At 64.4% G+C, this 56353-nt stretch carries 55 protein-coding genes (2 of these 55 only partly in view); 29 read left to right on the forward strand and 26 right to left on the reverse strand.

Translation table 11 applies throughout. From position 1 onward, the window contains the following. The 10 genes from U5A52_RS25450 to U5A52_RS25495 all read left to right on the forward strand — a co-directional run. On the forward strand, positions 1–74 hold the end of the coding sequence (locus U5A52_RS25450) for a dihydrodipicolinate synthase family protein (protein ID WP_321914063.1). Its footprint begins 856 nt before the window's first position; only the last 74 of its 930 coding nucleotides appear in the window; the start codon falls outside the window, past its left edge; it ends in the stop codon at positions 72–74. A gap of 56 nt (positions 75–130) precedes the next feature. Continuing rightward, positions 131–1060 carry a Gfo/Idh/MocA family oxidoreductase gene (locus tag U5A52_RS25455; protein ID WP_321914062.1) on the forward strand — a complete coding sequence of 310 codons (930 nt, stop codon included), beginning with the start codon at positions 131–133 and terminating at the stop codon, positions 1058–1060. Positions 1061–1116: 56 nt separating this feature from the next. Continuing rightward, positions 1117–2121 carry an arabinose ABC transporter substrate-binding protein gene (locus tag U5A52_RS25460; RefSeq protein ID WP_321914061.1) on the forward strand — a complete coding sequence of 335 codons (1005 nt, stop codon included), beginning with the start codon at positions 1117–1119 and terminating at the stop codon, positions 2119–2121. A 44-nt stretch (positions 2122–2165) separates the two neighbouring features. After that, entirely contained in the window at positions 2166–3734 is a 1569-nt protein-coding gene (araG, locus tag U5A52_RS25465; protein WP_321936670.1) for an L-arabinose ABC transporter ATP-binding protein AraG, read from the forward strand. Positions 3735–3824: 90 nt separating this feature from the next. Further along, positions 3825–4835, forward strand: coding sequence for an L-arabinose ABC transporter permease AraH (gene araH / locus U5A52_RS25470; protein WP_321936671.1), 1011 nt, complete (start codon positions 3825–3827; stop codon positions 4833–4835). A gap of 51 nt (positions 4836–4886) precedes the next feature. Continuing rightward, entirely contained in the window at positions 4887–5081 is a 195-nt protein-coding gene (locus U5A52_RS25475) for a hypothetical protein (RefSeq protein WP_321936672.1), read from the forward strand. A gap of 57 nt (positions 5082–5138) precedes the next feature. Further along, positions 5139–5267 (forward strand): hypothetical protein, encoded by a 129-nt coding sequence (locus U5A52_RS25480; protein WP_321914057.1) that lies wholly within the window; start codon positions 5139–5141, stop codon positions 5265–5267. 457 nt (positions 5268–5724) lie between these two features. Continuing rightward, positions 5725–6294: a glycoside hydrolase domain-containing protein gene (locus tag U5A52_RS25485; protein WP_321936673.1), complete on the forward strand. Its 570-nt coding sequence runs from the start codon at positions 5725–5727 to the stop codon at positions 6292–6294. A 71-nt stretch (positions 6295–6365) separates the two neighbouring features. Then, complete coding sequence (locus U5A52_RS25490) at positions 6366–7946, forward strand: hypothetical protein (RefSeq protein ID WP_321936674.1); 1581 nt, start codon at positions 6366–6368, stop codon at positions 7944–7946. Between the two features lie 28 nt (positions 7947–7974). After that, entirely contained in the window at positions 7975–8874 is a 900-nt protein-coding gene (locus tag U5A52_RS25495) for a hypothetical protein (protein ID WP_321936675.1), read from the forward strand. An 8-nt stretch (positions 8875–8882) separates the two neighbouring features. On the opposite strand, the gene U5A52_RS25500 is transcribed toward U5A52_RS25495, so the two are convergent. From U5A52_RS25500 to U5A52_RS25535, 8 genes are all read right to left on the reverse strand, one after another. Further along, a complete protein-coding gene (locus tag U5A52_RS25500) occupies positions 8883–9608 on the reverse strand; it encodes a FadR/GntR family transcriptional regulator (RefSeq protein ID WP_321936676.1) in 726 nt (241 codons plus the stop codon). A 54-nt stretch (positions 9609–9662) separates the two neighbouring features. Beyond that, on the reverse strand, positions 9663–10481 hold the full coding sequence (locus tag U5A52_RS25505) for an ATP-binding cassette domain-containing protein (RefSeq protein ID WP_415765805.1): 819 nt from the start codon (positions 10479–10481) through the stop codon (positions 9663–9665). After that, positions 10481–11491: an ABC transporter permease gene (locus U5A52_RS25510; RefSeq protein ID WP_321914051.1), complete on the reverse strand. Its 1011-nt coding sequence runs from the start codon at positions 11489–11491 to the stop codon at positions 10481–10483. Before U5A52_RS25510 ends, U5A52_RS25505 begins: the two co-directional genes overlap by 1 nt. Before the next feature lie 27 nt (positions 11492–11518). Next, positions 11519–12622 carry a sugar ABC transporter substrate-binding protein gene (locus tag U5A52_RS25515; protein WP_158763405.1) on the reverse strand — a complete coding sequence of 368 codons (1104 nt, stop codon included), beginning with the start codon at positions 12620–12622 and terminating at the stop codon, positions 11519–11521. A 256-nt stretch (positions 12623–12878) separates the two neighbouring features. After that, positions 12879–14024: a galactofuranose ABC transporter, permease protein YjfF gene (gene yjfF, locus U5A52_RS25520; RefSeq protein WP_321914050.1), complete on the reverse strand. Its 1146-nt coding sequence runs from the start codon at positions 14022–14024 to the stop codon at positions 12879–12881. A 33-nt stretch (positions 14025–14057) separates the two neighbouring features. Then, positions 14058–15095, reverse strand: coding sequence for an ABC transporter permease (locus U5A52_RS25525; protein ID WP_321914049.1), 1038 nt, complete (start codon positions 15093–15095; stop codon positions 14058–14060). Beyond that, a complete protein-coding gene (locus U5A52_RS25530) occupies positions 15092–16609 on the reverse strand; it encodes a sugar ABC transporter ATP-binding protein (RefSeq protein WP_321936677.1) in 1518 nt (505 codons plus the stop codon). The genes U5A52_RS25525 and U5A52_RS25530 overlap by 4 nt, the downstream gene beginning before the upstream one ends. A gap of 92 nt (positions 16610–16701) precedes the next feature. Beyond that, positions 16702–17670, reverse strand: coding sequence for an ABC transporter substrate-binding protein (locus U5A52_RS25535; protein WP_415765808.1), 969 nt, complete (start codon positions 17668–17670; stop codon positions 16702–16704). 268 nt (positions 17671–17938) lie between these two features. On the opposite strand from U5A52_RS25535, the gene U5A52_RS25540 reads away from it, so the two are divergent. Together U5A52_RS25540 and U5A52_RS25545 are read left to right on the forward strand one after the other, a co-directional pair. Then, entirely contained in the window at positions 17939–19681 is a 1743-nt protein-coding gene (locus U5A52_RS25540; protein WP_321914047.1) for an IlvD/Edd family dehydratase, read from the forward strand. Between the two features lie 280 nt (positions 19682–19961). Beyond that, positions 19962–20693, forward strand: a complete 732-nt coding sequence (locus U5A52_RS25545; RefSeq protein ID WP_321936678.1) for a peptidoglycan DD-metalloendopeptidase family protein — start codon at positions 19962–19964, stop codon at positions 20691–20693. 62 nt (positions 20694–20755) lie between these two features. Here the strand turns inward: U5A52_RS25545 and U5A52_RS25550 are convergent, their stop codons facing one another. Then, positions 20756–21769 (reverse strand): NAD-dependent epimerase/dehydratase family protein, encoded by a 1014-nt coding sequence (locus U5A52_RS25550; protein WP_321936679.1) that lies wholly within the window; start codon positions 21767–21769, stop codon positions 20756–20758. Between the two features lie 130 nt (positions 21770–21899). Here U5A52_RS25550 and U5A52_RS25555 point away from each other — a divergent pair, with 130 nt between their 5' ends. Then, positions 21900–22802 carry a LysR family transcriptional regulator gene (locus U5A52_RS25555; protein ID WP_321936680.1) on the forward strand — a complete coding sequence of 301 codons (903 nt, stop codon included), beginning with the start codon at positions 21900–21902 and terminating at the stop codon, positions 22800–22802. Positions 22803–22810: 8 nt separating this feature from the next. Here the strand turns inward: U5A52_RS25555 and U5A52_RS25560 are convergent, their stop codons facing one another. Beyond that, complete coding sequence (locus U5A52_RS25560) at positions 22811–23734, reverse strand: LysR family transcriptional regulator (RefSeq protein ID WP_321936713.1); 924 nt, start codon at positions 23732–23734, stop codon at positions 22811–22813. 134 nt (positions 23735–23868) lie between these two features. On the opposite strand from U5A52_RS25560, the gene U5A52_RS25565 reads away from it, so the two are divergent. Both U5A52_RS25565 and U5A52_RS25570 read left to right on the forward strand, forming a co-directional pair. Then, complete coding sequence (locus U5A52_RS25565) at positions 23869–24639, forward strand: transporter substrate-binding domain-containing protein (protein ID WP_321914043.1); 771 nt, start codon at positions 23869–23871, stop codon at positions 24637–24639. 59 nt (positions 24640–24698) lie between these two features. Next, positions 24699–25817, forward strand: coding sequence for a succinylglutamate desuccinylase/aspartoacylase family protein (locus tag U5A52_RS25570; protein WP_321936681.1), 1119 nt, complete (start codon positions 24699–24701; stop codon positions 25815–25817). Between the two features lie 16 nt (positions 25818–25833). On the opposite strand, the gene U5A52_RS25575 is transcribed toward U5A52_RS25570, so the two are convergent. From U5A52_RS25575 to U5A52_RS25600, 6 genes are all read right to left on the reverse strand, one after another. Further along, positions 25834–27069: a sensor histidine kinase gene (locus tag U5A52_RS25575; RefSeq protein WP_321936682.1), complete on the reverse strand. Its 1236-nt coding sequence runs from the start codon at positions 27067–27069 to the stop codon at positions 25834–25836. Positions 27070–27394: 325 nt separating this feature from the next. Beyond that, positions 27395–28729 (reverse strand): epoxide hydrolase, encoded by a 1335-nt coding sequence (locus U5A52_RS25580; RefSeq protein WP_321936683.1) that lies wholly within the window; start codon positions 28727–28729, stop codon positions 27395–27397. A 146-nt stretch (positions 28730–28875) separates the two neighbouring features. After that, positions 28876–29343 carry a MarR family transcriptional regulator gene (locus tag U5A52_RS25585; protein ID WP_321914039.1) on the reverse strand — a complete coding sequence of 156 codons (468 nt, stop codon included), beginning with the start codon at positions 29341–29343 and terminating at the stop codon, positions 28876–28878. A 139-nt stretch (positions 29344–29482) separates the two neighbouring features. After that, complete coding sequence (locus U5A52_RS25590) at positions 29483–29752, reverse strand: hypothetical protein (protein WP_321914038.1); 270 nt, start codon at positions 29750–29752, stop codon at positions 29483–29485. Positions 29753–29814: 62 nt separating this feature from the next. Then, on the reverse strand, positions 29815–30261 hold the full coding sequence (locus U5A52_RS25595; protein ID WP_321914037.1) for an Ohr family peroxiredoxin: 447 nt from the start codon (positions 30259–30261) through the stop codon (positions 29815–29817). Between the two features lie 265 nt (positions 30262–30526). Next, positions 30527–31000, reverse strand: a complete 474-nt coding sequence (locus U5A52_RS25600) for an OsmC family protein (protein WP_321936684.1) — start codon at positions 30998–31000, stop codon at positions 30527–30529. Positions 31001–31118: 118 nt separating this feature from the next. On the opposite strand from U5A52_RS25600, the gene U5A52_RS25605 reads away from it, so the two are divergent. Together U5A52_RS25605 and U5A52_RS25610 are read left to right on the forward strand one after the other, a co-directional pair. Then, a complete protein-coding gene (locus U5A52_RS25605; RefSeq protein ID WP_321914035.1) occupies positions 31119–31772 on the forward strand; it encodes a GntR family transcriptional regulator in 654 nt (217 codons plus the stop codon). A gap of 111 nt (positions 31773–31883) precedes the next feature. Then, positions 31884–32522 carry a GNAT family N-acetyltransferase gene (locus U5A52_RS25610; RefSeq protein WP_321936685.1) on the forward strand — a complete coding sequence of 213 codons (639 nt, stop codon included), beginning with the start codon at positions 31884–31886 and terminating at the stop codon, positions 32520–32522. A gap of 13 nt (positions 32523–32535) precedes the next feature. Here U5A52_RS25610 and U5A52_RS25615 read toward each other — a convergent pair whose 3' ends face one another. The 3 genes from U5A52_RS25615 to U5A52_RS25625 all read right to left on the reverse strand — a co-directional run bounded on the left by U5A52_RS25615 (position 32536) and on the right by U5A52_RS25625 (position 36855). Beyond that, positions 32536–34110, reverse strand: coding sequence for an EAL domain-containing protein (locus U5A52_RS25615; protein WP_321936686.1), 1575 nt, complete (start codon positions 34108–34110; stop codon positions 32536–32538). Between the two features lie 181 nt (positions 34111–34291). Beyond that, positions 34292–36013, reverse strand: coding sequence for a diguanylate cyclase (locus tag U5A52_RS25620; RefSeq protein WP_321936687.1), 1722 nt, complete (start codon positions 36011–36013; stop codon positions 34292–34294). A gap of 200 nt (positions 36014–36213) precedes the next feature. Further along, on the reverse strand, positions 36214–36855 hold the full coding sequence (locus U5A52_RS25625; protein ID WP_321914031.1) for an HD domain-containing protein: 642 nt from the start codon (positions 36853–36855) through the stop codon (positions 36214–36216). 346 nt (positions 36856–37201) lie between these two features. Between U5A52_RS25625 and U5A52_RS25630 the strand changes: the two genes are divergently transcribed. Further along, positions 37202–38689, forward strand: coding sequence for an ATP-binding protein (locus U5A52_RS25630; RefSeq protein ID WP_321914030.1), 1488 nt, complete (start codon positions 37202–37204; stop codon positions 38687–38689). Between the two features lie 35 nt (positions 38690–38724). On the opposite strand, the gene U5A52_RS25635 is transcribed toward U5A52_RS25630, so the two are convergent. Beyond that, on the reverse strand, positions 38725–39222 hold the full coding sequence (locus U5A52_RS25635; protein WP_069265858.1) for an acyl-CoA thioesterase: 498 nt from the start codon (positions 39220–39222) through the stop codon (positions 38725–38727). 298 nt (positions 39223–39520) lie between these two features. Between U5A52_RS25635 and U5A52_RS25640 the strand changes: the two genes are divergently transcribed. Further along, a complete protein-coding gene (locus U5A52_RS25640) occupies positions 39521–40504 on the forward strand; it encodes a response regulator (protein WP_321914029.1) in 984 nt (327 codons plus the stop codon). Between the two features lie 18 nt (positions 40505–40522). Here U5A52_RS25640 and U5A52_RS25645 read toward each other — a convergent pair whose 3' ends face one another. Continuing rightward, the gene (locus U5A52_RS25645; protein WP_321936688.1) at positions 40523–42295 is read right to left on the reverse strand and encodes a methyl-accepting chemotaxis protein; all 1773 of its coding nucleotides are present in this window, start codon (positions 42293–42295) and stop codon (positions 40523–40525) included. A 150-nt stretch (positions 42296–42445) separates the two neighbouring features. Then, positions 42446–43477, reverse strand: coding sequence for a LacI family DNA-binding transcriptional regulator (locus U5A52_RS25650; RefSeq protein ID WP_321914027.1), 1032 nt, complete (start codon positions 43475–43477; stop codon positions 42446–42448). A gap of 189 nt (positions 43478–43666) precedes the next feature. Here U5A52_RS25650 and U5A52_RS25655 point away from each other — a divergent pair, with 189 nt between their 5' ends. From U5A52_RS25655 to U5A52_RS25685, 7 genes are all read left to right on the forward strand, one after another. Then, on the forward strand, positions 43667–44839 hold the full coding sequence (locus tag U5A52_RS25655) for a sn-glycerol-3-phosphate ABC transporter ATP-binding protein UgpC (protein WP_321936689.1): 1173 nt from the start codon (positions 43667–43669) through the stop codon (positions 44837–44839). A gap of 23 nt (positions 44840–44862) precedes the next feature. Further along, entirely contained in the window at positions 44863–46869 is a 2007-nt protein-coding gene (locus U5A52_RS25660) for a beta-galactosidase (RefSeq protein WP_321936690.1), read from the forward strand. A gap of 101 nt (positions 46870–46970) precedes the next feature. Further along, positions 46971–48233 carry an ABC transporter substrate-binding protein gene (locus U5A52_RS25665; protein WP_321914024.1) on the forward strand — a complete coding sequence of 421 codons (1263 nt, stop codon included), beginning with the start codon at positions 46971–46973 and terminating at the stop codon, positions 48231–48233. A gap of 149 nt (positions 48234–48382) precedes the next feature. After that, positions 48383–49282 (forward strand): sugar ABC transporter permease, encoded by a 900-nt coding sequence (locus U5A52_RS25670; RefSeq protein ID WP_321914155.1) that lies wholly within the window; start codon positions 48383–48385, stop codon positions 49280–49282. A gap of 21 nt (positions 49283–49303) precedes the next feature. After that, complete coding sequence (locus U5A52_RS25675) at positions 49304–50155, forward strand: carbohydrate ABC transporter permease (RefSeq protein ID WP_321914023.1); 852 nt, start codon at positions 49304–49306, stop codon at positions 50153–50155. Between the two features lie 95 nt (positions 50156–50250). Beyond that, positions 50251–50748 carry a pyridoxamine 5'-phosphate oxidase family protein gene (locus tag U5A52_RS25680; RefSeq protein ID WP_321936691.1) on the forward strand — a complete coding sequence of 166 codons (498 nt, stop codon included), beginning with the start codon at positions 50251–50253 and terminating at the stop codon, positions 50746–50748. A gap of 123 nt (positions 50749–50871) precedes the next feature. Continuing rightward, positions 50872–51675, forward strand: coding sequence for an FRG domain-containing protein (locus U5A52_RS25685; protein WP_321914021.1), 804 nt, complete (start codon positions 50872–50874; stop codon positions 51673–51675). A gap of 20 nt (positions 51676–51695) precedes the next feature. Here the strand turns inward: U5A52_RS25685 and U5A52_RS25690 are convergent, their stop codons facing one another. Genes U5A52_RS25690 through U5A52_RS25700 form a run of 3 tightly spaced genes read right to left on the reverse strand, consistent with a single transcriptional unit; the run spans position 51696 to position 52983 of the window. After that, complete coding sequence (locus tag U5A52_RS25690) at positions 51696–51992, reverse strand: YciI family protein (RefSeq protein ID WP_321936692.1); 297 nt, start codon at positions 51990–51992, stop codon at positions 51696–51698. Next, on the reverse strand, positions 51974–52381 hold the full coding sequence (locus tag U5A52_RS25695) for a DUF4406 domain-containing protein (RefSeq protein WP_321936693.1): 408 nt from the start codon (positions 52379–52381) through the stop codon (positions 51974–51976). Before U5A52_RS25695 ends, U5A52_RS25690 begins: the two co-directional genes overlap by 19 nt. Then, positions 52378–52983: an NUDIX domain-containing protein gene (locus tag U5A52_RS25700; RefSeq protein WP_321936694.1), complete on the reverse strand. Its 606-nt coding sequence runs from the start codon at positions 52981–52983 to the stop codon at positions 52378–52380. The genes U5A52_RS25695 and U5A52_RS25700 overlap by 4 nt, the downstream gene beginning before the upstream one ends. 31 nt (positions 52984–53014) lie before the next feature. Here U5A52_RS25700 and U5A52_RS25705 point away from each other — a divergent pair, with 31 nt between their 5' ends. After that, positions 53015–53833 carry a DeoR/GlpR family DNA-binding transcription regulator gene (locus tag U5A52_RS25705; protein WP_321936695.1) on the forward strand — a complete coding sequence of 273 codons (819 nt, stop codon included), beginning with the start codon at positions 53015–53017 and terminating at the stop codon, positions 53831–53833. Between the two features lie 21 nt (positions 53834–53854). On the opposite strand, the gene U5A52_RS25710 is transcribed toward U5A52_RS25705, so the two are convergent. Then, a complete protein-coding gene (locus tag U5A52_RS25710) occupies positions 53855–55000 on the reverse strand; it encodes a peptidyl-alpha-hydroxyglycine alpha-amidating lyase family protein (protein ID WP_321936696.1) in 1146 nt (381 codons plus the stop codon). Positions 55001–55186: 186 nt separating this feature from the next. Between U5A52_RS25710 and U5A52_RS25715 the strand changes: the two genes are divergently transcribed. After that, positions 55187–56215 carry a helix-turn-helix domain-containing protein gene (locus tag U5A52_RS25715; RefSeq protein WP_321936697.1) on the forward strand — a complete coding sequence of 343 codons (1029 nt, stop codon included), beginning with the start codon at positions 55187–55189 and terminating at the stop codon, positions 56213–56215. Positions 56216–56245: 30 nt separating this feature from the next. Then, positions 56246–56353, forward strand: the start of a protein-coding gene (locus U5A52_RS25720; RefSeq protein WP_321914014.1) for a hypothetical protein. The gene runs 321 nt beyond the window's last position; 108 of the gene's 429 nt are visible here — the first part of the coding sequence; it begins with the start codon at positions 56246–56248; its stop codon lies beyond the right edge, outside the window.

Here is a 56353-nt window from a genome sequence, read left to right on the forward strand (position 1 = left end):
ATCCCGCCACGCGCGCCGAGTTGATCGAGATTGCGCGCCGCCTCGATCCGCTCGTGCTGCGCTGGGGTAAATAAATCGTTCGTCATCCAGAATAAAAAATTTCCCTGAAACGAAGGGGCGGAGATACGTCATGAAAGCGTCCTATACGTTGGGCATCGTCGGCGTGGGCAAGATTGCGCGCGACCAGCATCTGCCGGCTATCGCAGGCAATCCCGGGTTTGAACTCGTTGCGGCCGCGAGCCGCAATGCAGAAGTGGAGAACGTGCGCAACTACAAGGACATTGGCGCGCTGCTGGCCGCCGAGTCCGACCTCGACGCCGTGTCGCTGTGCGCGCCGCCGCAAGTGCGTTACGCGCAGGCGCGCGCCGCGCTCGAAGCAGGCAAGCATGTGATGCTCGAAAAGCCGCCGGGCGCGAGCGTGAGCGAAGTCGAGGCGCTGCGCGAACTCGCGCAAAAGCGCGGGCGCACGTTGTTCACCACGTGGCATTCGCGTTGCGCGAGCGCCGTGGAACCCGCACGCGCGTGGCTCGCCGCGCGCACGATCCGCGCCGTGCACGTGCGCTGGAAAGAAGACGTGCGCCGCTGGCATCCGGGTCAACAGTGGATCTGGGAACCGGGCGGCCTGGGCGTGTTCGATCCGGGCATCAACGCGCTTTCCATCGTCACGCGCATCCTGCCGCGCGAAGTGCTGCTGCGGGGCGCAACGCTGCATGTGCCGAGCGACTGCGCGACGCCGATCGCCGCTGAACTCGACTGCATCGACACCGACGGCGTGCCCGTGCGCGCCGAGTTCGACTGGCGCCACGGCCCGGTCGAGCAATGGGAAATCGATGTGGAGACAACGGATGGCCTGCTCTCGATCGCGGAAGGCGGCAAGCGCCTCGCGATTGCGGGCGAGCCGGTCACGCTCGAAGCCGAGCGGGAATATTCGGCGCTCTACGAGCGTTTTCACTGGTTGATCGCCCACGGCACCGACGACGTGGACGTACGCCCGCTGCGCCTCGTGGCGGACGCGTTCCTGCTTGGCAGGCACGTCGAAGTCGAGGCCTTTGGCCACTGAGCGCTTCTTTTATCACGATACACACGCAGCAAAACCACACCTGAGGAGACAGGAGCATGACCAGCAAGATCCGCCGCTTGACCCTTCGTGCCGCATTCGCGGCGATGTGCATCGCCCCGCTCGGCATGAACGTGGCGGCGCACGCCGACTCGCCCGTGAAGATCGGCTTCCTCGTGAAGATGCCGGAACAGGCATGGTTCATCAACGAGCAGAAGGCTGCCACGGCGCTCGGCCAGAAGGAGAACTTCTCGGTGGTGAACATCGGCACGCCGGACGGCGAGAAGGTGCTCGCCGCCATCGACAACCTCGGCGCGCAAGGCGCACAAGGCTTCGTGATCTGCGCGCCCGACGTGCGTCTCGGACCGGCCATTCAGGCGCGCGCCAAGCGCTACAACATGAAGTTCGTGACGGTGGACGACCAGCTCGTGGACTCGTCGGGCAAGCCGCTCGCCAACGTGCCGCACCTTGGCATGTCGGCGCTCAAGATCGGCAATCAGGTGGGCCAGGCGATCACCGACGAAATGAAGCGCCGCGGCTGGAAGCCGGAAGAAGTGGGCGCGCTGCGTATTACCGACTATGAACTGCCGACGGCCAAGCTGCGCACGGACGGCGCGACGCAATCGCTGCTGGCGGGCGGCTTCAAGAAGGAAAACATCTTCGACGCCCCGCAAAAGACCACCGACGACGAAGGCGGCTTCAACGCGGCTTCGCCGGTGCTCGCCCAGCATCCGAACATCAAGAAGTGGGTGGTGTTCGCGCTCAACGAAGAAAGCGTGCTGGGTGCCGTGCGCGCGACCGAGCAGCTGCACATTCCGTCGGCTGACGTGATTGGCGTGGGCATCAACGGCGCGGGCGAAGCGTTCGCCGAGTTCCAGAAGAAGCAGCCCACGGGCTTCTACGGCACGATCGCCGTGAGCTCGACGAACCATGGCAAGGACAGCGCCGAGAACCTCGTCGACTGGATTCGCGACGGCAAGCAGCCCGCCGCCGACACGCAGACCACCGGCAAGCTGATGACGCGCGAGAACTGGACGGCTGTGCGCAGCGAGCTGGGTATCTAAGGACTGCGTAGAAAGATCGACGCGATGCAAAGGGCAGGGATGCAATGACTGAAACGATGACGGATGCGAACGCGCAGGCAGCGGCGAACGCAGCGCGGGACGCAAGTGCGGGCGCTCAACAGGGGAATCGCGCGTATCTGGAGCTCGACGGCATTACCGTGAGCTTTCCGGGCGTGCGTGCGCTCGACCGCGTGGCGCTGGAAGTGCGTGCCGGCGAAGTGCATGGCTTGATGGGCGAGAACGGCGCGGGCAAATCCACGCTGCTCAAGGTGCTCTCGGGCGTGAACCAGCCGCAGGAAGGCACGCTGAAGCTAGGTGGCGTGGAGCAGCGCTTCACGACCACGAAGGCGGCGCTCGAAGCGGGTATCGCAATCATCTATCAGGAACTGCATCTCGTGCCCGAGCTGACGGTGGCGGAAAACCTGATGCTCGGGCAATTGCCCAACCGCTTCGGCGTGCTCGACGAAGGCACGCTCGTCAAGCGCGCGATGGATGAACTCCAGCGCCTTGGCGAGCGCATCGATCCGCGCACGCCGGTGAAGAATCTCTCGATCGGCCAGCGGCAGATGATCGAAATCGGCAAGGCGCTCATGCGCGACGCGCGTGTGATTGCCTTCGACGAACCGACCAGCTCGCTCTCGGCGCGCGAGACCGAGAACCTCTTTCGCATCATCAACGCGCTGCGCGCGGACGGCCGCGCGATCATCTACGTCACGCACCGCATGGACGAAGTCTATGAGCTGTGCGACCGCGTGACGGTGTTCCGTGACGGCAAGCGCATCGAAACGTTCGATTCGGTGCAGGATCTCGATCGCAATCGCCTGATTGCCGCGATGGTGGGCCGCTCGATCGAGGACGTGTACGGCTATCGTCCGCGCAAAGCAGGCGAAGTGCTCATCGAAGCGAAAGGCCTGCTCGGGCCGGGACTGACCGAGCCGGTGTCGTTCACGGCGCGGCGCGGCGAGATCGTCGGCTTCTTCGGGCTCGTGGGCGCGGGGCGCTCGGAACTCATGAAGCTGATTTATGGCGCGACGCGTGCGAGCGCGGGTCACGTCGAACTCGGCGGCAAGCGCGTGAATTTCGCCAGCCCCCGCGACGCCGTGCGCGCGGGCCTCGCGCTATGCCCGGAGGACCGCAAACAGGAAGGCATCGTCGCGATCGCCTCGGTGGCCGACAACCTGAATATCAGCGCGCGCCGCCACTTCAGCCCCGCGCGCTTCCTGCTCGACGCCCGGCGCGAGCGCGATCTCGCGCAGGACTACATCAAGAAACTCGCGATCAAGACGCGCAACGGCGATACGGCCATCGGCACGCTTTCGGGCGGCAACCAGCAGAAGGTAATTCTGTCGCGCTGGCTCGCCGAACGCATCGAGGTGTTCCTGATGGACGAGCCCACGCGCGGTATCGACGTGGGCGCGCGCGCCGAGATCTACAACCTGTTGTACGAGCTTGCGGAAGCGGGCAAGACCGTGATCATGGTGTCGAGCGATCTGGCCGAGGTGATCGGCGTGTCGGACCGCATCATCGTGATGCGCGAGGGCCGGATAGCGGGCAGCCTGCCCAAAGCCGAAGCCTCACCCGACGAACTGATCAAGATGGCGCTGCCGCGCTAGCGCGCACGCTTTTTGTTTTTTGCCTTGCCGGTTGCGCGCGCAGCGAAATGAAGCGAAGCAGCGCAACCGATCCGAAACGATGAACCAGAAATGAGTGAAGCCATGCAGCCACAGGGCACGCCTACCGTCAACGAAGCCGCCGCGCCCATTACCCCCCAGCGCGCGCGTGCATGGGACATGATCAACAAATCGGGCATCGTGGTGGTGTTCGTGGTGCTGTTTGCGGTGCTATCCGCAACGGTCCCCGACTTCCTCACGACCCGCAACATTCAAGGCCTGCTGCTCTCCGTCACGCTGATCGGCTCGATTGCGGTCACGATGATGTTCGTGCTCGCGCTCGGCGAGGTCGATCTTTCGGTCGCCTCGATCGTGGCGTTCTCGGGCGTGGTGGCCTCGACGGTCATCACGCAGTCGCATAGCGTATTGCTCGGCATAACGGCGGGCGTGCTCGCGGGCGGCGCGGTGGGGCTCGTGAACGGCGTGCTGATCGCGCGCTTCAAGATCAACTCGCTGATCGCCACGCTGGCGATGATGGAAGCGGTGCGCGGCCTCGCGTTTCTCACCTCGAATGGCGACGCCGTGATGATCTCGGAAGAGCGCTTCTTCGAACTGGGCGGTGGCTCGTTCCTCGGCATTTCGTTTCCGATCTGGAGCAATATCATCGGCTTCGTGGTGTTCGGCTTTCTGCTCAAGAAGACCGTGTTCGGCAAGAACGTGCTCGCGGTGGGCGGCAATAGCGAAGCGGCGCGCCTTGCCGGCCTGCCGGTCACGCGCATCAAGATCACGGTGTTCGTGCTGCAAGGGCTCATTACGGGCTTTGCGGGCGTGATGCTGGCTTCGCGCATGAGCCTTGGCGACCCCAAGACGTCCGTTGGCCTCGAACTCGGTGTGATCTCGGCATGCGTGCTGGGCGGCGTGTCGCTCACGGGCGGCGTGGCGACGATTTCGGGCGTGCTGGTGGGCGTGCTCATCATGGGCGCGGTGCAGGATGCCATGAGCCTCATGAACGTGCCGACGTTCTATCAGTATCTGATTCGCGGCGGCATTCTGCTGCTCGCGGTGCTGTTCGACCAGTTCCGCCGCAGCAAGCGCGCGGTGTGAGACGGGCAGCGGTTTTGATTCGCATTGGTTGCGGGTGAGGCTTCAAAAAAAATGGATCTGTCGGCAGGGCGTTTCCTGGAGCGAACGGCGTGGCTAGCATGCTGGAGCGCTGTCAATCACGGCTTCAGGAACCCCGACCGATGCAGTTACATCCACCCGCTGGCATGGCACGACGTGACGCTTTGCGCGGTCGATACGATCAACGTGCCGCTCGCCGCTCGCGCGCTCGACAAATCGCTGTCCTGATACGCTTTCGGCGACGCCATCCTGTTCACGGACGTTATCGTGCCGACGCAAGCGCGCATGGCGACCATCGATCGCCTGCGCTACCGAAGACACTGGAGTGCCCGGGCGTTTCTTGAAGGCCTCGTGCGCATCGGCGTACAAGGCGAGAATGCACGGCACTACGCGAACCTGTGCGAAAGCGCGTGAACGGTCTTCCGGCGCAAGCGAGCTTGTTTGTCATCCGAAGTTTGCAAGCATCGCTTCAGTGTGCCGAAGCGGCACGAACGATGCGCGCGTAGCGCTTCAGATCCACGCATCGCGGTGCAACGCCGCCATTGATGCCATTCGCATAAAGCGCAAACTGCGCGCGCCGCCTTTGTTCGCTGGCGTACATTCTCGGCGCGCGTTCGCGGTGTAGTTTTTTCTTGCAAGATCCCCCAACAGTCCCGCCTTACGCAACTGGGATTCCGCGCTCCGCGCCGCTCGGCTAGTCGCTTCGTGCACAGATTCTGTCGTCAGGCAGACCATTCAGGCAATGAAGTCGCGCCGTCATTTTATAGAGGATGCCGAAATGGTGGCGAATGGCGATTTTTCTCAATCCCTGCCGGTCGGAACGCATGCCTTCGATTGTGTGACGCCTGTGTCTTCCAGTGCGGCTTCAGGTATGAAGGCAGCCGGTTTCGGCGCCTGCATCCGCTATCTTTCGCGCTCGGAGACGCAGGGGGCTGTCGACCTGAGTTCCAGCGAGGCCAATGCGGTGCTCGGCGCCGGTCTTGCGCTCGGCGTGGTGCAGCACGTGAGCGCCGAGGGCTGGTCGCCTTCCGCAACGCTAGGCGCGACCTACGGAGCGAATGCGGCCGGCAATGCCCAAGCGGTTGGCGTGCCGCCGGATGTGACGGTATGGCTCGATCTCGAAGGCGTGAACAAGGCCGTGGGTTCCGGCGACGTCATCGCCTATTGCAACGCGTGGTTCGCAGCGGTCAAGAGCGCCGGTTATCAACCCGGCATTTACGTGGGAGCCAACTGCGGCTTGACGGGCGATCAGTTGTTCTGGAATTTGCAGACGCAGCATTACTGGAAGTCTGGCAGCACGGTACCCACGCTCCCCGAGCGCGGCTATCAGATGACACAGCGCATTACCGCAGCGCCAGACATGCTGTGCGGGCTGAACATCGACAGAAATCTGGCGCTTGCAGACAGCCTGGGTGGTCAGGCGACATGGTGGTGCCGCTGAGCGACAACGTTCGCGTTGCATGAATTGTTGAAGTGGATATTTAGTATGACTGCGTAATGGGAGAGAATCTCATGATCGCGAAAACGAAAGAGGAGGCGAACCGGGAGTGGGCGCAGCGCCTGTTCGCGGAAACGCACTGGTTAGCGAGGGGGCGGCTGTGGCTGCTGGTGCTCGTTGTGATCTTCGTGAACCTTGCGGGCGATGCCATTGCGTTGTTCGCCGTGAACTTGCCGAGCGCGCGCATGTCGTCTACGTCTGCAAGTACGGGTGCTGTTGCCGGCGATGCAGCGAAATCGAAAGCCGAAAATGCAGGGCAGAAAGCCGAGAACGCGCCTGCGCTGCAACCCGCGAAGGTCGCGTCCCAGACACCGCCCGCAGGTGCGCCGAAACTGGAAGGACGTTCGCACCGGTTCAGGATCAAGGTATGGCCGCTGCCGACCTTTCTGCTTGCGGCCCTGACCACGGCGCTCGCGTCGGCGCCGTTCGTCGCTTTTCTCACGCTCGGCTGGTATGTGCGCTATCGTGAGTTTGAGAATAGCCTCAAGTGCGCAGCGCTTTCTGCGTATCTCCAGCGCTTCTGGTCAAAGTGGCTGATCGATGCGATCAATGGTGCATTTCCGGGCACGATAGCTTCGACCTCGGCAACCACAAACGCCGCGCCGTCACAAGGCGACAGCAAGGATTGGCGCGTCCAGGCCGATAACAACCTCCAGCTATGCGACCAGTTGTTTTCGCACATCTACCACCAGCAATACGGTCTCGGGCCTTTCGTGCCGCCGTATTGCATTCTCGTCGTAATGGTCTATGCAGCGTCCGCGATTGTGGGTTGGGTTTATATGTGCGCGCCGTGCGGCAGCGCGAGCGCAGCCACCTGCCTGTTTGGATTGACCGTGCCGGGCATTCTGGCCGCGTTCGGCGGCGCTTTTTTCTTTGTCGCGAGTGATTCCGTTCTTGCGGTGAGGCGCCGCGCGCTCAACGTTTCGGATATCTACTGGTATTCGCTGCGGCTTCTGCTCGCCATTCCGTTCGCATTGATAGCGGGCGCGATTGACAGCGCAGGCACGGGGGCGACGCTGCTGACATTCGTCATCGCCACCTTGCCGCTAGGCGAGATTGTGAAGCAGGTGCGGCGCGTAGCGGCAAAGAATGTGACGACCTTTGAGGCGGAAAAGGATCAACCCGATCAATTGTTGAATCTGAGCGGCGTGACGAAGTCCGTTTCGCAAGCGCTGCAGGTCGAAGGCATCGAATCGATCGAGCAGGTGGCGTCGGCGGATCCCGTCACACTCTCCATTCGCACGGGGTTTCCGTTTCGCTTCACATTGCGCCTGGGTTCGCAAGCGATCGTGCGCCGTCATTTAGGGGACGACGCCGCGAAACTGCTGCCAATCGGTTTGGGCGATGTCGTACCGATCTATCTGCTCGTGCAGGCAATGGACGGCAAGGGATCGCCCGCCATCCCCTTGCCGCCTGGCGCCGTGCCTCAGCCCGACGAGAAGGACCTCGTCATCACGAACGCCGCCGCGCGCCTCTTTCCCAATGACGTCCCTGCGCAGCGCGAGGCCATTGTGAAGATGAAATTCCGCCAGATCGCGGCCGAGGAGTACACGCTCATGCTGGCGAAAATCACGCCGCTCGACCCCGCCCTCTAACGCACGGTGAAATTCGAAGGAGACGACCATGTCTTTTGACTACCCGTTGGCCGTCCTGCAGCCAGGCGACCTGAACAATTCGCGCGGCGACGTCCTCACCGAATCGACGTGGCGCTTCCTCGCGCAAGGCGACTCCTGGTTCTCCATTGGACAATTGCCGCCCTGGGCCACTTCGAACATCCTCTTCAGCCTGCGCTTGCCGAACAGCGCGGCGGCGCTTTCGCTCGCTTCGCCAGGAAAGACGCTCGCGCAAATGGTGGATTGGACCCGAGAGGTCAAGTTCGTCACCTACCTGGCGGGCGGAACGCTCTCGTACAAATGGGATGCCATTCTGCTCTCGGCGGGCGGCAACGATCTGTTCGACGCAATTCTGACGTTGCCGACCGAAACCGATCCCGTGAGAGCGGCAGTACGCGTGCTTCAGGCGCCCAATCTCGTGCCCGCGGGCACGGATGTGAAGCGTTACGTGAGAAGCGCCGGGCTGAGCGCGTTTTTCAACCTGCTGGTGGGCTACTTTGCGCAGATCGTGGCCAAGCGCGACGACCCGAAAAGTCAGTCCGCAGGCGTGCCGATTTTCGTGCACACCTACGATTGCCCACAGCCGCGCGACGCGCAAGCCGGGCCCGGTGTCGGCCCCTGGCTCGCACGCGCGTACACCGCTTATCAGATTCCGGCCGTGGACTGGCTGCCGCTCACCACGTATCTGATTCAGCAATGGGCGCAGTTCCTGGCGTCACTGAACGGTTTGCTCGCGGCGAGAGGTGTGGCGAACGCGAACTTCCGCCCGGCCTATCTGATCGGTACGCTGAACCCCGCGCCGGCAAGTTCGCGCGGGCCGACGGGCGACTGGGAAAACGAAATCCACCCGTCGCCGCAAGGCTACGCGAAGCTCGGCATGGCGTTCGAAAAGCAGATCAACCTCGCGTAGCCCTCGAATCAGGTTTCCAGTCCCGCTCCGCCCAGAATCGATTTGGCATCGGCGCGCGCGTTGTCGAGCTGCACGACGCTCGCTTGCCGTGCCGCGAGCGCGTCGCCATGCTCGATGGCCGTGAGAATTGCCTTGTGGCGCGGCAACGAAAGCGCATGCGTGTTGGGATGGCGGCTCGTGAGTTTGATCGACTCGGAAAGCGCGAGCGAGAGCATGTTGCCGATATACGCCAGCATGTTGTTATGCGTGGCGGCCATGATCGCGCGGTGGAATTCCAGGTCGGGCTCGAGCAGGTCGGCGGCGGTTTGCGCCTTTTCCATGCGCGCGTACGCAGCGGAGATGCGCACGCGGTCTTCGTCGGTGGCGGAAATCGCGGCAAGCGCCGCGGCGGCGGGCTCGATGATCTGCCGCACGGTCATGAGCGAGCGGAAGAACTCGCCTTCGGGAATGCTGTTGACGGTCCAGTACAGCACGTCGGGGTCGAGCATGTGCCATTCTTCGCGCGGCCGCACCACACTGCCCACGCGCGGCTTCGATACCACGAGCCCTTTGGCGACCAGCACGCGCGTGGCCTCGCGCAGCACAGGGCGGCTCACGCCATAGGTTTCACACAGCGTGGGTTCTGCGGGCAGGCGCTGCCCGGGGGCGAGCGTGCCACCCACGATCTGCATGCCGAGCTCCTGCACGATGCGCGCGTGCATGCTCTTGCGTTTCTCTAGATTGCGGTAATCCATGATTGTCCGGCCGGGGGCTACCCGATCGGAGCGTCCCCCTGTTTGTAGAGCCCTTTACGCGCTGGTGGCGCGCATGGCCCGATATTCCCGCCGCACGATGTCCATCAGTTCAGCCACCGATGTATTGGCGCTGTGCTGTTCGTATGTCACGCGGCCTCGCTGCATCAACATGATGCGATCCGCTATATCGAGCGTCTGCGCATAGTTGTGCATGATCATGATAATCGATAGGCCGCCTTTTTCCTTCAAACGCATGATGAGATCGATGATCAGACCCGCTTCCCGTGCGCCCATCGCGGCGAGCGGCTCATCGAGCAGGAGGATTTTGGCGTTCGAATGGACGGCGCGCGCCACCGCGATGGCCTGGCGCTGGCCGCCCGAAAGCCGCTCCACAGGCAGATCCACAGAAGGCACGTGCACGCCGATGTCGTCGAGCAGTTGCGCCGCACGCGCACGCATCTGCTTGTGGTCGAGCAGTCTGAAGGGGCCGCGCCGCACGATCTCGCGGTTCAGGAACATGTTGTGATAAATGCTCAGCGAATTGGCGAGCGCGAGGTCCTGATAAACGCATTCGATGCCGAGCGAGCGCGCATGATCCACCGAGCGCAGCAGCGTTTCGGCGCCGTCGATCTGCAGCGTGCCGCTTGTCTGCTGGTGAAAGCCCGTGAGGATTTTCACGAGCGTGGACTTGCCCGCGCCGTTGTCGCCGAGAATGCCGAGGATTTCGCCGCGGCCGAGCGTGAGCGAGACGCCGTCGAGCGCCGTGACCGCGCCGAAGCGCTTCACGATGTTGTCGCCGCGCACGGCGAGCGGGGCGTCGGCTGTGGCGCTTGCCCCGCTCATACCGGCCGGGGAGGCTTGCGATTCGTCCATCATCGGCTCCCTTTGCGGCGCAGGCGCCCAACGTGGATGTTGAAGATCATGGCCGCGAGAATGGCGGCGCCAAGAATGATGTTGAACGTGAATGCGTTGATGCCGATGAGGGTAAAGCCGTCGTTGAGAATGCCGAGCACCGCCGCGCCGATCAGGCCGCCCACGATCGTGCCCGAGCCGCCCGTGAGCGGCGTGCCGCCGATCACGGCCGAGGCCACGGCGAGGAACATGATCTGGTTGCCGCCGGCCTGCGGGTCGATCGAGGTGATGCGAAAGCCTTCCAGAATGCCGGTGAAGCCCGCGAGCACGGCGGCAATGATGAAGTTGCCAAGGCGCAGACGGTTCACATGAATACCGGCTTCGCTCGCGCCGAGCGGATTCGCGCCCGCCGCCTGCGTATGCAGGCCCCAGCGCGTGTGCCGCAACAGCACGTGCATGGCGAACGCGATCGCCACCGTCCAGAGGATCTCGCTATAGCCCCACGCACCCATGAAGGCCGCGAACTCGGGCGAGCCCGGCGTCTGCACCGGCGTGCCGCGCGAGACCGTGAGCGTGATGCCGTTGATGAGAAAGAGCGTGCCGAGCGTGGTGACGAACGAGGGCAGCCGCAGCCACACGGTCACGGCGCCATTGACGAAGCCGATGATCGCCGCGGCCACGAGCCCCGCGATGACAGCGAGCCACATGGGCGCGCCGGCGTCGTTGGCGAACACCATCATGAACGGCGCGAAGGCGAACACCATGCCTGCCGAGAGATCGATGTCGCCGCCGATCATCAGCATGATTTCGCCGAACGCGATGATCGCCACCGGCGCGATGAACTGCGAGAGGTTGACGAGACTCGCGTTGGTGAGCAGAAAATCGCGGTTGGAAAATTCGAAGTACGCCGCGAGGATCATCGCTACGAGCAAAATGCGCAGCTCGGGCGCCCACGCGGAGAGCCATTGCCCGCGCGGGCGGGCAGCCCGCGCGGAGACTTCTGCCTTGCCGGTTTCGTTCACAGAGTTCATTACGCGTCGTTCATTGCCCGTGGGTCGTTACGACTTGATCCCGCCGCTCATCGGCACGATTTGCGGCTTGGTGGTCTTGCCTTCGTAACGCGTCGAGGTATTCAGGTACGGCTCGACGGTGTCCTTCGTCACGAACTTCAGGCCCGTGTTCGTATCGGCCGGGCCGACCAGGCCGCCCGATGCGAGCGTCACGAACGCCTGCATGACCGTATAGAAGCCCTGCACGTACGGTTGCTGGTCGATCGTGAAGTCGAGGAAGCCTTCGTGAATGAGCTGGACCGTCGTGGGCAGCAGGTCGAAGCCGCCGCCATGCACACCCTTCGCGGGCAGGTTCGATTCCTTCATCACCTGTGCCACGCCCTGGGTGCTGCCCGCGTCCACGGCGAACATGCCCTTCACGTCCTGGTGGCCGAGATAGAACGACTTGATCTTCGAAAGCTCTTCGTTGACGGTCGCGCCCGTGGCCACGGTCTGGATGTCGATCTTCTTGCCGGACTTCTTGATGGCGTCGCTCGCACCGTCCAGGCGCGGCTGGATGTTGAGCTGGCCGGGCGTGGCGATGAAGAGCGCAACCATGCCGCTGTCGATGAGGCTCACGATGCGCTCGCCCATCTGGTAGCCCGAGAGATACAGGTCCTGGCCGATATAGGCGAGGCGCGGATTCTTCTTGCCGCGCGGCGCATCGGCGTTATAGGCGAAGACCGGGATGCCCGCGTCGAGCGCCGCCTGAATGGGCTTGTCGAAGGCGGTGGGGTCGACGATCGGCACCGCGATCGCGTCGGCTTTGGCCGCAATGGCCGAATTCACGGCGCGCACCATTTCGCCTGCGTCGGACGTGGCGGAGCCTGTCCACTGATAATCCATGTTGAGCAGCGAGCAGGCGTCCTGAATGCCGTATTGCGTCGGCACGAAGAACGGATTCGTGGTGACGTGATTGACGAACACGATCTTCCACTTCTTGTGCGAAGGGAACCCCGATTCGGCCGCCTGCGCCGTGGAAATCAATCCGCCGCCGCCCACGGCGCCGAGCAGCGAAAGCGCCGCGCCCAGTCCCGCACCCTGCATCAGGCCGCGCCGGCCCGTGTCGATCAAGCTCTTGCCGTCTTTTGCGTCATCCCGATCCTGCGCCATGTCTTCCTCCGGTCTTGTCTTCGTGGTCGATGTAGTCGACTTTTCGTCGAAAAGCGTGCAGATACTGGCCAGTACCGGGGTTCGCGTGCGCATGGCGCTCATTGAATCGAGTCATCACGCGCGAGACATCCGTAGCGAACGCGGGTTCGCCGGGCGCCGACGGTACCGCAAAAATCTTAGTGCAGCGTGATGAGGCCTCCTAATCCATGTATACCCGTAACTAATCCATAAGGCCGCAGCGACGATGACAAGCGCCTTACGCGCCGCCCTTCGCTTCCTGCATGTGTGGCGGCGGGCTGGCGAGCTTGGCCTGGTCCATCGGCGTGGCGGTTTGCGTGCGCGGACCGGCAGTGCGCGGCGCGCCGCGTCCCGTGCCGGTGGACTTGCGGCGCGCGGCATGGCGCTCGGTCGCGCGCTGCATGAGGCAGAACGCGCAGAGCAGCGCGCCGATCACAATGCGCGTCCACCACGAACTGAGCGTGCCGTCGAAGGTAATGAGCGTCTGGATCGTGCCGAGGATGCCCACGCCGAACACCGAGCCGATCACATAGCCCACGCCGCCCGTGAGCAGCGTGCCGCCAATCACCGTTGCCGCAATGGCGTCGAGTTCCATGCCTTGCGCCTGCAGCCCGTAACCCGAGAGCACATAGAGCGTGAACACCACGCCGCCGAGCGCCGAGCAAAAGCCCGAGAGCGCGTACACGCCGATCTTGGTGCGCGCGACCGGCAGGCCCATGAGCAGCGCGGAGCGCTCGTTGCCGCCGATCGCGTAGACGTTGCGCCCAAAGCGCGTGAAGTGCGCGATGACGATGCCCGCAACGAGCATGGCGATGGCCGTGAGCGACCCCGTGGTGAGCGAGCCGCTGCCTACGGGTATGTTGAATTCTGAGAGCGCGTGAAAGCCGGGGTCGTTGATCTGGATGGATTCGGTGGTGATGAGAAAGCACGTGCCGCGCGCGAGGAACATGCCCGCAAGCGTGATGATGAAAGGCTGCAGCCGGAAGAAGTGGATCAGCGCGCCCATTGCCGCGCCGTAGAGCGCGCCGCAGAGCAGCACAAGCGGCACGACCACGAGCACGGGCCAGTGCAGCTTTTCGGTGCCCACGGCGCAGAGAATCGTGGTGAGCGCGACCACCGCGCCCACCGAAAGATCGATGCCGCCGGAGATGATCACGAACGTCATGCCGATGGCGACGATCAGCAGGAACGCGTTATCGACCAGCAGGCCGAACGCCACCTGCAGCGAGAAGAACCCGGTGTACATGACCGAGCCGAAGCCGAACAGCACGGCAAAGAGCACGACGGTCACAACGATGGGCAGCACGCGCGGATCGACGAAGCGGGTCGCGCCGCGCCGGCACGCTGCGAGCGTGTTCGAGAATGACAGGGCAGGGCGGTTCATGCTCGGCTTCCCCCGTATGGGTGCGCTTCGTGCTCAGGCGCGCGCGCGGCGTGCGAGAGCAATACGCTTGAGTTGTTGGAACGCGAAGGTGCGCGCGGCGGGCGACTGGATCAGGCACACGAGCAGCACGACCACGGCCTTCACGACGAGCGTGGCCTCGGGCGGCACGCCGATCGAATAGGTGGTGTAGGTGAGCGTCTGGATGATGAGCGCGCCGAGCACCGTGCCCGCAAGACTGAAGCGCCCGCCCAGCAGCGACGTGCCGCCCAGCGTCACCGCGAGAATGGCGTCGAGTTCGAGCAGCAGGCCCGCGTTGTTGCCGTCCGCGCTGCGCACGTTCGAACTGATGAGAATGCCCGCAATCGCTGCGGTCACGCCGCAAAACGCGTACGCGCCGAACACCACGGCTTGCGACGACAGCCCCGCCAGACGCGCAGCCACCGGATTCACGCCGATCGAGCGGATGAAGAGCCCAAGCGCCGTGCGGTTGACGATGAGCGCGGTGAGCACGGTCACGGCGAGCGCGATCCACACGGCGCACGGAATGAGCGCGAAATAGCCGCCGCCCGCGAACAGATAGCCCGGCGCGCCGATCGGGATGATCTGGCCGCCCGTGAGCAACTGCGCCACGCCGCGCCCCGCCACCATGAGAATGAGCGTGGCGATGATCGGCTGCATGCCGACGAACGCGACGAGCAGCCCGTTCCAGATGCCGGCGAGCAGACCCACGGCGAGCGCCGCACCGAACGCCATGCCCACACGCGAAGGATCGGCGGAGAGCACGGTGGCGGCCGCCGCACCCGCAATCGCCACGACGGCGCCCACGGAAATGTCGATACCGCGCGTGGCGATCACGAGCGTCATGCCGAGCGACACCACGACGAGCGGCGCGGCGCGCATGAGAATGTCGATGGGCGCGCCGAACAGGTGGCCGCCCAGCATCGTGATCGAGAGGAAGTTGCCGCGATGCGCGACATCGACGACGAAAAGGGCGATGAGCGTGACCGCGGGCCACACCAGCGGATGCCGGAGGACGAGCGAGAGCCAGGCGGGAAGGGCGGGGCGCGTCATCGACGGTCTCCGGCAATGAGGTCGTAGACTTCGTGCTCCGAGCGCGCCGCGCCCGAAAGCTCGGCCACCTTGCGGCGGTCGCGCAGCACGGCAATGCGATCGCTCACGCGCACCACTTCGCTGATCTCCGACGAAATGAACAGGATGCCGAGGCCTTTCGCGCAAAGCGCGCGCACGCGGTCCATGATTTCGAACTTGGCGGCGACGTCGATGCCGCGCGTGGGTTCGTCGAGTATCAACAAACGCGGCCGGGTCGCGAGCCAGCGCGCGAGCAGCACCTTTTGCTGATTGCCGCCGGAAAGCAGGCCGATGGGCTGCTCGGCGTCGCGCGCCTTGATGCCGAGTTGCTCGATATATTCGTTGGCCAGTTCGCGCTGGCGCGAGCGCCGGATCATGCGCCACCAGCCCAGTTGCGCCTGCAGCGCGAGCACGATGTTCTCGCGAATCGACAGATCGGCGACGATGCCTTCCTTCTTGCGGTCCTCGGGGCAATAGGCCATGCCGTGACGCACGGCGTCGCGCGGCGAGGAAAGCTTCACGGGCTTGCCGTTGATGTGCACCGTGCCAGCATCGGCTTTATCCGCGCCGAAAAGCAGGCGCGCGGTTTCGGTGCGGCCCGAGCCGAGCAGGCCCGCCAGGCCCAGAATCTGGCCCGGCTGCACTTCGAGATCGAGCGGATTGAGCACGCCGCGGCGCGCCACGCCTTGCGCCGCGAGATACGGTTCGGCATTCGTTGCAGCGCTTTCGTTGTGCGCGGCTTCGGCGTGCGTGAGCCGCTCGCCTGCGTTCTGCAGGCCCACCATCTTCGCGACTAGCGTTTGCACCGGCAGATCGGCCGCGAGATAGTCGCCTTCGCGCTCGCCGTTGCGCATCACCGTGATGCGATCGGAAATGGCGTAGGTTTGCTCCAGAAAGTGCGTGACGAACAGAATTGCAATGCCCGACGCTTTCAGCTTGCGCAACACGTCGAAGAGGCGAGCGACTTCGCCTTCGTCGAGGCTCGAAGTCGGTTCGTCGAGAATCAGAATGCGCGCGTCGACGGACACGGCGCGCGCAATCGCCACCATCTGCTGCATGGCGATAGGGTAGGTGTCGAGCGACTGCGTGACGTCGAGCGAGAGATTCAGTTCCGCGAGCGCTTGTTCAGCGCGGCGATGAATCGTTTTCCAGTCGATCAGGCCGCGCTTGCGCGGCTGGCGGCCCGCGAAAATGTTCTCGGCAACCGAGAGGTTGGGGCAGAGATTGACTTCCTGGTAGAGCGTCTGGATGCCGGCGGCCTCCGCCATCTGCGGTGTCGGGAAGTGCACCGTCTGGCCCGCGAGGCGTATCTCGCCAGCCTCGGGCTGGTGCACGCCGGTCAGCACGTTGATGAGCGTGGACTTGCCGGCGCCGTTCTGCCCCATCAGCGTATGGATTTCGCCGGGGTACAGACGAAAATCGACCCGGTCGAGCGCGCGCACGCCGGGGAAGGTTCGGGTAAGACCGACGGTTTCGAGTATCGGGGAAACGCTCATGGGCAACCGTGAAAGAGGCCAGAGCGCGCGGCGCCTCGTGAATCCCTTAAATACTAAGGGCTACGAAGCACGCCGCGCCGCTTGCACCGAGTTTAGTACTTGCGCGTCGGCAGCACCTGCGCCGCCACGTCCATCGGGAACACCGTTTCGTTCGTCACGATGCGCTTGGGCAACTGCTTGCCCGCCACCACGTCTTTCACGGCGCTCATGAGTTGCGGCCCGAGCAACGGGCTGCACTCGACGTCAACATTCATCTTGCCGGCGATCATCGCCTCGAAGCCGCCCTTGGTGGCGTCGAACGACACGACGCTGATGTCCTTGCCCGGCTTCATGCCGGCTTCTTCCATGGCCTGGATCGCGCCGAGCGCCATGTCGTCGTTATGTGCGTAGACCACGTTGATCTTGTTTCCATAGGTCTTCGCGAACGCTTCCATGACCTGCTTGCCGCCAGCCAGCGTGAAGTCGCCGCTTTGCGACGCGATGATCTTGAACTTCGGATCGTTCTTGATCACTTCCATGAGGCCCGAGTGACGGTCGTTGGCCGGTGCGGAACCCACCGTGCCCTGCAGCTCGACGATATTGATCGGGCCGGGGTTGTCCTTGTAGTGCTCTTCAAGCCACTTGCCCGCGCGGCGGCCTTCTTCCATGAAGTCCGAGCCGATCATCGTCACGTAGAGCGACTGGTCTTTCACGTCGATGTTGCGGTCCGTGAGAATCACGGGAATCTTGGCGCGCTTGGCTTCCTGCAGCACCGGCTCCCAGCCCGATTCGACCACGGGCGAGAACGCGATCACGTCCACCTTCTGGGCGATATACGAGCGAATCGCCTTGATCTGGTTTTCCTGCTTTTGCTGGGCGTCCGAGAACTTGAGGTTGATGCCGGCGTCTTTGGCGGCCTGTTTGACCGACACCGTGTTTGCCGTGCGCCAGGCGCTTTCCGCGCCGACCTGCGCAAAACCTAGCGTGATCTGCTTGTCTTCGGCGTGTGCAACACCCGCCGCCAACGAGAAAGCGGCCGCCGCAGCGACCAGCCCGCCTACCATGCGTGTTGCCAGTTTCATGCGTGTCTCCGATGTAGCTCTGTGCGTTGTATTTCTTTAATTCATGGCGCTACACCCGCGTCCATCACGGCCGGACAGTATCACGAGAAGTATCGCGCCATCCCTGGCCTCCGGTTATATCCTTTCGATATACCGTTGGCCGCCCCTGCTGACCACAATAGACAAACTATATGCAACGTCAGGAACGGTTTCGATTAGCGTTTTCCCGATAAGCCTGACTCATATAGTCATGCTATTTATTGGACTTTCTCACTAAGTGGGCAAAGCCATGAACACCCGTAAGCCCAAGCTTCGCTCGGCCGCGTGGTTCGGCACCACGGACAAAAACGGCTTCATGTACCGGAGCTGGATGAAGAATCAGGGAATTCCGGATCACGAATTTGCCGGCAAGCCGATTATCGGCATTTGCAACACGTGGTCGGAACTCACACCCTGTAATGCGCACTTTCGCAAGCTCGCCGAGCATGTCAAGCGAGGCATCTACGAAGCCGGCGGATTTCCTGTCGAGTTTCCTGTGTTTTCGAACGGCGAGTCGAACCTGCGGCCCACGGCCATGTTCACGCGCAACCTCGCATCGATGGATGTTGAGGAATCCATACGAGGCAATCCCGTCGATGCGGTCGTGCTGCTCGTAGGTTGCGACAAGACCACGCCGGCGTTGCTGATGGGCGCGGCGAGCTGCGACGTGCCGGCGATTGCCGTGACGGGCGGCCCGATGCTCAACGGCAAGCACGAAGGGCGCGATATCGGCTCGGGCACCGTGGTGTGGCAACTGAGCGAGCAGGTGAAGGCGGGCAAGATTTCGATCCACGAGTTCATGTCGGCGGAGTCGGGCATGTCGCGTTCGGCGGGCACGTGCAACACCATGGGCACGGCTTCGACCATGGCGTGCATGGCCGAAGCGCTCGGCGTTACGCTGCCGCACAACGCCGCGATTCCGGCTGTGGACGCGCGCCGCTACGTGCTCGCGCATATGTCGGGCATGCGCATCGTGGAGATGGCGCTTGAGGACCTGCGTCTGTCGAAGCTGCTCACGCGCGAAGCGTTCGAGAACGCGATTCGCACGAACGCGGCCATCGGCGGCTCGACGAATGCGGCGATCCACCTGAAGGCGATTGCGGGCCGCATCGGCGTGCCGCTCGAACTCGACGACTGGACGCGCATTGGCCGCGGCACGCCGACCATCGTCGATCTGCAGCCCTCGGGCCGCTTCCTGATGGAGGAGTTCTATTACGCGGGCGGCTTGCCTGCCGTGTTGCGGCGCCTCGGCGAAGCGAACCTGTTGCCGCATCCCGACGCGCTTACCGCCAACGGCAAAACGCTCTGGGAAAACGTGCGCGAAGCGCCCATTCATAACGCCGAAGTCATTCGCCCGCTCGACAATCCGCTCGTGCAGGACGGCGCGTTGTGCGTGCTGCGCGGCAACCTCGCGCCGAACGGCGCGGTGCTGAAACCTTCGGCGGCCACGAAAAAACTGTTGAAGCATCGCGGGCCCGCGGTGGTATTCGAGAACTTCGACGACTACAAGGCGCGCATCGCCGACCCCGAACTCGACGTCACGGCCGATTCCGTGCTCGTCATGAAGAACTGCGGGCCCAAGGGTTATCCGGGCATGGCCGAGGTGGGCAACATGGGCTTGCCGCCGAAGCTGCTCGCGCAAGGCGTGACCGACATGGTGCGCGTGTCGGACGCGCGCATGAGCGGCACGGCGTATGGCACGGTGGTGCTGCACGTCGCCCCTGAAGCGCGTGCAGGCGGACCGCTCGCGATCGTGCGCGACGGCGACTGGATCGAGCTGGACTGCGAGAAGGGCGTGCTGCGCATGGATATCGGCGACGAGGCGATCGCTGCGCGGCTCGCCGAATGGGCCGCGAATCAGCAGCCCATTCCCGCCGATCGCAGCGGTTATCGCAAGCTCTACGTCGAGCACGTGCTGCAGGCCGACGAGGGCTGCGATTTCGACTTCCTGGTGGGCTGCCGCGGCTCGGACGTGCCGAGCCATTCGCATTGACCTCTCTCGCGCGGAACTTGCGTTGCGGCAGACGTAGGTTCCCGTCCTTGCATCGAAAATTAAAACTTCGACGAGTCTTTGTCGGCGTTTCCCTACCTTCGTTTTCCTGATTGTTTAAGGTCTTGCGCAACGTTTGATCGTGTGCACGCAAAGGCTTGTCATGCGTCATATGCGGCGGTCAACGCGAAAACATGGGTCGCGTTAAGCGGAGGCCAGCCGGCGGGCTGGCGCCTGTGACCTGTTCAGCCATTCGCGGAGATTCGCCATGAAACAACGATGCATGCCAACCCGTCTTCGCTCATGGCGATGGCGCACGAGCGCGGCGGGCGCACTCGCCGCGCTGGGGCTGCTTTCGGGCTGTGTCGCCCAGCGGCCGTTCAGCATGCCCAGTTACGAAGCCGGGGCATGTGTGAGCGCCGCCGCCGGTTACTACTGCGTGCAGCCCGGCGATTCGCTCGACTCGATTGCGACTTCGTTCGGGCGGCGGCCTGGCGAGATTGCGCAATGGAACGCTATGGAGGCGGCTTCCACCGTGCGTGCAGGGCAGATGCTGCGCGTGGGGCCGCCGTCGGGCGTTGCGAGCGTTTCGCCCGCGCCGCCGTTCGCGGCCGCGCAGCCTGAGGGCGCCGCGAATCGCTTCGTCTGGCCAGTTGCAGGCACCGTGGTGCGCGAGTTCGGTGCGCAAGGTTCGCGCGGCATCGAGATCGCCGCGCGCCCCGGCACGCCGGTCAAGGTAGTGGATGGCGGCCGGATCGTCTACGCCGGCGACAAAATCAAGCAATACGGCCTCATGGTCATCGTAAAGCACGACGACCACTTCGTCACCGCGTATGGCAACAACCGCCGGCTCATGGTGGCCGAAGGCGCGAGCGTGCCGCGCGGCACGACCATCGCCGAGATGGGGACGGGCCGCGACGGCCAGGCGGTGTTGCAGTTCGAAATGCGTGAGGATGGCCGCCCCGTGGACCCACTCGCGTATTTGCCGCCGGGGTCGGGGCCGGTCACGCCCTGATGGTGCCTTTCGATATGATTTGGAATCCGTAACAAATCGGCTGGCGCGCAAAAGCGCAACCGTCAGGCCGCTTTTGGCGCACGCTCATCGACGCCGAGGCAGTCCAGGCCCAGAAGCGTGGCCTCGACGGCTTCGTCGAGCGGCGTATGAGGCTCGCGCCCGAGTTCCCTCACGAGCCGGGCGTTGTCGAGCTGCAACGGCTCGCGCCACAAATAGCGCATCTCCATCAGTTCGCGCAGCGTCGTCACGAAGGGCGAGATGGCGCGCACGAAGGCCCAGGCGAAGGGCTTGCTTTGCGGCTTCAGCCCGTGATTGCGGGCGACGCGGCAAATCGCTTCGACGATCTGCGAGCCGTCGGCGTCCCAATGGCCGGCCATGTGGAACGTCGCGAACGCGGGCAGCGTCTCGCGCTTCCCGATCAGTTCGAGCATCGTGCGCGCGACGTCGGGCACGTACGACCACGCGTGGCCCACGCCGCGCGTACCAGGCTGGCGCACGACCTGCACCGGCGCGCCACGCTTCACGAGCCCTTGCGCAAACCAGCTATTGCCCACGCGCGGCCCGAAAAAGTCCCCCGCACGCACGACGATCGAGCGCACGCCATGCTCGCTCGCGGCCCGCATGCGCCGCTCCAGTTCCACGCGAATCGCGCCCTTGCGCGTGAGCGGCTGCTGCGGCGAGTCCTCGCGCAGCAACGGGAAGGTGTCGGGCCCGAAGTTGTAGACCGTGCCCGGCAGCACGACGGTCGCGCCCGCGGCGGCCGCGGCGGCGAGCGTGTTGTCGATCATCGGCAGCACGACCTGCGCCCAGCGCCGGTAGCCTGGCGGGTTCACGGCGTGCACGATCACCGAACAACCCTGCGCCGCGCGTACCACTGCTTCGCGCGAGAGCGCATCGCCGTCTAGCCATTCGATCGCGCTTGCCGCAACGGCACCCGTGGCCGGCGCGCCGCCGCGCCGCAGCGCGCGGACTTGCCAGCCGGCGTCGAGCAACTGGCGCGCGACCTCGCTGCCGATTCCGCCGTTTGCGCCAAGCACGAGCGCGCGGTTCTGTCGATGGATGGGGCTGGCGTTCATGCCGGTTCTCCTTGCGGGTGAGCTGTCATGAAGGGCATTCTGCGCCGCTTGCCGTCAATAGAAAATTGCCGAAAATAGGCGATAGGCTATACATTTACGTATAGCCTGCGATCTGAATAGGGAACCGGACATGGCCGACAAGGAACCGAACTGGGAGTGGTACAGGAGTTTTCTCCAGGTCCTGGAGAGCGGCTCGTTGTCGGCCGCCGCCCGCGCGCTGGGCATCACGCAGCCGACTGTCGGGCGGCACGTCGACAGTCTGGAAGGGGCGCTGGGACTCACGCTGTTTACCCGTTCGTCCGATGGATTTTCGCCAACCGCGGCGGCCAATGAACTGAGGCCGTACGCTGTCGGCATCGCAATGACCACGGCCGCATTGCGCCGCGCGGCAAGCAGTCATGGGTCGGGCGTGCGCGGTACGGTGCGGCTGACGGCGAGCGAAGTCATCGGCGTTGAGGTTCTGCCGCCGATACTGGCAGCCCTGCGCCACGACTATCCGGAACTGTCGATCGAACTGGTGCTATCGAACAAGGCTGACGACTTGCTCCGTCGTGAAGCGGACATCGCGATACGCATGTTCCGGCCCGTGCAGGAGGCGCTGGTCGCCAAACGGATTGGCGCGATCGAAGTCGGCTTGCACGCCCACGAACGCTATCTGGCGCTTCATGGCGCGCCCAAGTCGCTGAAGGAGTTGGCGCGCCATACGATCATCGGCTTCGATCAGGAAAACGCGTTCATTCGCTCGCTCCAGGCCAGGTTTCCGGCCTACAACCGCAACAGCTTTGCATTTCGGGCCGACAGCGATCTTGCCCAGTTGGCCGCGATACGCGCGGGTTTTGGTATTGGCGGGTGCCAGTCGCCATTGGCAGCAAAAGACCCGAAACTGGTCCGCGTTCTGCGCAAGGAGTTCTCGCTGACGCTCGATACGTGGGTGGCCATGCATGAGGACTTACGCACGAGCGCGCGCTGCGCCGTGACCTTTGCAGCGCTTGCGTCGGGGCTGAATGCGTATATCCAGGGACAAGGCGCGTAGCGGCCGCCTCAACGCGGCGCGCGGCCGGCCCGCGCATACGAAGCCAGCATCGTCGCGAGTTCCTGTGCGGCAGGCGTGAGCGGCACGGCCGCGCGCTGCAGCAGACAAACCTGCTGCGCCGCCGGCCGCTCGGCGATCTTGATGCGGGCAAGCCGTTCGGCAAACGGCCCGCGCCGCGCGACCACCGACGACTCCAGCGCAAGGCAATCCGTCTCGCTGACCCAATGCAGCGTTTCGAAAAGCCCTTCCACCGTCGCGACGATGCGCGGCGGCGGCAAGCCGTGGTCGGTGAAGAACGTCGTGAGCCGGCTCGAAGCGAAGGCGTCCGCGATATTGGGCGAGCGCGTTGCGAGCCAGTCGCAATGCGTGAGCGCGCGCAGTGAGCGCGCCCCCGCCTTCGGATGGTCGCGGCGGCAAACGACCACCGGGTCCGACGGGTAAAGCTCCGTCACCGAAAGATCGGTCGTATCGGTCTGGTCCGAAACGAGCGCGAGCGCGAAATCGAGCGTGCCTTCGCGGATCCACGAAATCATCATGCGTGAGGTGCCCGTGCGCAGGCGCAGCGCCACGCGCGGAAACCGCGTGCTGTACTGGCCGAGCACGGGCACGAGCGCGTCCATGAGCGGGTCGGTCGTGAGGCCGAACGCCACTTCGCCCGCGTAGTCGCCGCGCAACTGCTGCGCCTCTTCGCTTGCGCGCTCGCACTCGCCGAGAATCGACGCCGCGCGCACCAGCAGGCGCTGCCCGAGCACCGTGAGTGTCACGCCGCGATTCGTGCGCGTGAGCAGGGCGCCGCCCAGTTCGGCTTCGAGATTCTGCAGCTGCTGCGTCACGCCGCTTTGCGCCACGCCGAGCGCGCGCGAGGCCGCCCGCACACTGCCGCGCTGGGCGACGGCGACGAAAACACGCAACTGGGAAAGCGTGAGACTCATGGGCGACGATTTTCGGTGATCGGTAGATGTGATCATGATAGATGAATCCGGGCTTTTCCCGAACGCTGCGGCGTCCTACCATCGGGCGGGCAAGAGACTCCCTACTTTCCGCCGCCGTTCATCACGCGTTCATCATGAAAAAAATCCCGTCGATCTTGCTTTCCCTTGCACTGGCCTTGAGCAGCGGTGCCTTCGCGCGCGAGGGCGACACCGTGCGCCTCGGCATTGATCCGACCTATCCGCCCATGGACGCCAAGGCGCCCGACGGCTCGCTCAAAGGATTCGACGTCGATCTCGGCAACGAGATTTGCCGCCGCATTCACGCGCGTTGCCAGTGGGTCGAACTGGAGTTCTCGGGCATGATCCCGGCGCTGCAGGCGCGCAAGATCGACGCGGTCATGTCGTCGATGGCGATCACCGCGAAGCGCGAGCAGCAAATTCTCTTCACGTCGAAGCTATTCCAGTTCAAGTCGCGGCTCGTCGCGCGCAAGGGCGCCCCGTTTGGCGCTACCGCGCAGTCGCTGGCCGGCAAGTCGGTCGGCGTGCAGTCGGGCACGCAGTTCGAGACGTATGCGCTCGCGAACTGGGCGCCGGCGGGCGTGCATGTGGTCACCTACAAGAGCCAGGAGGAAGTATTCGCCGACCTCGTCAACGGCAGGCTCGACGCTGCGTTGCTGGGCTATGTCGAAGCCGACTACGGCTTCCTGCGCACGCCGCAGGGCAACGGCTTCGCGTTTGCCGGCGGCCCGATTGCGATGGGCGACCGCGGCACGGGCATCGGCATGCGCAAGGACGAAACGGCGCTTGCCGCGCAGATGAACGACGCGATTGCGGGCATGCTGAAGGACGGCACGTACGCGCAGATCGCGCGCCGCTATTTCGACTTCGATCCGTACGGCAACTGAGCCGCCGCACACTTCGCCGCTCACTTCGCCGCTCACTTATTTGAAACCGCATTAAATCCATGAACCAGCAATCGACTCCGCTTTTGAGCGCCACGCCGGGCACGCACCGCGAACTGACCAGCTTCCATTTCGGCCCCGCCGACGCGCACCAGAAGATTTATATCCAGGCGTCGCTTCACGCCGACGAAACGCCCGCCATGCTGGCGGCAGTGTTGTTGCGCGCGCAGCTGGCGGAACTCGAGGCGCAAGGCGCACTCGCCGCGCAAGTGGTGCTCGTGCCGCTCGCCAATCCCGTGGGTTTGAATCAGCACGTGCTCGGCCAGTTCATCGGCCGGTTCGATCTTGCGAGCGGCAAGAACTTCAATCGCCATTTCCACGCGTTTCCCAAGCTGCTCGCACGCGCGAAGGAGACGCTCGGGGCGGACGTCGATCGCAACCGCGATCTGATCCGGCAGCTGATGCGCGAAGCGCTGGACGCGCAGGCGCCGCTCACGGAATTCGACTCGCTGCAGTTGGCGCTGTTGAGACTCTCGCACGACGCCGATCTCATCATCGACCTGCATTGCTCGCTCGAAGCAGTCATGCACGTGTACACGAGCGAGGCCGGCTGGCCCGATGTCGAGCCGCTCGCCCGCTACCTTGGCTCGCGCGCGCAGCTGCTGGCGACCGACTCCGGCGCGCAGGCATTCGACGAGGCGCATAGCCTGCTGTGGTGGCAACTGCGTCAACAGATGCCGGCCACGCAGCCCGTGCCCTCCGGCCCCACTGCGGTGACGGTCGAGTGCCGCGGCCAGCGCGACGTGTCGTGGGAAAGCGCGCAGCAGGACGCCGATGCGCTGATCGACTACCTGCGCTGGCGCGGCGCGCTCGTCGGCGGCGACGTGAAGCCGCTGCCGGAACTGCTGATGCCGGCCACGCCGCTCGCCGGCAGCGCGCAATTCTATGCGCCGCGCAGCGGCATTCTCGTGCACCGCGCGAAGATCGGCGACTGGATCCGCGAGAACGACCCGCTCTTCGATATCGTCGACCCGATGACTGGCGAGACGCAGACGGTCAAGAGCACCGCGGAAGGTGTGTTCTATATGCGAAGGGCGATTCGCTTTGTCACGGCCGGTGCGCCGCTCGGCCGCGTGACGGGCACGCGGCCGATACGCAGCGGTGTGCTGCTCGGGGCTTGAGGCGAGGGGATGCCCGTCAGCCTTGACGGGTTTTGTGCATCGGCACGATCACGCGCACCCAGAGGCCGCCCTCGGGATGATTGCCGATCTTGAGCTTCGCGTTGCACAGGCGCGCAAGGCGCCGGACGATCGACAGGCCCATGCCCCAGTGCGAATCGAGCCCGAGGCTTGCCGCGCGCGAGGCGAGCATCGACGGCGCCTGCGTGCCGCCCTCGGGCAGGTTCGCACCGGCGCCTTCGCCGTGATCCCGCACGCTCAAGGTCCACGAGCGCGGCCCGCGAGCCGTGCAGATTTCGATGGGCGGCTCGCCGTGCGCCTGCGCGTTGCCGACGAGATTGTCAACGAGCCGCACGAGCGCGGAGCGCGGCAGCGAGAACGCCTCGCCGGCGTCGAGGCGAAGCACGATGCTCGCGTCCGCGTTCGCGCCGTAGACGAACCGGTCCCTCAGATACGCGTCTACGTTCACCGGCGCATGATTCGCGCCGCCCTGGCCGGCGGTGTCGACGAACTGGCGCGCGAGATCCTGAAAGAGATCGATGTCCTCGACGAGGGCCACGCGCAGATTCCAGCGCGTGACGTTCATGGCATAAGCGCGCAACCGCGCAACCCGCGATTCGATCTGCCGCAGGAAGGCGGCGAACGTGGCCGACTGGTCTTCGACCGTGCCGCTGCGGCGGCACAACAGATCGCCGATCGCGCGGGCGAGGCCGTGCAGTTTGCGCGGGCAGTCCACGAGCGTGGGTGCCGGCCCGGCGCCGCTCGTCGCGACGCGCAGCGTCGCAATCATGACGAGCAGATCATGGCGTACCGTCCGTAGCCACCAGGCGCGCAGCGCGAGCAGAACCACGCAGAGCGCCGCCATGAGCGCCACGAATCGCGCATCGAACCAGCGGGCGACTGTTTTCAGGCGTGTGACGCCGGACGAGCAGGCTTCGCGCAGATACGAGCCGTTCGGCGCCGCCCCCGCATGCGGCGCCCAAATGGCATCGCGCAAATGAGGCGCCGCCTCGCCGCCGAGGTCGACAATGGTCGGTTTGATCGACACCAACGGGGCGATCCCATGCACGCTCGCGCCTTGCGCGGCCAGTTCCAGTTGCAGTTCGGCTTCCTGCTGCTGTGAGGCGTGCGTCGCGGCGGCCGGATCGAACGCCGTGCCGCCGAAATTCAGGGGCGAGTCGGCATCGAGATATCGAAAACCGGCTTGCAACAGCATCAACGACGCAATCCATAGCAGGAAAATGCGGGCAAACAAGACAATCACCTTTCTTTTTTTGACATCGAAGTTTGGCTTGCGCCTGCGGGCGCACGGTTGAGATAGCCGCAAATCCGGCTATGACGGGTATTGTCCGCGAAGCGCGAGAACTTCGATTCGTGGAAAAGCGCTGGAATATGCGCCGTTTTTCCCTTTGAGCGGCGCTGGTGGCGACTCGCCGAACAGTATTTGGGAAGGGAGGCGTCCGTGGCAGGCGCTCCAACGCGCGGTGTTCGGGGTTCTTTCAGCCAGCGGGGTGGCGTGAGCATTCGGAGTCCTTGATAAAATCGCCGGACTCTCGAAAGCTCACGCATGCCCTGTTGCGTCAGGCCGGCTGGCGCAGCGTCCTGAACGTCGCGCGAACTTCTTCCGTGAACGCAGCAGGCTGTTCCCATGCCGCAAAATGGCCGCCCTTAGGGAGTCGGTTGTAGTGGATGAGCTTGGGGTAGGCGCGTTCCGTCCAGCTCCTGGGCGCGGCGTAGATTTCGTCCGGGAATACGCTCACGCCAACGGGCAGCTCCACGTGCTTGGGCTCGAAAAAGTTGAGCTTGTTTTCCCAGTACAGGCGCGCGGAGGAGACCGCCGTCTTCGTCAGCCAGTAGAGCGTGACGTTGTCGAGCACGTCATCTTTCGTCAGGCCTTCGGGCTGGCCTGCGAATACGCGTGCGATCAGCGCCTGTCCGCTCGCGTCGTGGTCGAGCATCCACGCAGCGAGGCCCACTGGCGAATCCTGGATGCCATAGAGCGATTGCGGGCGGTTCGCCATTTCGAGCGCGTAGCCCAGACCGTGCTTGTAAAAGTAATCGAGCTGGTCGTATGCGTGCTGTTCCTCCGGCGAAAGTCCGGTGGGAGGCGGCGTGCCGTCTTTGAGCGATCTGGCGATAGCGTCGGGCACGGTTGCGGGCATGTTGGTGTGAATGCCCACGAGTCCCGCAGGCTTGAGCAGCGCCAGCTGTTCCGTCACAGCGTTGCCCCAGTCGCCCCCTTGCGCCGCGTAGCGCGTGTAGCCGAGCCGGTTCATCAGCACGGCCCAGGCGCGAGCGATACGCTGGGGGTCCCAGCCGGTCTTCGTCGGCTTGCCCGAAAAGCCGTAGCCGGGAAGCGAAGGAATGACGACATGGAACGCGTCGGACGGACTTCCGCCATGAGCGGTCGGATTGGTGAACGGCTCGACGATCTTCAACTGCTCGATGATCGAGCCGGGCCAGCCGTGTGTGACGATGATCGGCAGCGCGTTCTCATGCTTCGAGCGCACATGGATGAAGTGAATGTCGAGCCCGTCGATTTCCGTGACGTATTGCGGCAGTGAGTTGAGCTTCGCTTCCACCTTGCGCCAGGTGTAGTCGGTGGCCCAGTAATTGGCGAGCCTTTGCATGGTTGCGAGCTGCACGCCTTGCGATGCGTCGTCCACTGTTTCGCGCTCCGGCCATTGCGTCGCGACGATCCGGCGGCGCAGATCGGTCAGCGCCGCTTCCGGCACGTGCACGCGAAGCGAACGAATGGAAGACGGATCGCCGGCAGCAATCTGCGTGATGCCGCTCGCGGAGGGCTTCGATTCTGCGAAGGCGAGCCGGCTCATTGCGACACCTGCGGCCAGCGTTGCTGCGGCGCCGATGAAGCGCCGGCGCGAAAGAGGTGCGGGATGAAGATCGTTTGACATGCCAATTCCTGATAGAGATGTTGTACCGTGGTGGGCAGGAAACATCAGGCGTGCGCACGCACCTCGGCAAACAAGGTATGCGTCGTATTCCTAACTATTTACGCTAGAAGCCGGGCTGCAAAAAACTGCGCGCGCCGGTGCAACGGCTATTCGGTGTCGAGCGAACGAATCAGATTGGCGCGCAGGTTCACGATCGCCTTCTGTAGCTTCATGAAGTCGTCGGGACCCAGTCCGGTGGCTTCGGTGAGATCTGCGATCTTCAGGCTCTTTTCGCGCAGCTTGCGGCCGCTGGCGGTCAGGCTCACACGCACCTGGCGCTCATCCTCCGGATCGCGCCGCCGTTCCACATACCCCATCGCTTCGAGCTTTTTCAGCATCGGCGTGAGGGTGTTGGATTCGAGAAAGAGCTTCTCGCCCAGGCCGCTCACCGTCTGGTTGTCCTGCTCCCAGAGCGCGATGATCGCGATGTACTGCGGATAGGTCAGCCCGAGTTCGTCCAGGATCGGCTTGTACGCCTTGCCGAAGGCCAGATTGGTCGAGTACACGGCGAAGCAAAGATAGTCTGCGAGCGGCGCGGGCTTGGCGCCCGGCGCCGGGTGATCCGTCGATTTCATGGTCATCCTCTTCAGACGAAGGCCTCAATGGCTCGCAAACTTGAATAAATCGCTTGCGATTATATCGTAGGCCGACACCGGTTTCGCCGTACACCGCCACTGCGATGCCCGGCGAAACAGCCACCACGCGGTGGCGCGATCAATGGTGGGCGAAGAGGCTGTTTCGCTCCATTGAGACGCGGCTGCCCGCGTCCGTGCCGACATCGGCCATGCCGCCGAACGCGGTGGCTGCGCTGCCGCCTTCGGTGCGCTCCGCGGCGAGCGTTTGCACGCTTTGGCCGCGTTGCGAAGCCGGTGCGCCGACTTCGGGGCGATAGGCCGGGGCCGGGCCATAGCCGCTGGCGAATGCGGGGGCGGCTGCGCTAGCCGAGAGGGCAATGAGGAGTGTGGCGATGAGTCGGGTTTTCATGATGATGTCTCGCTAAGTGAAGTTCAGTGGGTTTCGGTGAACGCGGTCATTGCGTTTGCCGCTCACGCGGTCACGACCTTCAGGCTCACGTCGATGTTGCCGTGCACGGCCTTCGAGTACGGGCAGATTTGATGGGCGCTGCGCGCGATGGCCTCCGCCACGTTCTGCTCGACGCCCGGCAGCGTGACAGTGAAGTGCGCGCCGAGGAACCAGGCGGCGCCGGTCTGGCCGATATCGACCTGGATGTCCACCGCCGCGTTGGGCGGCAACGTAACTTTCTTCAGCGAAGCCGCAATGCCGAGCGCGGAGATATAGCAGGCAGACCATGCGCCCGCGAACAGCTGTTCGGCGCGCGGGTGCGGTTCGGTGCCGACGATGTCGAGCGTTTCGCCGCTTGAAGACGTGAGCTCGAGGTCGACCACGCCGAATTCGCCGCGTTGCGCCGCAGGGTCGTGGTTGACGGTGGTGTGGGTGTTGCCCGAGAACAGGACTTTGTCGATCGTTGCCATGATGCGTTCCTCAATGAAATCAGGGATTTAGTGCTATGCGTCGCATAAGATCGAATCGCATGCGATGCATAATGGACGAGGGATTCCGCTTTGTCAAGCGCATAAGATTAAATCGCATACGATTTATATGGGGTTGCTTCGGGAGAGAATCGTGCGCTGAGACGTTATCGATCGTTTGAGTGATCGTTCTCGATCGAGCCCTTTTGGGGCGGCGCGTCAGGGAGGCGGCGCGGCTGCCCGAGCCGCCTCAGAAGAATGCGGGCGCCTACGCGGCCAGTTCGATGGCGGGCTCGCAGAGAATGGGGAAGTTCACTGAATTGGCGATATAGCACTGCTCGTGCGCCGCATGATGCAACCGTTCGGCGAGGCTGCGGTCGTCGCTCGCGCGGATCGTCACGCGCGGGCGCAACACGATCTTCGTGAACGCGCCGCGCTGCGGCGTATCGGCCATCGTGCCTTCGGCCGTGTCTTCGTAGGCGAGCACCGCGATGCCCGCCTCCGCGCACAGATGCAGATACCAGAGCTTATGGCACGCCGAAGCGGAAGCCACGAGCAGGTCCTCGGGATTCCAGCGCGCGGCGTCGCCGCGAAAGGCAGGATCCGACGAGCCCGGAATGTCCGGCTTGCCGCTCGCGCGGATCACGTGATCGCGGTCGTAGTCGCGATAACCCGAGGTGCCCGTGCCGCGATTGCCTGTCCATTGCACCGAAACGCGGTAGGTGTGTTCGCCATGCGCCATGCTGACTCTCCGTGTTGCATCGAAAAGGGTACGTCATTATGAACGCTTTCGGCATTTTGGTATACCATTATGCCGAAATCGCCCAAATGAAAACCAGCCAGGAACCGGCCAGACACACATGGAAACACGATTCGACTCTACAGCGGACGCGGTTGCGTCCGGGTTGCGCGATCTGATCGTCAGCGGCGAGCTGGGCGGTGGCGAGCGCCTCGTTGAGCGCGACCTCGCGGAGCGTTTCGAGGTGAGCCGCATTCCGCTGCGCGAAGCCATCCAGCGGCTCGCGCGCGAGGGGCTCGTCGAGATTTTCCGCAATCGCGGCGCGGTCGTGCGCATGCTCACGGCGCACGACGTGGAGGAGATCTACGGCTTGCGCGTGCTGCTCGAAGGCGACGCGATCTTTCACAGCGTCAAGCGCATCGACGACGAAACGCTCGCACGCGCGGAACTCGTGCACCGGCTGCTGGGCGAGGCGGCCGCCACGCAAAAGCAGGGCGATCTCAACCGCGAGTTTCACGAGCTGCTCTATGGTGCATGCGGCAACGCTCGCCAACTGGCGGCTATTCGCGAACTGCGCGCGCAAGTGGAACGCTACGAGCGGCTGCAGAATACGCTGCTTGCCGATACCCCCTCCTTTCAGCACGAACACGAGGCGATTCTCGAAGCGTGCCTCGCCCGCAACGCGCGCAGCGCGCGCGCCTTGACCGTGGCGCATATCGATTCGGCGAAGCGCATCGTGCTCGCCGTTGTGGAGCGCATGGCGGCACAAGGCTAGGGCGCATACACCGCGGCGTTCACGCGCATTGCACCGGTTTTTACGACATTTTTTCTTGTGACCCTTCCGGGCAATCCCTAGACTGGCTGCATCGAAACGACAGGAGACGCCATGTCGATCTCGCGTGCAACCCAGCGCCCGGATGCGCCGGTCACCTCCGTGCTGCCCGGCCTTGGCCGGCTCGTATTGAGGCGCTTCGATCCGCGCCACGACTCGTGGGAAGCGCTTACGCGTTTGCTGCATCGCGCGTTCTCGCGGCTCGCATCGCTCGGATTGCATTGCGCCTGCGCCGACCAGGCGGCGAGCCTCACGCGTGAACGCGCGCTGGCGGGAGACTGCTTCGTTGCGCTCTGCAATGGCAGGATCATCGGCACGCTCACGCTGGAAGGTCACGATAGCCATTCGCAGTGCGAACATTATCGCCAGCGCAGCGTGGCTTCGGTGCATCAGTTCGGTATCGAGCCTAAATGGCAAAGCCGCGGCATTGGCCGTGCGCTGCTCGATTTCGCGGGGCGTCGGGCGGCTGCGCGCGGCTACACGCAGCTCGCGCTCGACACGCCGTTTCCCGCCGCCCACCTCATCGCGTTCTATCGCGCGCAAGGCTTCAGTCTCGTCGATGTCGTGCGCTTTGCCGGCCGTGGCTACGACAGCGCCGTACTCAGCAAAGCCGCGGCTGCGCGTTGCAGCGTGGAGTTTGCACACCTGCCCGGCGCGTTGCGGCACTGCACGTCGCCGGGCCCGCTCGTCTGAGCGTGCGCCACCCTCACGCCTTGTGCGTGCGCGCCGCTTCGTGTTCCAGATAGCGCAGGAATTCGTCGGCGGGCATGGCCTTCGCATAGAGCCAGCCCTGCGCGTACTGCACACCGTGCTCGCGCAAGTATTGCGCTTGCGCTTCGGTTTCCACACCCTCGGCGACCATCAGCAGGTCGAGGCTGCGGGCCATGTCGATCACGTGCGGCACGATCTTGTTCATTTCCTCGCCGCTCGCGAATGAGCGGATGAACGAGCGGTCGATCTTGATGCCATCCACCGGTAGTTCCTGCAGATACGAGAGACTCGAATATCCCGTGCCGAAGTCGTCGATGAAGATTCGGTGGCCCGCCGCGCGAAACGCCTCGATAACGGGCGCGGAGCCGGCAGTGTCGATGAGCGTGCGCTCGATCGCTTCGAACCAGATCTGCTCGGGGCGCACCGCATATTTTCCGAGAACGGGCTTGAGGGTTTCGAGCACGCGCGTGCCGGCGAGATCCTTGCCGGCGAGGTTCAGCGAGACGTGCAGATCGCGGCGCCGGGCCAGCACGGCGCCCACGCTCTCGAACACGGAGCGCACGACCTGGTCGGTAATGGGCTCGACGAGACCGAGCGATTCCGCCATGGGAATGAACGTGTCCGGCGCGACGACGGAGCCGTCTTCGAGCTTCCAGCGCACGAGTGCTTCGGCGCCGACGCAGCGCCCGCTTTCCAGCGAGACGAGCGGCTGCAGCCACGCGACGAACTGGCGCCGCCGAATGCCCTCCAGTATCGCGCTGCGCGGCGTGCGCAGCTTGCGGCGCCAGCGCATGACGAGCCACGTGCCGAATACGCTCAGGACGAGCGCCGGCGGCAACAGCGTCTGGAGTTGCGCGGGCAGGTCGCGGCGCATGCGGTTCTCGGGCTCGTACGCGACCACGGCAATGGGAAAGCGGCTCGAGCGCTCCACGACGTAATAGCGGCCCTCGAAATACTGGCTGTTGCTGGTGCGCTTGAGTGCTGCGCGAACAATCGCATCGTCGACGTGTGCCCAGCTTGTAATGATGCCGCCGTCCTGCGTTTCGAGCACGGCCAGCTGGATGGCGTCGTCGAGCGGCACGATGTCGAGGTAAAAGCGCGGATCGATCACCACGACGTGATTGCCGAGACGCAAGTTGAGCATGCGCCGCTCGTTGTCGCGCTTGCCGACTTCGCTATGCCAGGCGGTGAAGCCGTCGGCGTAGGTCCATTCAGGTGGCGGCAATGCGGTATCGACGTCGCCGCGTTGCGAGCTGCAGCGCAACCGCGCGCCATCGGTCCAGACGACTTCGCGAATGTATCGAAACTGTTCTTCGACATGACGCAGCCGCTGCAGGTGGTCGCTCGTGCAGGGATCGTCGCCGTATGGCATGAGCTGGTGCAGCGCAGATTCGGCTTCGGCCGTCACGAGTTCGGCGCGCAGCAGCGCGCGGCTCGAAAAGACATCGACCTGGTCGCGCTTCTGGCGTTCGTCGACGGCGTCCGACGCGTACACCGCGGCCATGAGCGTTGCCAGAACGGCGAACGCCACGACACAAAACGTCGTCAGGGCGGTGAGTCGGCTGCTCATGATGGACGGTCGGGCTCCGGCGTCGCGAACGAGGGCGACGCGCGGCCTTCGACGTTCGCCGTTGCCGATGGTAGCGTCTTTCCGATGGCGGCGACGCGCTGCTGTGCGGTGCGGGAGCACACTCGCAGGGCGGCCGGCTCTCCCGCTCATGCATGGCGCATGAACGTGGCCTGCGCAATCGTCAGGCTCGCGCCGGATCGATCGATCGGGAATCCTCTGCAACGACGCGATTGCGCCCGCCTTCCTTCGCGGCGTAGAGCCGCCGGTCGGCCACCGACATGAGCGCTTCGTAGTGGGCGGGGCAATCGGCGGGACTGGCCGCCACGCCGATCGAAACGGTGAATGCGATCGCATCGGCGTCCTGATTTGCGGCGTCGCCCGGCGCGCTGGCCGCGTGCGCTTCGACCGCGCGGCGGATGCGCTCGGCTACGGCCGCCGCCGTGGCGAGATCGGCGCCGGGCAGCAGCGCCGCGAACTCCTCGCCGCCCACGCGCGCGGGCATTTCCGCGCTGCGCAGGTTCTTGCGCAGGATGTCTGCGAATATCACGAGCACGCGGTCGCCCGCCGCATGGCCGAAGCGGTCGTTCACGCGCTTGAAGTAGTCGATATCGAGCATCAGCATGGCCACGGCGGGCGCGGCCGCGTCGCTGCCGCCTTCGCGGGCGGCGCGCTCCAGCGTCTCGTCGAAGACCTCCTGGAAGCGCCGCCGGTTCGCGAGCCCGGTGAGCGGGTCGCTGCGCGCGAGCGTTTCGAGCCGCGAACTTGCCTCGACGTACTGGCCGAATATGTTCTTGACGATGAACAGCGTGCCGACGAGCAGCACGGCGATCGCCAGCCACGCGACGATCAGCGGGCTGCTGAACACGCGGTGCGCCGCCGCGAGCGTGAGTTCCGAGTCGTCCGTGCTCGCGAGCAAGATCCAGTGCGTGTCCCCCACGTGCTGGAAGAGCAGGTAGCGCCCGCCTCGCTGAGCGTAGCCCTGGCCGCGTTGCATCCAGTCCGCCGCCTGTGCGCGCGCCATGTCGATGAGATACGGATCGAAGCTTGCGGGATGCTGTGCCGTGATCTTGCCATCGACGAAATAGACGAGGTCGCCGTTCTTGTTCAGGAGGCCGAACTCGGCAGGCTCCTCGTCCTCCGTCAGGTTGGTGGAGGCGAGCTGGAGTGCGAGCAGGCGCGAGGGTGCGACGTCCATTACCACGGCGCCGCGAAAGCGTCCGTTGGCGTAGACAGGCGCACTGAGCGTGGAAATCGCCTCGCTTCGTTTTGTTTCCGTATAGATCGGAGTCCAGACGATGCCGTTTCCCGGATTCCGGCCGGACAGATGCAGGCGGTAGTAGGGCATCGTGCTGAAGCGCCGCAACAATTCGGGCGCGGGCGCGTCCGGGCGCTCGGGCGAGAGCACATACAGGCCGTTGGCCGAGATGTACGCGACCGTGCTTTGCACCGCGTCGGCGTGCTGGCTGATCGCAAGCAGCGGGCTGATCGAGCGCGCGAGGACGATGTCGGCGGGCAGCGTGGCCGTGTCGCGGTGAAAGCCCTCGATTCCCGTGAGTCCTTGTGCGTTGGTGCCGAAAACGAGCGGTCCGTCCATCGCGCCGGGGACTTGCCATGCGAGCTTGTCGCTGTTGCGCAGCGCGGCCTGCACGGCCGGATCAAGGAGACCTGCGCGCTGCTGGCTCGGCGAGGCGAGCACGTGTTCCGCGTAGTCGCGCAGGAACAGCAGGCGCCGGCGCTCTGCGGAGATCAGCGCGTCCACGCCCACGGCCCGCACCTCCAGGTCACGCTGGCGACTATGCAAGTCGTTGCGCGTCATCTGGTAGAGCTGGCGCAGGCCCACGCCGCTCACCAGCGCCATGGCGGCGAGAAAGCACACCGTCACCACGAGGTGCGGGCGTTTCATGACCATGCTGGAAAAACCGTGCGGCCGCGTGCGGCCAGGCGTGTGCTGCATGAAGCCCCCGGGACAGCGAATGGACGCGCGCGCATCGCGGTGCGGCGTGGCCCGGCGGCGCGGTTCCGGGCATCGCGATGAGCATAGCATCGCGCGCGAGAACCGCGCCGAACGCCGCCTCACAGGGCTCGGAGCGCCCAGGGCGGCACTCAACCGCGCCAGGCGGAATGACGGATCACGCTGCAGAAGTTGCCGGCGTGGAAATGCGGGTCCTTGTCTGCGAGCACGTCGGCCTTCACGTTGCCGAAGGTGGTGGCGGGCTTGTGCTTGATGCCGTCATAGAACGTCTGAATGATGTCTTCCTTGAAGTGCTCGCTGCGCGGGTGTGCGTGAACCACGGCCTCGCGCTCGATGTCGCTGAAGCGGTCGTAGGCAATGCCGAGCACGTCCATTTCGACGCCCGCCGTGACGAGCGCGATCACCGGATGCATGTGCTCGGGAATGCCCGGCGTCGTATGCAGCGCGATGGCGGTCCACACGAGGTCGATGTCGTGCTGCGAGATGCCGTGGCCGCGCAGGAAGTCGCGCGCGGCGTTCGCGCCGTCCACTTCGAAGCGTTCATGGTCGCTGCTGTGCGCATGCGTGAGGCCCATGTCATGAAACATGGCGCCCGCGTAGAGCAGTTCGCGATCGAACTTCAGGCCGAGCCGCCGGCCGGCCAGCGCGCCAAAGTAATAGACACGGCTCGAATGATGGAAAAGCAGCGGCGATTCGGTATCGCGCACGAGTTCGGTAATTTCGCGAGTGAGTTTGCTGTCGGGAATCGCGACATCGGCGAGGGTCGGGGTCATCGGGGTGCTCCGTCGGGGTGGGTGATGACCTCTATTCTGGGCGGCGCCAGGGTTGTCCTCAATCGACGGATACCGTTGTTTTCTGCCAATTCGACCGATTTTGGGCCATCGGGGATTCACGGCGCATAGCGGCACTGCCGTCAACCGGAAAATTTCGCCGCAACCCGGGATTAGCGGCGATAATCGGCAAAATCGATTCGATCGGCGCGCATTTCATGCGCCATGCATGGGCGGCGTATGGGCTGCGAGATGCGGCCCGCGAATCGCACATTGGGCGCACGGGGACGCTGAAGGCAACGCGCCGCGCCAACCAGGCTGGTAAGAACAAGAACCCACGCGACAGACTATGTATTCGATCCTGCCAGCGTTCGTGTCCGCATTATTTCTCGGATTCGGCGTCTACGTGCTCCTGACTGAGGGCTTCACGCGCCTCTCGGTGCCGTTCGCCTTGATGTGCGCGACCACGTTCTTCTGGCAGGGCACCTGGGCGTTTCTGTTCCAGACGTCCGACCCCGATCTGTCGGCCGTGCTCGTCAAGGCCGGTTACTTCTTCATCCTCTTTCTGCCCACCACGTTCTATCACTTCGTGACCGAAGTGAGCGCCCGGCGCGGCGAACGCCCGCTCCTCATCGCGTCCTACCTGCTCAGTGTGCTGCTCGCGGCGCTGTTGCTGTTGAGCGATGCCGTCGTGGACGGCTACGGCACGTTCTTCTTCGGCAAGTATCCGAAGGCGGGCATGCTGCATCCCGTGCATGTGGCGCAGACAGTGCTGCTCGCGTGCCGCAGCGCATGGCTGCTGTATGCCGCTCGCCGCCAGACCCAGGCGCACGACCGCCGCAAGCTGCTCGACCTGTGCTTCGTGAGCCTCGGCCTGTACGCGCTTGCCGCCACCGACTACGCCGTGAATTACGGGCTCGCGTTCTATCCCGTGGGCGCGGTGTTCATCGCGATCAGCCTTGGCATACTCGCGGTCACGATCGTGCGGTTCGGCCTGATGCGCCCGTACCTCATCGCGGCCACGGTGGCGCACGAGGTTGCCACGCCGCTCGCGGCCATCGGCATGCATGCCGAGGAAATCGGCAACGTGCTGCCCGAGCTCATGCGTGGCTACCAGTTGGCCGTGCAGCACCAGTTGTGCGTGGACGGACTCTATCCGGGGCAGTCGGAGCGCCTTTCCTCGCTTGCCACGTCGATACGCCGCCAGGTGGACAGCACGAGCACGGTGGTCGAAATGTCGCTCGCTTCGTTCACGCTCGACCGGCTCGACCGGCGCAGCTTCGAGACCTACCCGGTGCGCTCATGCGTGAACGCCGCGCTCGAGCGCTTTCCGTTTCGCACCGGCGAGCGCGATATGGTGGAGGTGGCGCCTATCGACGCCCAGCTGAGTTTCTCGGGCTCGGATTCGCTGGTCGTGTTCGTGCTGTTCAATCTGCTCAAGAACGCGCTCTTTGCGATTCACGCGGAAATCGCCGAACGAAGCGACAAGATCAGCGACTACGTGGGCCGCGTGGAGATCAGCGCGACGAGCGAAGCGGGCTTTTGCGTGCTGCGCTTTACCGACAACGGCTGCGGTATTCCCGCCGATATTCTGCCGCGCGTGTTCGATCCGTTTTATTCGACCAAGGCGCACGGACGCGGCGCCGGCATGGGCCTCACGTTCTGCCGCCGCGTGGCCGAAGCGCTGGGCGGCACGATTGCGTGCGAGTCCGAGCCGCACGTCCACACGACCTTCACGATCCGCCTGCCGGAGCCCGGCACGAGCGCTGACCGCGCGCTGCACGACGCACCGGCGAAACCCCGCCGTTTTCCGGCGGGGCAGGATTTCGCAGGCTAGTTCATGTAGCCGGGTTGAACGTGCTCAATGCGCGCTTAGTTCGAACCCGAAGGCAGGACCAGCTCGTATTCCTTCACGCGCTCGATGATGCCGGGCGGAAAGCGGCGAATGCGCTTGTCGGTGCCGGCGAAGAGAATCTGCTGATAGCCGAGCGAAACGGGCCGCCCGTCCACGCAAAAGCGGAACACGAGATACGCGGAGCACTGACGCACCTGGAAGGTGTTGAGGTAGCAATCCACGCGCTGGAACGGAAAGGTTTCCTGCACGTATTCCTGGTGGGCGCGCTTGGTGACGAACACACCGCCCGAGGCGAGCAGATTGTTGTGAATGCACTCGTGAAACCAGCGTTCGCGGCAAATGCCCTGCCATTCGAAATAGCGGGCGAAATACGTGTTCATGAACGCGTTCGAGTCCTTCAGGTAAATATCGATGACGTGATGAAACGTTTTGGTCGGCGTAGCTTCCATGATTTCGTCGGAGAATCCGGCGGTGCCACGGGACAGGACGGCGGGAATGGATTCGCGTGCGTACATCAGAGTAACTCCAGATAGGGACTGCAGGCGGCAGCCGCGCGTGCCTCCGCTGAGAAGGAGGCATGCACCATTCTCTTCGTGTTCCTCTTCATCCAGAACCGTGCTCCCCACATACGCGAACCGCTTCATGCTCGCTGGCTGCGATAACGTTTGCGCATGCCTGCGCTGAACGCACCGTTGCGGCTTCGGGTTGCTGTGTCCAGGCGACACGCCGCATAATCGATATGTTTTCCTCGCGGTGCAGCTCCGGGTATCGGGCGCACCGCATGAGGCGCAGTGTGCTTAACCGAGATCCAGCATGAGTTCCATCGTCAGACAGCCGGTCTTTCATCCCGTTTCCGTCGTGTTTCTCGACGACAGTCCCGACTTTCTCTACGCGTTGCGCGGCCTCTTTCCGGGCGCGGGCACGGACCGCTACTTCACGAGCGCCGCACAAGCGCTGGCCTTCGTCGCCTCGCATGAAGCGCGGCAGAGCGCGCGCAATCCCGCTGCGGGCGCTGCATGGTCGGAGTTCGAGAAGCGGGGCGGCAACGCGCTGGGCGAGGACGTGATGGCCGACGCGGCGCGCTTTGGCGATATCGCCGCGCTCGTCGTGGACTACGAAATGCCGGAGATGACCGGCGTTGAGTTTCTCGCCGCCGCGAAGGACGTGGCGTGCACGCGCATCCTGCTCACGGCCACGGCCGACGAATCGCATGCGGTGGAGGCGTTCAACGCGGGGTTGATCGACTTCTACGTGAAGAAGTCCGATCCGGCCATGACCCGCAAGTTGCGCGGCGCGATCGACGATGCCAAGCGCAAGTTCTGCGCACGGCGCGGCCATATCGGCGTGCATGGCGTAGGCGCGATCTACGCGAACCGGCGTATTGCCGATGTGCTGCACGAAGTCGCGCTGCGCGAGCGGATTGTCGAGTACTACTGGCGGCCCGAGCAGAATGCCGTGCTGACGTTCGACGCTGCGGGCAACGCCGGTGTGTTTCTCGCGTGGGATAGCCACGACTGGGCGGCGCAATGCGATGTCGTGGCCGACGAGGGCGGCCCCGCAGCGCTGCGCGAGGAAATGGCGGCGCGCCGTATCATGCCGGTCTTCTGGCCGAACGAGGCGTACCGGCCCGGCATGTCCCGCGTGGAGTTCGCGACGCCGCAGCCGGTGCCGGGACTCGACGACACATATACGAGCTGGACGCGGATCGACGACCCGGGCCTTGTGCCCGGGCTGATTACGTTTGCTGCGTGGCGGGCGCAGCAAGGCGCGCCGGGTGAGGGCGCGAGCCTTGCGTGATGCCGTTCCAGGCCGCGCCTAGAACGTTTCCCAGTCTGCGGTTTCGTTGGACGCGGTGGTCGCGGGGCTGGCCGTTGCCGCCTTTGCCGCTGTGTTCGTGGTCTTGGGTGCCGGCGTGGTTTCCACTGCCTTCGCAGCACGGGCAGGGGCAGGGCGCTTGAGCGGTGCTGCCGGGCGCACGGCACGCGCGCTTTGAGCAGGCGCTCTAACCGTTGAAGCAAGCGCCGGCTCAGCCTGCGCCCCGACCCGGAACACTGTCACGACCTCGCGCAACCCATTGGACTGCGCCGCCATCGACTGCGCCGCGGCCGATGCTTCTTCCACGAGCGCCGCATTCTGCTGCGTCACTTCGTCCATCTGCGCGACGGCGCGGTTCACCTGCTCGATGCCGGTGTGCTGCTCCTCGGAAGCCGCTGCGATTTCGCCCATCAGGTCAGCCACGCGGCGTGCCGAAATCACCACCTCGTCGATCGTCTTACCCGCTTCGTCAACGAGCCTGGTGCCTTCCGATACTTGCGTGACCGACTGCCCGATCAGGTCCTTGATCTCCTTGGCGGCTGTCGCGCTGCGCTGCGCGAGGCTGCGCACCTCGCCCGCCACGACGGCGAAGCCACGGCCCTGGTCGCCGGCGCGCGCCGCTTCCACGGCCGCGTTGAGCGCGAGGATATTGGTCTGGAAGGCAATGCCGTCGATCACGCCGATGATCTGCTCCACGCGCTGCGAGCTGCTCGAAATCTCGTTCATCGTTTCGACCACGCGGCGCACGACTTCGCCGCCGCGCGCGGCGACTTCCGATGCGTTCACGGCGAGCGTATTGCCCTGGCGCGCGTTGTCGGTGTTGTGCTTGACCGTGGTCGTGAGTTCTTCGATGCTGGCGGCCGTTTCTTCGAGCGAGGCGGCTTGTTCCTCGGTGCGCGAGGAAAGGTCCAGGTTGCCTGCCGCGATTTCCTTGGCGCCCGTCGTGATCGATTCAGCCGAAGTCTGGATGCGGTGCACGGTTTCGACCAGCTGGCGCTGCATCTGCTGCATCGAGTGGAGCAGGCTGTGCTGGTCGCCGGGCGCGAGGTTCACATGCGCCGTGAGATCGCCTTCGGCAATGCGCTGGCAGATCTGCGAGGCATATTCCGGCTCGCCGCCAAGGCTTTGCCGGATCGTGCGGATGAGCCACATGAGGCCGAGCGTCACGGCTGCGCCGATCACCGTCACGAGCAGGAGATTGCTGATCAGCGCGCTGCGGAAGGCGTCGTCGATATCGTCGGTATAGATGCCGGTGAAGAGGTGCCAGTCCCAGCCCGGCACGAGGACCGAATAGCTGATTTTTTCGACCGGCGCGCTCTTGCCCGGCTTCGGCCACCAGTAGCTGCTGTAGCCGTCGCCGCCCGCGGACGAGCTTTTGACGATCTCGAGCGCCACATGCGTGCCGCGCGGGTCCGTCAGGTCCGCCTGGCTCTTGCCTTCCATTTCAGGCTTCGGCGGCACGAGCAGCGCCATGGCGTTGCTGTCGTAAATGCCGAAGTAGCCGCTCTTGTCGTCGCCGTAGCGCATGCCGCGCAGCGTGGCGATGGCGAGACGCTTCGCGTCGTCGGCGCTCATGTGGCCGGCGTCCGCTTCTTTCTGGTAGTACGAGACCGCGCCCAGTGCGGTTTGCGTTTCCTGCTCCACCAGGTTCTTGCGGTCCGTCACCATGCCCGAGCGCGTCATAAAGGCGTTGGCCACCACCATCACGACGAGCGAGATCCAAAGCAGCCCGACGATGCTCCAGGCTTTCTGATTCAACGTTATTCGCTTCACGTTCGTTATTCTCCAGCCATCTTCGATTGTTTTTTTCGTAGCGATGCACAGGTGCAGCGCCATCGTGTTTAACGGATGGTTGGAACGGAACCTTAAATTTGCTTATTGGTTCTTTGCGCTGGATGCGGTTTGCGTGTGTTGATTCTTTCGTCAAGCTTTCGCTCGCGGCGCAGCCGTAGAAGCCCGCACGACCAGCCGCGGCGACGAGACCACGCACACGCGTGCAGCCGCGCCCGCAGCCGAATCGGGCGCTTCGACTAGCTCCGTCAGCAACTCGACGGCCAGTTCCGCCGCCTCGATCGTTGCGACCGCAACGGTCGTGAGCGCGGGCCGCGATTCGCGCGCAAGCTGAATATCGGTGATCCCGACCACCGAAAGCTCGCGCGGCACGTGAAGGCCGAGATCGGCGGCGGCCTGCATCGCGCCTAGCGCGGGCAGGTCGTTGGTCGCGAAGATTGCGGTGAGGTCGGGGTGCCGCGCCAGCAATTCGCTCGTGGCCGCGTAGCCGCCTTGCGTCGTGTCCGGCGCATAACGCACGGGCGCGCCCGCGCCGTCGAGCCCGGCCGCCTGCATGGCCGCGACGAAGCCGTCATAGCGCGCCGCGTGAATGCCGGAAACCTTGCTGCCGACGATCGCGCCAATGCGCCGATGCCCAAGCGTCAGCAAATGCTGTGCGGCAAGCTCCCCCGCGCGGCGGAAATCCACGGCCACGCACGGCAGGCCAGGCGGGTCGAGCGGGCGCTCCCACATGCACAGCACGACCGGCGCGCCGCGCCGCACGGTGGCGCGCAGGTCGGAGAAGTCGAGATTGGCGTTCATCACGAGCACGCCCGCCGAGAGCGTGCCCGCAATCTGTTCGAGATAGGCACGGCCCGTTTGCGGGTCGCCGTCCGTATTGCAGATGATGAGAAAGCGCCCGCTGCGCCGCAGCGCATTTTCCACGGCGAGCGCGAACTCCGGGTAGAACGGGTTCGCGATGCTCGACACCATGAGCGCGATGGTCGGCGGCCGGCCTTCGGCGAGCGCGCGCGCCGACAAATGCGGGCGATAGCCGAGCGCCTCGACTGCTTCGAGCACACGCTGGCGCGTGGCTTCGCCCACGCGGCCGCGCTCGCGCAAGACGTTCGAGACGGTGGCGGGCGTCACACCGGCGCGGCGCGCGACTTCGTTGAGGGTCGGCATGCGATCTCAAAATATGGGAAGGCGATTCAACATTTGCATGATTGTGACGGGCACTGCAACATTGGCCCGACAATCAAAACGATTACCGGAGACAAGGCAGCCAGATCGCACACGCGATCGCTTTTTTATGGCCTGCTGATTAAGCGCTTAATCTCCGTGTCGTGCCGATTAGAACATGGAGACGGGACGATGGCGAGCATTTCGTTGCGCGGCGTTCAGAAGGCATACGGCGAGAATGCGCCGGTGATTCGCAACGTCGATCTGGAGATCGGCAGGAACGAGTTCTGTGTATTTCTCGGCCCATCGGGCTGCGGCAAGTCCACGCTGCTGCGCATGATCGCAGGCCTGGAAGACGTGACCGACGGCGATATTTCGATCGGCGGCAAGCTCGTGAACGACGTGCCCGCCGCGCAGCGCGGCGTGGCCATGGTGTTTCAGAGCTACGCGCTGTTCCCGCACATGACCGTGTACGAGAACATGGCGTTCGGCCTGAAGCTCGCGAAAACGCCGAAGGCCGAGATCGATCGCAAGGTGCGCGAAGCTGCGCGCATTCTTCAACTCGAAGCGCTGCTCGAGCGCCACCCCAAGGCGCTTTCGGGCGGCCAGCGGCAGCGCGTGGCGATTGGCCGCGCGATCGTTCGCGAGCCCGGCGTGTTCCTGTTCGACGAGCCGCTTTCCAATCTCGACGCAACGTTGCGCGGCCAGACGCGTATCGAGATTGCACGCCTGCATCGGCAGTTCGAGCAGGCGAGCGTGGTGTACGTGACGCACGATCAGATCGAGGCGATGACGCTCGCCGACAAGATCGTTCTCCTGCACAGCGGTAAGGATACCGAACGATACGGCAGCGTCGCCCAGGTGGGCGCGCCGCTCGAGCTTTATCACCGGCCCGCGAGCCGCTTCGTGGCGGGCTTCATCGGCTCGCCGCGCATGAATTTTTTGCCGGCGCGCGTCACGGCCATCGAGGCGAACGGCGTGAGCATCGCGCTCGACGGAAGCGGCGAAACGTTGCGGCTGCCGGTGCAGGGCGCGCGGCTTGCTGTGGGCGCGCCTGTCACCTTCGGCGTGCGGCCCGAGCATCTCGAACTGGTGGGGCAAGGGGTTGTGCCACGCACGTCGGGCAATGATCAGGATGCCTTGACGATCACGCGTGCCACCACGCTGGTCGAGGAACTGGGCGAGCACAGCTACGTGCACCTCGATCAGCCGGGCGGGGCGGTGCTCGTCGCCAAGGCGCCCGGCGACGCACGGCTAGCTAGCGGCGACGCCGCGCAGTTCCGTGCGAGCGCCAACGCCTGCCATCTGTTTGCGGAAGACGGTTTCGCCGTTGCGCCGCTCGCCACCGCCGATCAACCCGCATGAAAACAACAAACGAGGACACAGGCATGCGTCTTGGAGTTTGCTACTACCCCGAGCACTGGCCGGAGGCCATGTGGAAAGACGACGCCGCGCGCATGAAGGCGCTCGGCATTGCGCAGGCGCGGATCGCCGAGTTCGCGTGGAGCCGCATCGAGCCCACGCCCGGCGAGTTCGACTGGGGCTGGCTCGATCGCGCCATCGACACGCTCGGCGCCGCCGGCCTGCAAGTGGTGATGTGCACGCCCACGGCTACGCCGCCCAAGTGGCTGATCGACCGGCATCCCGAGATTCTCCCCGTGGGCGCCGATGGCCGCGTGCGCGGATTCGGCTCGCGGCGGCATTATGATTTTTCGTCGCCGGTGTATTACGAGGCTTCGCGGCGCATCTGCGAAGCGGTTGCGGCGCGTTACGGCCAGCATCCGGCTGTGGCGTACTGGCAAACCGATAACGAATACGGTTGCCATCAAACGGTGGTCAGCTATTCGCCCGCGGCGGTGCAACGCTTTCGCGAATGGCTCAAGGCGCGCTACGGCAGTATCGACGCGCTCAATACCGCCTGGGGCACGGTGTTCTGGAGCATGGAGTACGGCAGCTTCGACGAAATCGACGCGCCCGTTGGCACCGTGACCGAGGCGCATCCGTCGCACCGGCTCGACTACCAGCGCTTCGCTTCCGATGAAGTGCGCCGCTACAACCGCATGCAGGTGGATATCCTGCGCGCGCATTCGCCGGGACGGCCCATCGCGCACAACTTCATGCAGCTCTTCATGGAGTTTGACCACTACAAGGTTGCCGCCGATCTCGACGTCGCGACGTGGGACAGCTATCCGCTCGGCGCGCTCGATCAGCAGTGGTTCGCGCCCGAGGTCAAGGCGCGCTATCTGCGCACGGGGCACCCGGACTTCGCCTCGTTCAATCACGACGTGTATCGCGGCATGTCGAAGCTGCCGTTCTGGGTCATGGAGCAGCAGCCCGGCCCGGTGAACTGGGCGCACTGGAACCCCGCGCCGCTGCCCGGCATGGTGCGCCTCTGGAGCTGGGAAGCCTTCGCGCATGGCGCGGGCTGTGTGTCGTATTTCCGCTGGCGCCAGGCGCCGTTTGCGCAGGAGCAGATGCACGCGGGCCTGAATACGCCCGACAACCGCCCCGACCTTGGCAGTGCGGAGGCGGCACGCGTGGCCGAGGAAATCGAGGCCGTGCTCGCGGCGGCAAAGGGCGGCCGCGACTTCGACGTGAAGACGCCCGTTGCGCTCGTGCTCGACTACGAGGCGAAGTGGCTCTTCGAGATTCATCCGCAGGGCGCCGACTTCCACTATCCGCGCTTTGCTGTGGAGTACTACTCGGCGCTGCGCGCGCTCGGCTTCGATGTGGATATCGTTTCGGTGCACGCGCCGCTCGACGGTTACCGTCTCGTGGTCGTGCCGCCGCTGCCCATTGTCCCCGACGACTTCGCGCAGCGCCTCGTCAGTTCGGGCGCGCAAGTGGTGATCGGGCCGCGTACGGGCTCGAAAACCGTCGACTTGCAGATTCCCGCCAACCTGCCGCCGGGGCCGCTCGCGGCGTTGCTGCCGCTGCGCGTGTGGCGCGTGGAGTCGTTGCGGCCCAATATCAGCGAGCCGGTGCGCTTCGACATGGACGACGCGCACGAAGGCCACGCGCGCCACTGGCGCGATCTGATCGAACTCGGTGCGGTGGTGAGCGTCGCCGGCGAAAGCGAATGGGCCGTGCCGGAAGTGCGCGCGACGTTCAGCGACGGCCATCCCGCCTATGTGAAGAGCGGCGCGGTCCACTACCTGGCCAGCCTGTTCGACGAGGCGAGCACGCAGGCGCTCTTTGCGCGTGTGGCGCGCGAAGCGGGACTTATGCCGCAGCCGCTCGGCGACGCAATACGCGTGAGCCGGCGCGGCGGCTTCACCTGGGTATTCAACTATGGGCCGGGCACGCACACGCTTTCTGCGGATATTCCCGACGAGGCAATCGTAATCGGCTCGCGTACGATAGAACCGCAGGGCGTGAGCGCCTACCGTTCGTAATGCACGAGAAGCCGGGACGAGAAGCCGGGACGAGAAACAGACGCATTGCGCAGTTCCTTCCGATGCAGCATCGACAACGACGTATAACCAAGGAGACACGCATGATCGGCAAGACCTTCAGACCACGCACCCTGCTCGTTGCGGCGACGCTGGCGGCGGGCGCGCTTGCAGGCACGTTCGCAAGCGCAGCGCAGGCCGGCACGCTCGAAATGAATATTGCCTACAAGGGCGCAAGCCAGCGCGCCGTGTGGGAGCAGGTGATCGACGAGTTCAAGAAAACGCATCCCGGCACCGACGTGAAGGTGTCGTTCGTCGACGAGGAAGCCTACAAGGTGCAGTTGCCGAACTGGCTCACGACCGCGCCGCCCGACATCGTGAACTGGCACGACGGTGAGCGCATGGCCTACTACGCGAAGCGCGGCCTGTTCGCGGACCTTTCGGACGACTGGAAGAAGAACAACTGGGACAGCATGTACGCCTCGACGAAGGAGGCCTCGTCCTACCAGGGCAAGCAGTACGCCGCGCCCACCGTGTATTACTCGTGGGGCATGTTCTATCGCAAGGACCTGTTCGACAAGGTGGGCATCAAGAGCGAGCCGAAGACGTGGAATGAATTCCTCGACGCCTGCAAGAAGCTCAAAGCCGCCGGCATCACGCCGATCGCGGTGGCTGGTCGCGACGCGTGGACGCTGGCCGGCTGGTTCGATTATCTGGACCTGCGCCTGAACGGCAACGCGTTCCACCAGAAGCTCATGGCGGGCGAAGTCCCGTACACCGACCCGCGCGTGAAGAAGGTCTACGTCACGTGGAAGCAACTGCTCGACGACGGCGATTTCATCGCCAATTCGCTCTCGTACGATCTGGATGCGGCGCAGCCGTTCCTGTTCCAGGGCAAGGCCGCGATGATGCTCATGGGCACCTTCATCACGGGCGGCTTCAGCCCGACGGTCAAGCAGCAGATGGGTTACTTCCAGTTCCCGATCATCGACCCGAACGTGCCGACCGCCGAAGATGGCCCGGTCGAATCGCTGCATATCCCGGGCAAGGCGAAGAACAAGGCCGATGCGCGTGCGTTCCTCGCGTTTGCGGAGACGCCGGAAGTGGGCGCGCAACTCGCGAAGGGCCTGGGCTCGCTTTCGGCCAACAGCAAGTCGCCGGAGCCGGAAGACCCGATTTCGAAGATCGGCTTCCAGATTCTTTCGAACACGAAGGGCGGCATTGCGCAGTTTTATGATCGCGACATGACGAAGGAAATGGCCGACGAAGGCATGAAGGGCATGCAGCAGTTCGTGTCCGATCCGACGAAGCTGGACTCGATTCTTGCGCAGCTGGAGCAGACGCGTCAGCGGATCTACAAGAAGTAAGGAGTTCGAAGTGGGGCGGGCGATGCATGCTTGCGCCGTCTGCCCTACGTGCAGGTAGACAGGAGGTTTTTGCCGTGAGACAGGCAGTGACTCACACCGTTGCGCATCGCGCGGACGCAACCGCACCGGCGGGTGGCGAGAACGGCGGCATGCCGCACGCAAGCGGGCGGGGCATTCAACCGCGCCGCCGCGTGTCGCCCACCGCACGGCGCCAGCGCCGTGCCGCGTGCCTCTTTCTCGCGCCCGCGGTCATCATGTTCGCGGTCTATGTGATCTGGCCGATTCTCTCCACGCTGCGTCTGTCGCTCTACAACTGGGACGGCATGACCGAAGCGAGCTTCGTGGGCCTCGCCAACTACGTCGAGCTGTTCCACGCGCCCACGTTCTACACGGCGCTCAAGAACAACGTGATCTGGCTGGTGCTGTTCCTGCTCGCGCCGCCCATGGGCCTCGCGATCGCGCTGTACCTCAACCAGGCGGTGGGCGGCATTCGCATCGTCAAGTCGCTGTTCTTCGCGCCATTCGTGCTTTCGGGCGTGGTGGTGGGCCTCATCTACTCGTGGTTTTACGACCCCACGTTCGGCCTGCTCGCGCTCATGCTGGGCCGCGGCATACCCGTGCTCGGCGACCCGAATTACGCCACGCCCGGCATCATCTTCGCGGCGCTCTGGCCGCAAACCGCGTACTGCATGATCCTTTATCTCACCGGCCTCACAACGCTCAACAGCGAGCAGATCGAGGCCGCGCGCATGGAAGGCGCGAAGGGCTGGACCATGCTTTGGCACGTGATCCTGCCGCAGCTGCGCCCCGTCACGTTCATGGCCGTGGTGGTCACGGTCATTGGCGCGCTGCGCAGCTTCGACCTCATCTCCGTGATGACGGGCGGCGGCCCGTTCGAAAGCTCGACGGTGCTCGCGTACTACATGTACGACCAGGCAATCAAATACTACCGGCTCGGTTATTCGGCCGCGATTGCCGTCGTGCTGTTCGCGATCATGCTGCTCTATATCGTCTATCACCTGCGCCGCCTGCTGCGCAGCGAGCACTGAATCCGCCACGAGGAGCCGCACATGTTTCCGATTCCGGTCGACAAATGGAAGCCCGCGTCGCGCCGCCTGTACAAACTCTCGCTGCCCGTGGCGCTCATCATCTGGCTGCTGCCGCTCATTGCGGTGCTGGTCACCTCAGTACGTTCCACCGAAGAGCTGAGCGAGGGCAACTACTGGGGCTGGCCGAAGCACTTCGCGATGATCGAGAACTATCGCGACGCGCTCACGACTTCGCCCATGCTGCATTACTTCTGGAACAGCGTGCAGATCACGCTGCCCGCCGTGGCCGGGGCGATAGCGCTCGCGGCGCTGGCGGGCTATGCGTTGGCCATCTACCGCTTTCCGGGCAATTCGGCACTGTTCGCGACTTTCGTTGCGGGCAACTTCGTGCCGATCCAGGTGCTGATGATTCCGGTGCGCGATCTCACGCTCAAGCTCGGGCTCTACAACACGGTGGGCGGGCTGATCCTGTTTCATCTTTCGTTTCAGACCGGCTTTTGCGCACTTTTCCTGCGTAACTTCATCAAGCAACTGCCGTTCGAACTCGTCGAGGCCGCGCGCATCGAGGGCGCGAACGAATGGACCGTGTTCGTGCGCATCGTGCTGCCGCTCATTCGACCGGCGCTCGCCGCGCTTGCCATTCTCGTGTTCACGTTCGTTTGGAACGACTACTTCTGGGCGCTGTGCCTGACCCAGGGCGACGACGCCGCGCCGATCACCGTGGGCGTTGCGGCCCTCAAGGGGCAGTGGACGACGGCATGGAACCTCGTTTCGGCGGGATCGGTGCTCGCGGCCCTGCCTTCGGTGATGATGTTCTTCGCGATGCAAAAGCACTTCGTGGCGGGGCTCACGTTCGGCGCGACCAAGGGCTGAACGGTTGATGAAAGGCGGGGCGATTTGACTTCGGCGCGGCGCTACGGTCCAATTTCGGGAGACCCGACGCCAGTCACGCCCGCAAGGAACGCCCCATGCAGCACAACGAACCGGCCCCGCGGCCCATCCAGCCCGCCACGCAACTGCCCGCCGCGCTCGTGCGCGAATTCGACGGCGACCACCTCGAAGCGCACCTTTCCGATGCGATCCGCCTTTCGACCGTAAGCGAGGACGGCTGGCCGCACGGCGCGCAACTGAGCGCGGGCGAGATCCTGGCCGTGAACGCCAACACGCTGCTCATCGCGCTCTGGCCGCAGTCCAGCACCACGGCCAATCTCGTGCGCGACGCGCGCCTCACGCTTTCGCTCGTCCACGACGGCGCACTGCTGGAGATACGCGCACGCGCTCACGCCGTGGCGCAACGGCAAATGGCGCTCGAACTGAGCGTCTTTCGCGTGGAAATCGAGTCTGTCACCGAGCATCGCGCGAAATATGCCGAGGTGCGCAGCGGCGTGACGTTCCGGCTCTACGAGCCTGATCGCGTACTGACGCGCTGGCGCGAGCAGATCGCGATGCTGCGCGCATTCGCCTGAGCTTGCCCGAGGCGCGTGACGCAAGCTTCGTGATGTTGTCATTGTCGATGTGCTAGCGTGCTCTGCGGGGCGCGCGCTTCATGGGCCCGTCGCCACGCAAAGACAAACGCTTCCGGAACAACGATGCAGACCACGGTACTCACAGACTGGCAGCAGTTCATGGCGCTGACCACGCAGCTCGACGGCTGGGCGTTTCGAGGCCAGCAGAACGCGCAGTGGCACCTCGAAAGCTCGCTCACGCGCTATATGCGCGACTACGTGGGCGACCGGCTGCAATGGCGCCAGCGCGAGGAGCGCGCCATTCGCGTGTTTCGCCGCAAGGCGCACAACTTCCTTGCGCATCCCGACCTGCTCAAGGACGATCTGCGCTGCCTCGCGCTCATGCAGCACCACGGTGCGCCCACGCGGCTGCTCGATTTCACGAAAAGCCCGTTTGTCGCGGCCTTTTTCGCGCTGGAGCGCGCAACCGGCGACGCGGCCGTCTACGCGCTGAACACGCCCGCGCTCTGGAACAGCCGCGCGTTGCCCAAGACCAATCCCACGCTGACTCGCGACGTGATCGACCCGCGCGCGCACGACAACTTCGAACGCTACTTCTTTAGCAACACGAACGAAATTCTCTGGTCGGGCGAGCCCACGGAGATGGACGACCGGCTCGTCGCGCAGTCGGGCACCTTCGTCGTGCCGGGCGTGATCGACAAGCCGTTGCAGGCCATCCTTGAAGGCTACGAGAGCCACGAGGAGCTGCTGCACAAGATCGTGCTGCCCGAGCGCATCCGCATGGACGCGATGAAGTGGCTCTACCGCATGAACATCACGAATGCGTCGCTGTTTCCGGGGCTCGACGGGCTCGCGCGATCCATTGCCGTGGAGCTGGAGATCGTCTGGTCGGGTATGGTGGCGCCGATTGCGGGCTCAACGAGCTGACAAGCCCGCAACGGCCCCGTTCACGGCGTTTCGGGACGCGGCAGATTGAGGCCGGGCGCGAGGCGCGTGGCCTTGAATTCCGTCACTTCGTAGCCGGCGACGCCTTGCTGCGCAAACGGATCGTCGGCGAGCAGCGCATCGAGCCGCTCGCGCGGCATATGCGAGGCGATGATCACGCCGCCGTCGCGCGGCATTTTCGGACCGGCGGCAATGAAGTTGCCCGCTTCGAACTGCGCATCGAGGTAGGCGCGATGCGCGGGAAGGGCGTCGTCGATGCGCTCGAGCGGGGCAGTGTAGGTCAGGGAAACGATGTACATGGCGGTGCCTGATTGGAGAGCGCGGAAGACGCGTATGGTATCTCAGCCAGGTTGAAATACACGTGCTTGCCGGCCTCACGGGCAACCGCAACATCGGCGTCGGCGCCGCGCGAGTCGCCAGGTATGCGAAGCACGGCATCGCAATGCGCGATCATGCGGTGGGCCGCCGGATACAGGAACGCCTCGCTGATGGCGTCGCCAACGTATTTCGAGCCCGCCTGGGCGGCGAGGGGAAGCGACAGCCATTCGCCAACGATCGGCGTATGGCCGAGGCGGAAAACGTCCAGTGCGGCGGCTTCGAGCCTGGCGAGGTTCGCGGCCATGAGCGCCGGGTCGCCGTGGGTGCCGCCGCGCCACGGTCCCGCAATCAGAATGAGTTGAGGCGTCATGCCGCGACCTCTTTGCGTGTTGCGCGCAACGCAGCGTGCTGCAGCAGCATGATCGTTTTGCCGTCCACGATCTCGCCGCGCTCGATCATCCGTAGCGCTTCGTCAAGCGGCACTTCGACCACTTCCAGATCCTCGCCTTCCTCCTCGACGCCGCCGCCCGCGCCGGGCCGCTCGGCGGGGTCGTATTCGCCCAGGTAGAAGTAAAGCTTCTCGGTCACGGAGCCCGGGCTCATGTACGCCTCGAATACCTTGCGCAGATTGCGCACGCGATAGCCGGTTTCTTCCTCGACTTCGGCGCGAATGCGCTCGTCGGGCGCGGCGTCGTCGAGCAGGCCGCCTGGCGCCTCGATCATCATGCCGTCGTGCCCGTTGACGAAGGTCGGCATGCGAAATTGCCGCGTGAGCACGACGTTGCCGCTTTGGGGGTCGTGCAGCAAGATGGTCGCGCCATTGCCGCGATCGTAGGTTTCGCGGCTTTGGCGTTGCCATTTGCCGTTGCTGCGCAGGAAGTCGAAGGTCACCTTGCGCAGCACATACCAGTCGTCGGACAGCACGGTGGTTTCGATCATCCGCACACGGTCTTTCGTTGCAATTACCGTCATCTCGTTCCCCATTGGTCAGGATGCGCCATTCATGGTATCGTGCAGTTTCGTGCAAAATCAAGAAAATTCGTGCAAACGCGTTGGTGCGATTCTCATGCTCACAGATCAACGAAAGAAAGCGATACTCGAAGCCCTTAAACGCGAAGGCCAGGTGCTCGCCGGCGAACTGAGCGCGAAGTTCGGCGTTTCCGAGGACACGGTGCGGCGCGATCTGCGCGAACTGGCGGCCGAAGGCCTGTTGCAGCGCGTGCACGGCGGCGCGCTGCCGGCCTCGCCGGCCGTGGCGCCCATTGCCGAGCGGCGTGGCATGGAGGTGGCGGCCAAGAGGCGCATTGCGCAAAAGGCCGCAGGCATGATCGCGCCGAGGCAGGTGGCGATCGTCGATGGCGGGACGACCTCCGCGCTGCTAGTCGAGTGTCTGCCGCGCGACCTGCAGGCGACCGTCGTCACGCATAGCCCCGGTGTGGCGGTCGCGCTCGCGGAGCATCCCACCATCGAAGTCGTGCTGATCGGCGGGAAGCTGTACAAGCACTCGGTGGTCACGGTGGGCGCGGCGGCCGTGGAGGCGATTGCGCACATTCACGCTGACCTGTACTTCATGGGCGTGACGGGCGTTCACGCGCAAGCGGGGCTCAGCACCGGAGATTTCGAGGAATCCTATATAAAACGCGCACTGGCCGCGCGCGCCGCGGAAACGGTCGTGTTGGCCTCGGCGGCGAAGCTCAATGCCGCCTCACCCTACTGCATCGGTCCGATCGGCATGGCGCAGACTATCGTCGTCGAGCGCTCGACGGATGCGAAACTGACCGAGCCAATCGAGGCGGCGGGCGTGACGGTGGTGCGCGCTTGAGTGCATGAGCGCGCCGTCAGGTTAAGCGTGAAGCACCAGCTTCTGCACGCGCCAGTTCAGCAGTTCGGCGACGAAGAGCACGTTCTTCGCGGGGCACGCCATTTCGTGGATCCAGCCGAATTGCTTCAACTGCTTGCCCGATTCGCCCAATACGCCGAGCAACTCGCCATCGAGGCTCAACTTGTAGATGCGCCCAGGGAACGCGTCGGAGCTGTACAGCACCTGATCGGGACCCGGCGAGATGCAGATCGCCCAGGGCGACCCCGGCGCGAACGTGCCCGCGGCGATCGTCGCTTCGTCCGGCACGTTGCCGATGGCGGGCCGCGCGCCCGGCGGCACCGGCACGTCGATCGTGAATTGCTTCAGAAACTTGCCGTCCGTGTCGAACACCTGGATGCGCCGGTTGCTTCGGTCTGCCACATAAATGCGGTCCTGCGCATCAACGGCAATGCTGTGTGGCGTATGGAACTGTCCGGGCCCGGTGCCGCGGTCGCCCCATGACTTGAGCCAGTTGCCGTCCTTGTCGACCTTCGCCACACGTGAGTTGATATAACCGTCGCTGATGTAGGTGTTGCCTGCGGCGTCCCAGGCGACGTCGGTGACCTGGCGAAAGCGTCCGGGCTCGGAAGGCAAGGGCGGGTTCGGATGCTTGAGCGGTCCGGTTTCTTCGTCCGCGGCTTCCTGCTTGCGGCCGAACACCATCGCCACGCGGCCATCCGGCGTGAACTTGATGATCATGTCCGAGCCCTTGTCCGTCACCCAGATGTTGTCCTGCCGGTCGATCTTCACGGTGTGCGCGAACGACCACGCGTACAGGTTGTGGCCAATTTCCCTGACAAACCGTCCATCCGCCGCAAATTCGAGCAATTGCGCTGCTGCGGCGCCGTAGGCCGGCCCGGTGCTATTGCCGCGCGAGAGCACGAAAATGTGCCCGCGCGAATTTACCGCGACGCCCGAACATTCCCCGAAATACATGTCCACCGGTAGCCGAACCGGGTTGGGAATGGAATCGTAAGCAATGGACGGAACCGTTTGCGTCTGGCCGAAGGCCGGCGCGGCGGCGAGGGCGGCGGTTGCCGCGAGGAACTGGCGACGCGTGAAGGCACCCTGCAGAAGGCCGCCGCAGCATGGACAGCCAACGGAATGAAGCGAATGAAGCGGGCTCATCGGACCTTTCTCCTCTTGTTCGAAGATGGTGGCGAACGTTGTGCACTGCAACCCGCGCGGGGCGTTCCGTGAACTGACCGCAAACATTGCCGCGCGCACCCTAAAGAATATGCGCGCGCAACCGATAGCGCAGTAATCGAGTGGAGGATTCCGATTCCGTAGTCATTTCGCATACCGAGGTGGCCCATGAGCCCAACGCCAAATTCCCTGCCGCATTCCGCGTTCGATACGAGTGTCTTGCCACGCGATCAGCAGTTTTCCGCGTGGCGAGAGGCGGTGAACGTCCTCTTCGACACGCAGACGGCCGAATCGCGCGATGCCGGTTTTGGCTCCGCCGTGAGCGGCTACCTGTTCGGCGATGTAGTGCTGGGTTCGATACGCACGGGCGCGCAGCGCTACGACCGCTCGAACGCGAAGATCGGGCGCGATGGCCACGATCAATATGTTCTGCAGTTCTATCTAGGCGGCCAATGCCGGGTGCGCGACGGCGGTCCGGAAGGGTGTACGCAACCGGGCGACATGTTCATCGTCGACGCGGCGCAGCCGCTCGCGACCGAAACCACCCAAAGCGAATTCCTGAATCTGGCGGTGCCGCGGCGCTTGCTCGCACCTTTGCTGCATGCGCCTGACCAGCAGGGCATGCGTGTGATTCGCGGTGCCGATCCCACGGTCGCGCTGCTGCGCGAGCATCTGGGCGCGCTTTACCGGCACGCCCCGCAAATGACGCTCGCCAACGCCCAGGCCGTCTTGCCTGCCACGCTTCAGCTCGCGGCCAGCGCGCTCAATGCGAGCGTGAGCCCGGAACACATGCCGGCGGTGCAGGAATGCGCGTTCGTATCGATATGCCGGTATGTGGAGAAGCGCCTGACCGATCCGCACTTAAGCGCGGAGCGGGTTGCGCGCACATTCGGCATGTCGCGCGCCACGCTGTACCGGCTTTTCGAGCAGGAGGGCGGCTTCGCGACCTACGTGCGCGAGCGCCGCTTGCGGCGTTGCCGCGCCATGCTCGCCGACCCGGCGCGACGCAGCATGTCGATTGCCGATATTGCCGCCGCGCATGGATTTACCGATGCCGCGAATTTCACGCGCGCATTTCGCCGCTCGATTGGCCTCTCGCCACGCGCGGTACGTATGCTGGCGCTCAATGGCGAGACCGAACTCGCGAAAGAGTCCGGCGTGGACGACTGGCGCTACTGGATGGCCTTGATGCGTTGAGCATGAAACGCACGTGTCGTGCAAGCGCGCGTGAGACAAAACAACAAGTATTTGAGACGTAACGACAGATTTGGCTTCAGGCACCGCCGATTCATTGCCGCGTCATGCGCCACCTGCAAAGATGCAGGCGCCTGCGAG

Origin of the sequence: Paraburkholderia sp. J8-2 (genome assembly GCF_905220195.1) — a bacterium.
GTDB lineage: Bacteria > Pseudomonadota > Gammaproteobacteria > Burkholderiales > Burkholderiaceae > Paraburkholderia.

Bases quoted from the DNA above. Each gene is read 5' to 3' on its own strand.
- U5A52_RS25455 (WP_321914062.1), top strand. From the start codon at position 131: ATGAAAGCGTCCTATACGTTGGGCATCGTCGGCGTGGGCAAGATTGCG.
- U5A52_RS25460 (WP_321914061.1), top strand. From the start codon at position 1,117: ATGACCAGCAAGATCCGCCGCTTGACCCTTCGTGCCGCATTCGCGGCG.
- araG (WP_321936670.1), top strand. From the start codon at position 2,166: ATGACTGAAACGATGACGGATGCGAACGCGCAGGCAGCGGCGAACGCA.
- araH (WP_321936671.1), top strand. From the start codon at position 3,825: ATGAGTGAAGCCATGCAGCCACAGGGCACGCCTACCGTCAACGAAGCC.
- U5A52_RS25475 (WP_321936672.1), top strand. From the start codon at position 4,887: ATGGATCTGTCGGCAGGGCGTTTCCTGGAGCGAACGGCGTGGCTAGCA.
- U5A52_RS25480 (WP_321914057.1), top strand. From the start codon at position 5,139: ATGGCGACCATCGATCGCCTGCGCTACCGAAGACACTGGAGTGCCCGG.
- U5A52_RS25485 (WP_321936673.1), top strand. From the start codon at position 5,725: ATGAAGGCAGCCGGTTTCGGCGCCTGCATCCGCTATCTTTCGCGCTCG.
- U5A52_RS25490 (WP_321936674.1), top strand. From the start codon at position 6,366: ATGATCGCGAAAACGAAAGAGGAGGCGAACCGGGAGTGGGCGCAGCGC.
- U5A52_RS25495 (WP_321936675.1), top strand. From the start codon at position 7,975: ATGTCTTTTGACTACCCGTTGGCCGTCCTGCAGCCAGGCGACCTGAAC.
- U5A52_RS25500 (WP_321936676.1), bottom strand. From the start codon at position 9,608: ATGGATTACCGCAATCTAGAGAAACGCAAGAGCATGCACGCGCGCATC.
- U5A52_RS25505 (WP_415765805.1), bottom strand. From the start codon at position 10,481: ATGGACGAATCGCAAGCCTCCCCGGCCGGTATGAGCGGGGCAAGCGCC.
- U5A52_RS25510 (WP_321914051.1), bottom strand. From the start codon at position 11,491: ATGAACTCTGTGAACGAAACCGGCAAGGCAGAAGTCTCCGCGCGGGCT.
- U5A52_RS25515 (WP_158763405.1), bottom strand. From the start codon at position 12,622: ATGGCGCAGGATCGGGATGACGCAAAAGACGGCAAGAGCTTGATCGAC.
- yjfF (WP_321914050.1), bottom strand. From the start codon at position 14,024: ATGAACCGCCCTGCCCTGTCATTCTCGAACACGCTCGCAGCGTGCCGG.
- U5A52_RS25525 (WP_321914049.1), bottom strand. From the start codon at position 15,095: ATGACGCGCCCCGCCCTTCCCGCCTGGCTCTCGCTCGTCCTCCGGCAT.
- U5A52_RS25530 (WP_321936677.1), bottom strand. From the start codon at position 16,609: ATGAGCGTTTCCCCGATACTCGAAACCGTCGGTCTTACCCGAACCTTC.
- U5A52_RS25535 (WP_415765808.1), bottom strand. From the start codon at position 17,670: ATGAAACTGGCAACACGCATGGTAGGCGGGCTGGTCGCTGCGGCGGCC.
- U5A52_RS25540 (WP_321914047.1), top strand. From the start codon at position 17,939: ATGAACACCCGTAAGCCCAAGCTTCGCTCGGCCGCGTGGTTCGGCACC.
- U5A52_RS25545 (WP_321936678.1), top strand. From the start codon at position 19,962: ATGCCAACCCGTCTTCGCTCATGGCGATGGCGCACGAGCGCGGCGGGC.
- U5A52_RS25550 (WP_321936679.1), bottom strand. From the start codon at position 21,769: ATGAACGCCAGCCCCATCCATCGACAGAACCGCGCGCTCGTGCTTGGC.
- U5A52_RS25555 (WP_321936680.1), top strand. From the start codon at position 21,900: ATGGCCGACAAGGAACCGAACTGGGAGTGGTACAGGAGTTTTCTCCAG.
- U5A52_RS25560 (WP_321936713.1), bottom strand. From the start codon at position 23,734: ATGAGTCTCACGCTTTCCCAGTTGCGTGTTTTCGTCGCCGTCGCCCAG.
- U5A52_RS25565 (WP_321914043.1), top strand. From the start codon at position 23,869: ATGAAAAAAATCCCGTCGATCTTGCTTTCCCTTGCACTGGCCTTGAGC.
- U5A52_RS25570 (WP_321936681.1), top strand. From the start codon at position 24,699: ATGAACCAGCAATCGACTCCGCTTTTGAGCGCCACGCCGGGCACGCAC.
- U5A52_RS25580 (WP_321936683.1), bottom strand. From the start codon at position 28,729: ATGTCAAACGATCTTCATCCCGCACCTCTTTCGCGCCGGCGCTTCATC.
- U5A52_RS25585 (WP_321914039.1), bottom strand. From the start codon at position 29,343: ATGAAATCGACGGATCACCCGGCGCCGGGCGCCAAGCCCGCGCCGCTC.
- U5A52_RS25590 (WP_321914038.1), bottom strand. From the start codon at position 29,752: ATGAAAACCCGACTCATCGCCACACTCCTCATTGCCCTCTCGGCTAGC.
- U5A52_RS25595 (WP_321914037.1), bottom strand. From the start codon at position 30,261: ATGGCAACGATCGACAAAGTCCTGTTCTCGGGCAACACCCACACCACC.
- U5A52_RS25600 (WP_321936684.1), bottom strand. From the start codon at position 31,000: ATGGCGCATGGCGAACACACCTACCGCGTTTCGGTGCAATGGACAGGC.
- U5A52_RS25605 (WP_321914035.1), top strand. From the start codon at position 31,119: ATGGAAACACGATTCGACTCTACAGCGGACGCGGTTGCGTCCGGGTTG.
- U5A52_RS25610 (WP_321936685.1), top strand. From the start codon at position 31,884: ATGTCGATCTCGCGTGCAACCCAGCGCCCGGATGCGCCGGTCACCTCC.
- U5A52_RS25615 (WP_321936686.1), bottom strand. From the start codon at position 34,110: ATGAGCAGCCGACTCACCGCCCTGACGACGTTTTGTGTCGTGGCGTTC.
- U5A52_RS25620 (WP_321936687.1), bottom strand. From the start codon at position 36,013: ATGAAACGCCCGCACCTCGTGGTGACGGTGTGCTTTCTCGCCGCCATG.
- U5A52_RS25625 (WP_321914031.1), bottom strand. From the start codon at position 36,855: ATGACCCCGACCCTCGCCGATGTCGCGATTCCCGACAGCAAACTCACT.
- U5A52_RS25630 (WP_321914030.1), top strand. From the start codon at position 37,202: ATGTATTCGATCCTGCCAGCGTTCGTGTCCGCATTATTTCTCGGATTC.
- U5A52_RS25635 (WP_069265858.1), bottom strand. From the start codon at position 39,222: ATGTACGCACGCGAATCCATTCCCGCCGTCCTGTCCCGTGGCACCGCC.
- U5A52_RS25640 (WP_321914029.1), top strand. From the start codon at position 39,521: ATGAGTTCCATCGTCAGACAGCCGGTCTTTCATCCCGTTTCCGTCGTG.
- U5A52_RS25650 (WP_321914027.1), bottom strand. From the start codon at position 43,477: ATGCCGACCCTCAACGAAGTCGCGCGCCGCGCCGGTGTGACGCCCGCC.
- U5A52_RS25655 (WP_321936689.1), top strand. From the start codon at position 43,667: ATGGCGAGCATTTCGTTGCGCGGCGTTCAGAAGGCATACGGCGAGAAT.
- U5A52_RS25660 (WP_321936690.1), top strand. From the start codon at position 44,863: ATGCGTCTTGGAGTTTGCTACTACCCCGAGCACTGGCCGGAGGCCATG.
- U5A52_RS25665 (WP_321914024.1), top strand. From the start codon at position 46,971: ATGATCGGCAAGACCTTCAGACCACGCACCCTGCTCGTTGCGGCGACG.
- U5A52_RS25670 (WP_321914155.1), top strand. From the start codon at position 48,383: ATGCCGCACGCAAGCGGGCGGGGCATTCAACCGCGCCGCCGCGTGTCG.
- U5A52_RS25675 (WP_321914023.1), top strand. From the start codon at position 49,304: ATGTTTCCGATTCCGGTCGACAAATGGAAGCCCGCGTCGCGCCGCCTG.
- U5A52_RS25680 (WP_321936691.1), top strand. From the start codon at position 50,251: ATGCAGCACAACGAACCGGCCCCGCGGCCCATCCAGCCCGCCACGCAA.
- U5A52_RS25685 (WP_321914021.1), top strand. From the start codon at position 50,872: ATGCAGACCACGGTACTCACAGACTGGCAGCAGTTCATGGCGCTGACC.
- U5A52_RS25690 (WP_321936692.1), bottom strand. From the start codon at position 51,992: ATGTACATCGTTTCCCTGACCTACACTGCCCCGCTCGAGCGCATCGAC.
- U5A52_RS25695 (WP_321936693.1), bottom strand. From the start codon at position 52,381: ATGACGCCTCAACTCATTCTGATTGCGGGACCGTGGCGCGGCGGCACC.
- U5A52_RS25700 (WP_321936694.1), bottom strand. From the start codon at position 52,983: ATGACGGTAATTGCAACGAAAGACCGTGTGCGGATGATCGAAACCACC.
- U5A52_RS25705 (WP_321936695.1), top strand. From the start codon at position 53,015: ATGGTATCGTGCAGTTTCGTGCAAAATCAAGAAAATTCGTGCAAACGC.
- U5A52_RS25710 (WP_321936696.1), bottom strand. From the start codon at position 55,000: ATGAGCCCGCTTCATTCGCTTCATTCCGTTGGCTGTCCATGCTGCGGC.
- U5A52_RS25715 (WP_321936697.1), top strand. From the start codon at position 55,187: ATGAGCCCAACGCCAAATTCCCTGCCGCATTCCGCGTTCGATACGAGT.